At 70.8% G+C, this 54,573-nt stretch carries 58 protein-coding genes and 1 tRNA gene (2 of these 59 cut by a window edge); 24 read left to right on the top strand and 35 right to left on the bottom strand.

Annotated elements, in window-relative coordinates; genetic code table 11:
* Positions 1 to 334 carry the 3' portion of a 5-formyltetrahydrofolate cyclo-ligase gene (locus tag AB0N22_RS16625; RefSeq protein ID WP_364642687.1) on the top strand. Its footprint begins 227 nt before the window's first position, so 334 of the gene's 561 nt are visible here — the last part of the coding sequence; its start codon lies off the left edge, out of view; its stop codon occupies positions 332 to 334.
* 43 nt (positions 335 to 377) lie between these two features.
* On the opposite strand, the gene AB0N22_RS16620 is transcribed toward AB0N22_RS16625, so the two are convergent.
* Positions 378 to 956 carry a YceI family protein gene (locus AB0N22_RS16620; RefSeq protein ID WP_364642684.1) on the bottom strand — a complete coding sequence of 193 codons (579 nt, stop codon included), beginning with the start codon at positions 954 to 956 and terminating at the stop codon, positions 378 to 380.
* Between the two features lie 82 nt (positions 957 to 1,038).
* On the opposite strand from AB0N22_RS16620, the gene AB0N22_RS16615 reads away from it, so the two are divergent.
* Entirely contained in the window at positions 1,039 to 1,494 is a 456-nt protein-coding gene (locus AB0N22_RS16615; RefSeq protein ID WP_364642681.1) for a helix-turn-helix domain-containing protein, read from the top strand.
* A gap of 6 nt (positions 1,495 to 1,500) precedes the next feature.
* Here the strand turns inward: AB0N22_RS16615 and AB0N22_RS16610 are convergent, their stop codons facing one another.
* Together AB0N22_RS16610 and AB0N22_RS16605 are read right to left on the bottom strand one after the other, a co-directional pair.
* Positions 1,501 to 2,538 (bottom strand): hemolysin family protein, encoded by a 1,038-nt coding sequence (locus AB0N22_RS16610; protein WP_364642678.1) that lies wholly within the window; start codon positions 2,536 to 2,538, stop codon positions 1,501 to 1,503.
* Positions 2,535 to 3,899, bottom strand: coding sequence for a hemolysin family protein (locus tag AB0N22_RS16605; RefSeq protein WP_364642676.1), 1,365 nt, complete (start codon positions 3,897 to 3,899; stop codon positions 2,535 to 2,537). Before AB0N22_RS16605 ends, AB0N22_RS16610 begins: the two co-directional genes overlap by 4 nt.
* 100 nt (positions 3,900 to 3,999) lie before the next feature.
* On the opposite strand from AB0N22_RS16605, the gene AB0N22_RS16600 reads away from it, so the two are divergent.
* Genes AB0N22_RS16600 through mscL form a run of 3 tightly spaced genes read left to right on the top strand, consistent with a single transcriptional unit; the run spans position 4,000 to position 5,417 of the window.
* The gene (locus AB0N22_RS16600; RefSeq protein WP_364642673.1) at positions 4,000 to 4,311 is read left to right on the top strand and encodes an FmdB family zinc ribbon protein; all 312 of its coding nucleotides are present in this window, start codon (positions 4,000 to 4,002) and stop codon (positions 4,309 to 4,311) included.
* A gap of 59 nt (positions 4,312 to 4,370) precedes the next feature.
* Positions 4,371 to 4,964, top strand: coding sequence for an SAF domain-containing protein (locus AB0N22_RS16595; RefSeq protein ID WP_364642670.1), 594 nt, complete (start codon positions 4,371 to 4,373; stop codon positions 4,962 to 4,964).
* 60 nt (positions 4,965 to 5,024) lie between these two features.
* Entirely contained in the window at positions 5,025 to 5,417 is a 393-nt protein-coding gene (mscL, locus tag AB0N22_RS16590) for a large conductance mechanosensitive channel protein MscL (RefSeq protein WP_364642667.1), read from the top strand.
* Between the two features lie 8 nt (positions 5,418 to 5,425).
* On the opposite strand, the gene AB0N22_RS16585 is transcribed toward mscL, so the two are convergent.
* The 4 genes from AB0N22_RS16585 to AB0N22_RS16570 form a co-directional block, all read right to left on the bottom strand.
* Entirely contained in the window at positions 5,426 to 5,611 is a 186-nt protein-coding gene (locus AB0N22_RS16585) for a hypothetical protein (protein ID WP_364642664.1), read from the bottom strand.
* A complete protein-coding gene (locus tag AB0N22_RS16580) occupies positions 5,598 to 6,494 on the bottom strand; it encodes an NAD-dependent epimerase/dehydratase family protein (protein WP_364642661.1) in 897 nt (298 codons plus the stop codon). The genes AB0N22_RS16585 and AB0N22_RS16580 overlap by 14 nt, the downstream gene beginning before the upstream one ends.
* A 128-nt stretch (positions 6,495 to 6,622) precedes the next feature.
* Positions 6,623 to 7,405, bottom strand: coding sequence for an HAD-IIA family hydrolase (locus AB0N22_RS16575; RefSeq protein ID WP_364642659.1), 783 nt, complete (start codon positions 7,403 to 7,405; stop codon positions 6,623 to 6,625).
* 4 nt (positions 7,406 to 7,409) lie between these two features.
* Positions 7,410 to 8,348, bottom strand: a complete 939-nt coding sequence (locus tag AB0N22_RS16570; protein WP_364642656.1) for a PHB depolymerase family esterase — start codon at positions 8,346 to 8,348, stop codon at positions 7,410 to 7,412.
* A 94-nt stretch (positions 8,349 to 8,442) separates the two neighbouring features.
* On the opposite strand from AB0N22_RS16570, the gene AB0N22_RS16565 reads away from it, so the two are divergent.
* A tRNA-Arg gene (locus AB0N22_RS16565) sits at positions 8,443 to 8,516 on the top strand.
* A 16-nt stretch (positions 8,517 to 8,532) separates the two neighbouring features.
* Here AB0N22_RS16565 and AB0N22_RS16560 read toward each other — a convergent pair.
* Complete coding sequence (locus AB0N22_RS16560; protein ID WP_364642653.1) at positions 8,533 to 9,417, bottom strand: glycoside hydrolase family 16 protein; 885 nt, start codon at positions 9,415 to 9,417, stop codon at positions 8,533 to 8,535.
* Between the two features lie 86 nt (positions 9,418 to 9,503).
* Between AB0N22_RS16560 and AB0N22_RS16555 the strand changes: the two genes are divergently transcribed.
* Positions 9,504 to 10,205 carry an EthD domain-containing protein gene (locus AB0N22_RS16555; RefSeq protein ID WP_364642650.1) on the top strand — a complete coding sequence of 234 codons (702 nt, stop codon included), beginning with the start codon at positions 9,504 to 9,506 and terminating at the stop codon, positions 10,203 to 10,205.
* Between the two features lie 15 nt (positions 10,206 to 10,220).
* Here AB0N22_RS16555 and AB0N22_RS16550 read toward each other — a convergent pair whose 3' ends face one another.
* The gene (locus tag AB0N22_RS16550; protein ID WP_364642648.1) at positions 10,221 to 10,874 is read right to left on the bottom strand and encodes an NUDIX domain-containing protein; all 654 of its coding nucleotides are present in this window, start codon (positions 10,872 to 10,874) and stop codon (positions 10,221 to 10,223) included.
* A gap of 61 nt (positions 10,875 to 10,935) precedes the next feature.
* Entirely contained in the window at positions 10,936 to 11,943 is a 1,008-nt protein-coding gene (gene fgd, locus AB0N22_RS16545) for a glucose-6-phosphate dehydrogenase (coenzyme-F420) (RefSeq protein ID WP_364642645.1), read from the bottom strand.
* 105 nt (positions 11,944 to 12,048) lie between these two features.
* Here fgd and AB0N22_RS16540 point away from each other — a divergent pair, with 105 nt between their 5' ends.
* From AB0N22_RS16540 to cofC, 3 genes are read left to right on the top strand one after another with little or no spacing between them, the layout of a single operon-like run.
* Entirely contained in the window at positions 12,049 to 13,044 is a 996-nt protein-coding gene (locus tag AB0N22_RS16540) for a DNA topoisomerase IB (protein WP_364642642.1), read from the top strand.
* Positions 13,045 to 13,103: 59 nt separating this feature from the next.
* Positions 13,104 to 15,623 carry a bifunctional FO biosynthesis protein CofGH gene (locus tag AB0N22_RS16535; protein ID WP_364642639.1) on the top strand — a complete coding sequence of 840 codons (2,520 nt, stop codon included), beginning with the start codon at positions 13,104 to 13,106 and terminating at the stop codon, positions 15,621 to 15,623.
* Positions 15,620 to 16,273, top strand: a complete 654-nt coding sequence (cofC, locus tag AB0N22_RS16530) for a 2-phospho-L-lactate guanylyltransferase (RefSeq protein ID WP_364642636.1) — start codon at positions 15,620 to 15,622, stop codon at positions 16,271 to 16,273. The genes AB0N22_RS16535 and cofC overlap by 4 nt, the downstream gene beginning before the upstream one ends.
* Here cofC and cofE read toward each other — a convergent pair.
* The 3 genes from cofE to AB0N22_RS16515 are packed head-to-tail and all read right to left on the bottom strand — an operon-like array spanning position 16,263 to position 19,574.
* Positions 16,263 to 17,231 (bottom strand): coenzyme F420-0:L-glutamate ligase, encoded by a 969-nt coding sequence (cofE, locus tag AB0N22_RS16525; RefSeq protein ID WP_364642633.1) that lies wholly within the window; start codon positions 17,229 to 17,231, stop codon positions 16,263 to 16,265. The genes cofC and cofE overlap by 11 nt on opposite strands.
* 1 nt (position 17,232) lies before the next feature.
* Entirely contained in the window at positions 17,233 to 18,204 is a 972-nt protein-coding gene (gene cofD, locus AB0N22_RS16520; protein WP_364642630.1) for a 2-phospho-L-lactate transferase, read from the bottom strand.
* Between the two features lie 29 nt (positions 18,205 to 18,233).
* Positions 18,234 to 19,574, bottom strand: coding sequence for an NAD(P)/FAD-dependent oxidoreductase (locus AB0N22_RS16515; RefSeq protein WP_364642627.1), 1,341 nt, complete (start codon positions 19,572 to 19,574; stop codon positions 18,234 to 18,236).
* A gap of 95 nt (positions 19,575 to 19,669) precedes the next feature.
* Between AB0N22_RS16515 and AB0N22_RS16510 the strand changes: the two genes are divergently transcribed.
* Positions 19,670 to 20,542 (top strand): DUF1707 domain-containing protein, encoded by an 873-nt coding sequence (locus tag AB0N22_RS16510; RefSeq protein ID WP_364642624.1) that lies wholly within the window; start codon positions 19,670 to 19,672, stop codon positions 20,540 to 20,542.
* A 6-nt stretch (positions 20,543 to 20,548) separates the two neighbouring features.
* Here AB0N22_RS16510 and AB0N22_RS16505 read toward each other — a convergent pair whose 3' ends face one another.
* Positions 20,549 to 21,718 (bottom strand): S8 family serine peptidase, encoded by a 1,170-nt coding sequence (locus AB0N22_RS16505; protein ID WP_364642621.1) that lies wholly within the window; start codon positions 21,716 to 21,718, stop codon positions 20,549 to 20,551.
* A gap of 159 nt (positions 21,719 to 21,877) precedes the next feature.
* Between AB0N22_RS16505 and AB0N22_RS16500 the strand changes: the two genes are divergently transcribed.
* Positions 21,878 to 22,699, top strand: a complete 822-nt coding sequence (locus AB0N22_RS16500) for a DUF1707 domain-containing protein (RefSeq protein ID WP_364642618.1) — start codon at positions 21,878 to 21,880, stop codon at positions 22,697 to 22,699.
* Here AB0N22_RS16500 and AB0N22_RS16495 read toward each other — a convergent pair.
* A complete protein-coding gene (locus AB0N22_RS16495; RefSeq protein WP_364642615.1) occupies positions 22,684 to 23,169 on the bottom strand; it encodes a PGPGW domain-containing protein in 486 nt (161 codons plus the stop codon). The genes AB0N22_RS16500 and AB0N22_RS16495 overlap by 16 nt on opposite strands.
* Before the next feature lie 114 nt (positions 23,170 to 23,283).
* Complete coding sequence (locus AB0N22_RS16490) at positions 23,284 to 23,973, bottom strand: metal-dependent transcriptional regulator (RefSeq protein WP_364642612.1); 690 nt, start codon at positions 23,971 to 23,973, stop codon at positions 23,284 to 23,286.
* Between the two features lie 46 nt (positions 23,974 to 24,019).
* On the opposite strand from AB0N22_RS16490, the gene AB0N22_RS16485 reads away from it, so the two are divergent.
* From AB0N22_RS16485 to AB0N22_RS16475, 3 genes are read left to right on the top strand one after another with little or no spacing between them, the layout of a single operon-like run.
* On the top strand, positions 24,020 to 25,375 hold the full coding sequence (locus tag AB0N22_RS16485) for a deoxyribodipyrimidine photo-lyase (RefSeq protein ID WP_364642610.1): 1,356 nt from the start codon (positions 24,020 to 24,022) through the stop codon (positions 25,373 to 25,375).
* A 13-nt stretch (positions 25,376 to 25,388) separates the two neighbouring features.
* On the top strand, positions 25,389 to 26,105 hold the full coding sequence (locus AB0N22_RS16480; RefSeq protein WP_364642607.1) for a hypothetical protein: 717 nt from the start codon (positions 25,389 to 25,391) through the stop codon (positions 26,103 to 26,105).
* 17 nt (positions 26,106 to 26,122) lie between these two features.
* A complete protein-coding gene (locus AB0N22_RS16475; protein ID WP_364642604.1) occupies positions 26,123 to 27,427 on the top strand; it encodes an MFS transporter in 1,305 nt (434 codons plus the stop codon).
* Here AB0N22_RS16475 and AB0N22_RS16470 read toward each other — a convergent pair.
* Positions 27,408 to 28,073 carry a DedA family protein gene (locus tag AB0N22_RS16470; protein ID WP_364642601.1) on the bottom strand — a complete coding sequence of 222 codons (666 nt, stop codon included), beginning with the start codon at positions 28,071 to 28,073 and terminating at the stop codon, positions 27,408 to 27,410. The genes AB0N22_RS16475 and AB0N22_RS16470 overlap by 20 nt on opposite strands.
* A gap of 88 nt (positions 28,074 to 28,161) precedes the next feature.
* Between AB0N22_RS16470 and tagD the strand changes: the two genes are divergently transcribed.
* Complete coding sequence (gene tagD, locus AB0N22_RS16465) at positions 28,162 to 28,629, top strand: glycerol-3-phosphate cytidylyltransferase (RefSeq protein WP_364642598.1); 468 nt, start codon at positions 28,162 to 28,164, stop codon at positions 28,627 to 28,629.
* Between the two features lie 3 nt (positions 28,630 to 28,632).
* On the opposite strand, the gene pdxH is transcribed toward tagD, so the two are convergent.
* Positions 28,633 to 29,277, bottom strand: a complete 645-nt coding sequence (gene pdxH, locus AB0N22_RS16460; protein ID WP_364642596.1) for a pyridoxamine 5'-phosphate oxidase — start codon at positions 29,275 to 29,277, stop codon at positions 28,633 to 28,635.
* 36 nt (positions 29,278 to 29,313) lie between these two features.
* On the opposite strand from pdxH, the gene AB0N22_RS16455 reads away from it, so the two are divergent.
* Positions 29,314 to 30,423, top strand: coding sequence for a citrate synthase 2 (locus AB0N22_RS16455; protein ID WP_364642594.1), 1,110 nt, complete (start codon positions 29,314 to 29,316; stop codon positions 30,421 to 30,423).
* Positions 30,424 to 30,494: 71 nt separating this feature from the next.
* On the opposite strand, the gene AB0N22_RS16450 is transcribed toward AB0N22_RS16455, so the two are convergent.
* Positions 30,495 to 31,307: an ABC transporter permease gene (locus AB0N22_RS16450; RefSeq protein ID WP_364642591.1), complete on the bottom strand. Its 813-nt coding sequence runs from the start codon at positions 31,305 to 31,307 to the stop codon at positions 30,495 to 30,497.
* An 88-nt stretch (positions 31,308 to 31,395) separates the two neighbouring features.
* Positions 31,396 to 32,358, bottom strand: a complete 963-nt coding sequence (locus AB0N22_RS16445; protein WP_364642588.1) for an ATP-binding cassette domain-containing protein — start codon at positions 32,356 to 32,358, stop codon at positions 31,396 to 31,398.
* Between the two features lie 90 nt (positions 32,359 to 32,448).
* On the opposite strand from AB0N22_RS16445, the gene AB0N22_RS16440 reads away from it, so the two are divergent.
* From AB0N22_RS16440 to AB0N22_RS16430, 3 genes are all read left to right on the top strand, one after another.
* Positions 32,449 to 33,231 carry a TetR/AcrR family transcriptional regulator gene (locus AB0N22_RS16440; protein ID WP_364642585.1) on the top strand — a complete coding sequence of 261 codons (783 nt, stop codon included), beginning with the start codon at positions 32,449 to 32,451 and terminating at the stop codon, positions 33,229 to 33,231.
* Between the two features lie 183 nt (positions 33,232 to 33,414).
* Complete coding sequence (locus AB0N22_RS16435; RefSeq protein WP_364642582.1) at positions 33,415 to 33,705, top strand: DUF4287 domain-containing protein; 291 nt, start codon at positions 33,415 to 33,417, stop codon at positions 33,703 to 33,705.
* A 55-nt stretch (positions 33,706 to 33,760) separates the two neighbouring features.
* Complete coding sequence (locus AB0N22_RS16430) at positions 33,761 to 34,675, top strand: hypothetical protein (protein WP_364642580.1); 915 nt, start codon at positions 33,761 to 33,763, stop codon at positions 34,673 to 34,675.
* 229 nt (positions 34,676 to 34,904) lie between these two features.
* Here the strand turns inward: AB0N22_RS16430 and AB0N22_RS16425 are convergent, their stop codons facing one another.
* From AB0N22_RS16425 to AB0N22_RS16410, 4 genes are all read right to left on the bottom strand, one after another.
* The gene (locus AB0N22_RS16425) at positions 34,905 to 35,696 is read right to left on the bottom strand and encodes a transglutaminase-like domain-containing protein (RefSeq protein WP_364642577.1); all 792 of its coding nucleotides are present in this window, start codon (positions 35,694 to 35,696) and stop codon (positions 34,905 to 34,907) included.
* 80 nt (positions 35,697 to 35,776) lie between these two features.
* On the bottom strand, positions 35,777 to 36,748 hold the full coding sequence (gene meaB, locus AB0N22_RS16420) for a methylmalonyl Co-A mutase-associated GTPase MeaB (protein WP_364642574.1): 972 nt from the start codon (positions 36,746 to 36,748) through the stop codon (positions 35,777 to 35,779).
* Positions 36,748 to 38,931: a methylmalonyl-CoA mutase gene (scpA, locus tag AB0N22_RS16415; protein ID WP_364642571.1), complete on the bottom strand. Its 2,184-nt coding sequence runs from the start codon at positions 38,929 to 38,931 to the stop codon at positions 36,748 to 36,750. Before scpA ends, meaB begins: the two co-directional genes overlap by 1 nt.
* The gene (locus AB0N22_RS16410) at positions 38,928 to 40,733 is read right to left on the bottom strand and encodes a methylmalonyl-CoA mutase family protein (RefSeq protein ID WP_364642568.1); all 1,806 of its coding nucleotides are present in this window, start codon (positions 40,731 to 40,733) and stop codon (positions 38,928 to 38,930) included. Before AB0N22_RS16410 ends, scpA begins: the two co-directional genes overlap by 4 nt.
* A gap of 100 nt (positions 40,734 to 40,833) precedes the next feature.
* Between AB0N22_RS16410 and serC the strand changes: the two genes are divergently transcribed.
* Complete coding sequence (gene serC / locus AB0N22_RS16405) at positions 40,834 to 41,940, top strand: phosphoserine transaminase (RefSeq protein ID WP_364642565.1); 1,107 nt, start codon at positions 40,834 to 40,836, stop codon at positions 41,938 to 41,940.
* Between the two features lie 20 nt (positions 41,941 to 41,960).
* Here the strand turns inward: serC and AB0N22_RS16400 are convergent, their stop codons facing one another.
* The 3 genes from AB0N22_RS16400 to AB0N22_RS16390 form a co-directional block, all read right to left on the bottom strand.
* Positions 41,961 to 42,479 carry a gamma carbonic anhydrase family protein gene (locus AB0N22_RS16400; RefSeq protein WP_364642563.1) on the bottom strand — a complete coding sequence of 173 codons (519 nt, stop codon included), beginning with the start codon at positions 42,477 to 42,479 and terminating at the stop codon, positions 41,961 to 41,963.
* A 22-nt stretch (positions 42,480 to 42,501) separates the two neighbouring features.
* Positions 42,502 to 43,941: an NCS2 family permease gene (locus tag AB0N22_RS16395; RefSeq protein WP_364642560.1), complete on the bottom strand. Its 1,440-nt coding sequence runs from the start codon at positions 43,939 to 43,941 to the stop codon at positions 42,502 to 42,504.
* Positions 43,942 to 44,006: 65 nt separating this feature from the next.
* Positions 44,007 to 45,017, bottom strand: a complete 1,011-nt coding sequence (locus AB0N22_RS16390) for a hypothetical protein (RefSeq protein ID WP_364642558.1) — start codon at positions 45,015 to 45,017, stop codon at positions 44,007 to 44,009.
* Between the two features lie 138 nt (positions 45,018 to 45,155).
* On the opposite strand from AB0N22_RS16390, the gene AB0N22_RS16385 reads away from it, so the two are divergent.
* A complete protein-coding gene (locus AB0N22_RS16385) occupies positions 45,156 to 45,563 on the top strand; it encodes a DUF2530 domain-containing protein (RefSeq protein WP_364642555.1) in 408 nt (135 codons plus the stop codon).
* On the opposite strand, the gene AB0N22_RS16380 is transcribed toward AB0N22_RS16385, so the two are convergent.
* Positions 45,560 to 46,306: a DUF3027 domain-containing protein gene (locus AB0N22_RS16380; protein ID WP_364642552.1), complete on the bottom strand. Its 747-nt coding sequence runs from the start codon at positions 46,304 to 46,306 to the stop codon at positions 45,560 to 45,562. The genes AB0N22_RS16385 and AB0N22_RS16380 overlap by 4 nt on opposite strands.
* Positions 46,307 to 46,367: 61 nt before the next feature.
* Between AB0N22_RS16380 and AB0N22_RS16375 the strand changes: the two genes are divergently transcribed.
* Entirely contained in the window at positions 46,368 to 47,849 is a 1,482-nt protein-coding gene (locus AB0N22_RS16375; protein ID WP_364642549.1) for an MFS transporter, read from the top strand.
* Here the strand turns inward: AB0N22_RS16375 and AB0N22_RS16370 are convergent.
* From AB0N22_RS16370 to AB0N22_RS16350, 5 genes are read right to left on the bottom strand one after another with little or no spacing between them, the layout of a single operon-like run.
* The gene (locus AB0N22_RS16370) at positions 47,769 to 48,644 is read right to left on the bottom strand and encodes an AEC family transporter (RefSeq protein ID WP_364642792.1); all 876 of its coding nucleotides are present in this window, start codon (positions 48,642 to 48,644) and stop codon (positions 47,769 to 47,771) included. The two genes, AB0N22_RS16375 and AB0N22_RS16370, sit on opposite strands and share 81 nt — an antisense overlap.
* 38 nt (positions 48,645 to 48,682) lie before the next feature.
* A complete protein-coding gene (locus AB0N22_RS16365; protein ID WP_364642546.1) occupies positions 48,683 to 49,078 on the bottom strand; it encodes a cold-shock protein in 396 nt (131 codons plus the stop codon).
* Between the two features lie 42 nt (positions 49,079 to 49,120).
* A complete protein-coding gene (locus AB0N22_RS16360) occupies positions 49,121 to 50,155 on the bottom strand; it encodes a YihY/virulence factor BrkB family protein (RefSeq protein ID WP_364642543.1) in 1,035 nt (344 codons plus the stop codon).
* The gene (locus tag AB0N22_RS16355; RefSeq protein WP_364642540.1) at positions 50,152 to 50,529 is read right to left on the bottom strand and encodes a type II toxin-antitoxin system PemK/MazF family toxin; all 378 of its coding nucleotides are present in this window, start codon (positions 50,527 to 50,529) and stop codon (positions 50,152 to 50,154) included. Before AB0N22_RS16355 ends, AB0N22_RS16360 begins: the two co-directional genes overlap by 4 nt.
* Before the next feature lie 54 nt (positions 50,530 to 50,583).
* Positions 50,584 to 51,147, bottom strand: coding sequence for a sigma-70 family RNA polymerase sigma factor (locus AB0N22_RS16350; RefSeq protein WP_364642537.1), 564 nt, complete (start codon positions 51,145 to 51,147; stop codon positions 50,584 to 50,586).
* Between the two features lie 137 nt (positions 51,148 to 51,284).
* On the opposite strand from AB0N22_RS16350, the gene AB0N22_RS16345 reads away from it, so the two are divergent.
* A complete protein-coding gene (locus AB0N22_RS16345) occupies positions 51,285 to 52,148 on the top strand; it encodes a Wzz/FepE/Etk N-terminal domain-containing protein (protein WP_364642534.1) in 864 nt (287 codons plus the stop codon).
* Here AB0N22_RS16345 and AB0N22_RS16340 read toward each other — a convergent pair.
* Positions 52,145 to 53,746, bottom strand: a complete 1,602-nt coding sequence (locus AB0N22_RS16340; protein ID WP_364642531.1) for an AMP-binding protein — start codon at positions 53,744 to 53,746, stop codon at positions 52,145 to 52,147. The two genes, AB0N22_RS16345 and AB0N22_RS16340, sit on opposite strands and share 4 nt — an antisense overlap.
* A gap of 110 nt (positions 53,747 to 53,856) precedes the next feature.
* Positions 53,857 to 54,573 carry the 3' portion of an exopolysaccharide biosynthesis polyprenyl glycosylphosphotransferase gene (locus tag AB0N22_RS16335; protein ID WP_364642529.1) on the bottom strand. The gene runs 708 nt beyond the window's last position, so 717 of the gene's 1,425 nt are visible here — the last part of the coding sequence; the start codon falls outside the window, past its right edge; its stop codon occupies positions 53,857 to 53,859.

Below are 54,573 nucleotides of genomic sequence, written 5' to 3'. Positions count from 1 at the left end.
CCGGCCCGACCGCACGCTCGAGTGGGTGGCCTACGACCCCGCCGAACCGGTGGCCCCCACCGCCCTGGGCATTCCGGAGCCGGCCGGCCCGCCCTTGGGTCCCGACGCCCTCGATCGTTGCGACCTGCTCTTCGTGCCGGCGGTCGCCGTGGACCATGCCGGCCACCGCCTGGGACGCGGTGCCGGCTACTACGACCGTGCTCTGGCCGACGTACGTGGCCCGCTGTGCGCGGTGGTGTTCACCCACGAGCTGCTGCCCGAGGTACCGCACGAGCCGCACGACGTCCCGGTGCAGATGGTCATCACCCCCGACGGCCTGTTCCGCGTGCCCTGAGCGTGCCGCTCGGCAACGCTCAGGGCAGGCGCGGGAGCACCGGTCAGTCCTGGTCGGAGCCGTCGTCGCGAACGAGCTCGACCTCGATCTCGAGGCGGATCTCCTTGGACACCAGGAGGCCGCCGGCCTCGAGGGCCATGTTCCACGTGAGGCCCCAGTCCTCGCGGTTGATCGTGCCGGCGGCGCTGAAGACCGCGCGCTCGGCTCCCCACGGGTCCGTGGCGTGGCCGAGGTACTCGGCCGCAAGCGTCACCGGACGGGTCACGCCCTTGATGGTCAGGTCGCCGGTCATCCGTGCCTCTGTGCCGGTGGTGAAGACCCCGGTGGAGCGGAACGTCGCCTGCGGGTGACGTTCCGCGTCGAAGAAGTCCTCCGACCGCAGGTGCTCGTCGCGGGCAGGGTTGCCCGAGGCCACCGAGGCCATGTCGATGACGACGTTCACCTCGGACAGGTCGAGCGGCTCGCGGACCGTGACGGTCCCCTCGACGCCGGTGAAGCGCCCCCGGACCTTCGTGAGGCCGAAGTGCCGGCCCACGAAGCCGACCTCGGCGTGTCCCGGATCGATCGTCCAGGTCCCGGGAGCCGGCAGCTGGACCTGCTGGGTGTCGATGGCAGTGCTCATGGTTGTTCTCCTTCACTGTTTGTGTGCGTGTGCACACACTCTACATTTGCGTGCGCATGCACGCAAGTAGTAGATTGGTCACATGCCTGAGAGCCGTGATCCCGTCGCCGCGTGGCAAGCCGTCCTGCGGGCCCAGAACCGCGCCCTCCGTGCCATCGAGCAGGACCTGCACGACCAGGGCCTCATCCCGCTCTCCTGGTACGACGTCCTGCTGGAGCTCAACGCCGCTCCGGAACGTCAGCTGCGCATGCAGGACCTGGCCGCGCGCGTCGTGCTCTCACGGACCCGGGTGAGCCGCTTGGTGTCCGAGCTCGAGCGCGTCGGCTACATCGAGCGCGTCCCGGACCCCGACGACGGCCGGGCCACCCTCGCGCGGATCACCGTCGATGGCCGGGCTGCGCGACGCCAGGCTGCACCGGCCTACCTCGCCGGCATCGAGAAGCACTTCAGCCGGCACCTGACGAAGGCCCAGCAGGACGCCGTCGCCACGGGCCTGCAACGCGTCGTCGATGCCCACGAGGTGGACCCCCGCCGCTGAGGGGCGTCAGGCCCGTTCGGCGCTGCGGATCTCGCCGACCAGCTCCTCGAGCACGTCCTCGAGCATGATCACGCCGAGCACCGCACCGGACTCGTCGGCCACCCGCGCCATGTGGGAGCCGCGAGCCTGCATCGTGCGGAGCGCCTCGTAGAGCCCCGACCCGACGACGACCGTCGCGAGCGGCCTCAACCACTTGTCGGCGATCGTCTCGAGCCGGGACTCGTCGTCGGTCTCGAGGATGTCCTTGATGTGCAGGTAGCCGGCGATCTCGCCGTTCGCGTCGAGCACCGGGAACCGGGAGAAGCCGGTCTCGGCGCAGGCCCGCTCGACGTCGACCGGCGTCGCGTTGGGCGGGATCGTCACCAGCCCCACGCTCGGCAGCAGCACCTGGTCGACCGTGCCCTCGTGGAAGTCGAGGGCACCGGACACCAGGTCGTACTCGTCCTCGTCCAGCAGACCCTCCCGACGCGACTCCTCGACCAGCCCGGCGACCTCGTCGTGGGAGTACGTCGAGGCGACCTCGGCCCTCGGCTCGATGCCGAACAACCGGACGATCACGTTGGCCACCCCGTTGAGCAGGACGACGAACGGCTTGAGGACGAGGACCACGGCCAGCATGAAGGGCCCGAGGAACAGCGCGGCCCGGTCGGGACCGACCAGCGCGAGGTTCTTGGGCACCATCTCGCCGAGCACGACGTGCGCGAACACGACGATCGTCATGGCGATGACGAACGACAGGGGGTGGACGGCGCCGTGCGGCACGTGGAGCGCCTCGAAGAGCGGCTCGAAGAGGTGGGCGATCGCCGGCTCCCCCACGGCGCCCAGACCGAGCGAGCAGATCGTGATGCCGAGCTGCGCCGCGGCCATGACCTGCGTGATGTTCTCGATCGCCCGCATGGCCATCCGGGCCTGCCGCGAGCCGGCCTGGATGCGCGGCTCGAGCTGCGTGCGCCGAGCCGAGATCAAGGCGAACTCCGAGGCGACGAACAACGCGTTGAGCGCCAGGAGGACGACCGTGAGGCCGATGGCGTAGAAGCCGTTCATGCCGGCTCGCCCCCGAGCCCGTCGTCGTCGACGGTCAACGAGACCCGGTCGATGCGCCGGCCCTCCATGCGCTCGACCTGCAGGGTCACGACGAGCGGCTCGGGATCGTCCTCGTCGTCGTCCGGCGTGCGGTCGAGGTGCAGGGTCACCACGTCACCGCGCGTGGCGATGCGGCCGAGCTTCTCGTGGATCAGGCCGGCGATCGTCTCGTAGTCCTCGCCCTCCGGCAGGGCGACCCCGGTCTGCTCCTCGACCTCGTCGGGTCGCAGCAGGCCCGACAACGACCAGGTGCCGTCCCGGCGATGGCGGCTGCGGGAGGACAGGCGGTCGTGCTCGTCGGCGATGTCGCCCACGATCTCCTCGACGAGGTCCTCGAGCGTCACGACACCGTCGGTGCCGCCGTACTCGTCGACGACCACCGCCATCTGCATGCCCTGCTCGCGCAGCAGCGAGAGCAGCGGGTCGAGCTCGATGCTGTCGGGCACGGTGGTCGCCGGGTCGCTGATGTCCGAGATGCGTACGCTCCGCCGGCGATCGGGCTCGACACCGACCGCCCGCTTGATGTGCACGATGCCGATCACGTCGTCGGGGCTCTTGCCGATCACCGGGAAACGGGAGTGGCCGGTCTGGCGCGCGGCCTCGATGACGTCGAGCGCGGTGTCCCGTCCCTCGAGGAAGTGCACCCGCACCCGCGGCGTGCGGACGTCTGCCGCGGTGCGGTCGCCGAACGCGATGCTGCGCGCCACCAGGTCGGCGGTCTCGTCGTCGATCGCGCCCTGCTGGGCCGAGCGCAGCACGAGCGAGCGCAGCTCGACGGGTGAGCGCGCGGACCGCAGCTCCTCCTGCGGCTCGACGCCGAGCAGTCGCAGGATCGCGTTGGCGATCCCGTTGAGCGCCCGGATCGGCCACGCCATGGCCTTGGTGAACATGCGCTGCGGCCACTGGGTGAGAGCGGCGGTGCGCTGCGGCAGCGCGAGAGCGAAGTTCTTGGGCACGAGCTCGCCGACCAGCATCGTCACGACGGTGCTGAGCACGAGCGCGATGCCGTAGGCGACGCCCCTGAGGGCGCCGCCCTCGAGGCCTGCTGACTCGAGCGGGTCGTGCAACAGCTTGCCGATCGCGGGCTCCGCGAGGAAGCCAATCACGAGGTTGGTGATCGTGATGCCCAGCTGGGCCCCGCTGAGCTGGGTCGACAACGTGCGGAGGGCGACCAGGGTGCCCTGCGCGCCGGCGTCACCGGCCTCGGCGTCGCGCTCGATGGTGGCGCGGTCGACCGTGACGAACGAGAACTCGGCGGCGACGAAGACCCCGCAGGCGAGCATCAGGAGCAACGAGGTGGCCAGGAGCAGCCATTCGGTCATCGGTGGGCTCCGGAAGGACTGGTCCGACAAGGGAAGTGATCGGTCACGGTTCGGGAAACTGTACCCTTGGGGGGCACCATCGATCGAGCGGGAGCATGACGTGCCGAAGTACCAGTACCAGTGCAAGGACTGCGGAGAAGCGCTGGAAGTCCAGCAGAGCTTCACCGACGATGCCCTGACGGTCTGCCCCACGTGCGGCGGTGACCTGCGCAAGGTCTTCAACGCGGTCGGCGTCGTGTTCAAGGGCTCCGGCTTCTACCGCAACGACAGCCGGTCCAGCTCCTCGTCGAGCGACGCGGCCAAGCCCGCCGCCAAGGACAGCTCGAGCTCAACCTCCTCCAGCACGTCCGACTCGTCGTCGTCGACGAGCAGCACGCCGGCCAAGAAGTCCGGCAAGGAGTCCGCTGCCTGAGCCGTGCGGCCTGTGGACAGCGTCCGGCGCCTCGTGCCGGTTGTTCCTAGAGTCCGGGCATGGACCGGATCCATCGCTTTGTCTTCGAGCACCGACGGCTGCTCGCCGCCGTCCTGACCGGCCTCGCCGTGCTGACGGCGCTCTCCGCGCTGACCCGTGACGACCCCGGCGTCCCCGTGCTCGTCGCGCGGCACGACCTGCGCAGCGGGCACGTCCTGGCGGCGTCCGACCTGCGTACGGCGACGATGCCGCCGGGCTCGCGACCCTCGCACGCTCTCGACCGGGCCGCCGCGGTCGGGCGGCGCGTCGCGGGCCCGATGCGTGCCGGCGAGGCGATCACCGATCGGCGGGTCCTGCAGGACGGGGCCCTGTCGGGCTATGCCGCGGACGCGGTCCTCACCACGATCCGCGTGGATCGGGCGGACGGCCTGACGGGACTGCGCGTGGGTGATCGGGTCGACGTCGTCGCGGTCGACCCCGACGGGGAGAGCAGGGCCGAGGTCGTGGCCCGGTCCGTCGAGGTCGTGACCCTGCCGCCCGCTGCCGGCGACACCGAGGTCGTGGCGGTCGGCATCGTGACGACCGAGAAGACCGCCCTGGACCTCGCGACCGTCGCGCTCGAGGCGCGTTTCAGCGTCATTACGTCGTCCTAGAGGCCTCGGCGCGACGCTCGCTATGGTCGGGGGGTCCACACCCAACTCGTAGGGGGAAACATGATCAAGGGCTTCAAGGACTTCCTGCTTCGCGGCAACATCGTCGATCTCGCCGTCGCCGTCGTCATCGGCACGGCGTTCACGGCGTTGGTCGCCTCGTTCACCCAGTCGTTCATCGACCCGCTGCTCGGTCTGATCGGGGGCGGAGGCCCGGACGGCATGACCCTCGTGGTGGACAGCCAGAAGTTCACGTTCGGTGCCTTCATCACGGCGTGCGTCACGTTCGTGATCACCGCTGCCGTCGTCTACTTCGCCATCGTCCTGCCAATGAAGGCGCTCAACGAGCGCCTCGCCCGGGGCAAGGAGCCCGAGCCCGAGGGCGTGGCCGAGGACATCCAGCTCCTGCGCGAGATCAGGGACTCGTTGGCCCGCCAGCAGCGCCCGCCGGTCTAGCCTCCGGCTCAGCCGTGGTGGGGCGGGACGTCGCGCAGGTAGTCGTCGTCGCGGGACGAGCTCTCGCGCTCGCCCCACCCCTCAGGCGACTCGTCGGTCGTGGTGTCCGGGAGCAGGTCGCCGAGCAGCTCGGCGGCCCGCCGCCGGCGCTCGACCTCGTCGGCGGGCTTCCCGGGCTCGTCAGGCGAGCTCATCGAACCAGTCCGGGGTGAGCTTGGGGTGCTGGGGATGCCAGCCGGTGCGGTCGCTGAAGAGCTGCGAGCTGACGCGCTGCGACCGGGTGAGGATCTCGAGCTTCTCGCCGCCCAGCCGCAGGATCCAGCCCGGCAGGAAGTGACCACCCTTGCGGCCGGCCGCCATCGCGATCATGTCGACGTAGTCCCGGCGCTCCACCGGCTCGGCGCCGACGTTGTACACGCCGCCCGGCGCGGTCAGCGCGTGCACGACCGCGGACCCGACGTCGTCGGGGTGGATGACGTGCATCCACGAGTGCTCCGCGCCGAGGCCGATCGAGCGTCCGGCCGCGGCCCTCCGGAACAGCCAGGCGGTGTTGCGGTCGTTGCCCGTGATGAGGCCGAAGCGCAGGCTCACGGCGGTGCCGCCGGCGTCCTCGATCGCCTTGACGTTGTGCTCGGCGACGACGACCGGCTCGGTGGCGTGCGTGACGTCGATCGGGCTGTGCTCGTCGATCCACTCGTCGTCGTGGTCGGCGTACATGAAGCTCAGGCTCTGCTGCACGATCCGGCCCACACCGGCCCGCTGCGCGGCGTCGGTCACGACGCGCGAGCCGTGCTGGCGGATGCGGTCGATCGCCTTGAGCGATCCGGGGCGGAGCGCTGCCGTGCCGACCGGCACCTTGGTGGCGAGGTTCGCCACGGCGTCGCACCCGTGCATCCCGGCGGTCAGCGCATCGATGTCGAAGAGGTCCCCGCGGTGCGGGATCGCTCCCGTGGCGGCGACCTGCTCGGCACTCGCGGCGCTGCGGGCGAGGCCGACCACCTCGTGACCCGCGAGGTGCAGCGCGGCGATGGACGATCGGCCCATGACTCCGCTCGCACCCGTGAGGAAAACTTTCACGTTCTCTCCCTGGTGGAGGATCCCCCCGCACCGTCTGCCGGGGGAATCTCCGGTTCGAGCCGGTGGGCCGACCGGAGATTACGAAAGGATAACAATTCTTCCGGCGCTGGTGTTACCTCTGGGTAACTTCAAGGTTGCCGGACGAGCGGCACGATGTCGGCGATCGAGTCGAAGATCTCCGTCGGGCGGAACGGGAATCGCTCGATCTGGCCCGGCGCCGTCGACCCGGTGAGCACCAGGAACGTCCGCAGACCCGCTTCGAGGCCGGACAGCACGTCGGTGTCCATGCGGTCGCCGATCATGACGGTGGTCTCGGAGTGACCCTCGATCTGGTTGAGCGCGCTGCGCATCATGAGGGGGTTGGGCTTGCCGACGAAGTAGGGCTCGACGCCGGTGGCCTTGGTGATCAAGGCGGCGACCGATCCGGTGGCCGGCAACGAGCCGCCCGGCGACGGGCCGGTCGGGTCGGGGTTCGTGGCGATGAAGCGCGCGCCGTTCTCGATCAGCTGGATGGCCCGGGTGATGGCCTCGAAGGAGTAGGTCCGGGTCTCGCCCAGCACGACGTAGTCGGGCTCGCGGCTCGTCATGATGTAGCCGACGTTGTGCAGCGCCGTGGTCATGCCGGCCTCACCGATGACGTACGCGGTGCCCTCGGGTCGCTGCTCGCTGAGGAACTTGGCCGTGGCCAGGGCCGACGTCCAGATCGCCGACTCGGGCAGGTCGATGCCGGCGACACGGAGCCGCGCGCACAGGTCTCGGGGCGTGAAGATCGAGTTGTTGGTCAGGACCAGGAACTTGCGGCCGGTCTCGGTGAGTCGGGCGATGAAGTCGGCCGCCCCGGGGATGGCCTTCTCCTCGTGCACGAGAACGCCGTCCATGTCGGTCAGCCACGTCTCGATCGGCTTGGTCATGCTCCTATTGTCCACCAGCGGGACGCCGTTCGAAGAATCGCCAGATCAGGGTGCTGGCGTCGATCTCCTGCGTCATGACACCCGAGACCCGGCCGGACGGGACCGGCTTGCCGCCAGGCCAGCGGTGACCGCCGTTGTCGACGACGTAGACGTCGACGTCGGAGTCGGCGCGGCACTGCTTCCAGGTGAAGTGACGGACATGCCGCGAGACCGTCGTCGTCGCGCTCGCCGGCGGACAGCGGTCGTGCGCGGCCCAGGCCGCCATGACGTCGTTGACCGGCGGGAGCGGCCCGATCACGGTCCTTGACCCGACATAGGGCACGACCTTGTCGCGCAGGCCGTGGAAGTAGATGATCGAGGCCGGTGGCGACGAGCGGCAGGACTCGCTCCAGTAGGGGCCGGAGACCGCTCCGTACGCCGCGAACTTCGTCGTCCCGTCGCACGCGAGCGCGAGCGCCAGCACCGAGCCGTTGGAGAACCCGGCGGCGAAGAGTCGCGAGGAGTCGACGCACGCCTCGGACTCGAGCTCCTTGACGAGGTCGCGGACGAAGGCCAGGTCCGACGTCGGGTTGCTGATCGGCGTACGGAAGTCCCACTCCGCGACGCGTCCGCGCGCCAGGGGTGCGACCAGGATCGTGTCGTCCTGGTCCGCGAGCTCAGCCATGCTCGTCGTGTCGATGACGGCCTGCGGCGAGCCGCCCAGGCCGTGGAACAGCATCACGAGCGGTGTCTTCGTCGAGCCGTCGTAGCCTGGCGGCACATGGATCAGGTAGCGGCGTTGCTGGCCACCGGCCTCCATGGTCCGCTCGGTCGACCCGGTCGGCAGGGACCGGGCCGGCGCGCAGTCGTCACGGGGCTCCCGGATCGTCTCGGCCTTGCCGCAGGCGGTCGTTCCCGTCGCCAGGACCGCCGCGATCGCGGCGAGGACCAGCAACCGCCTCACTGACCCGAACCCGCGCAGCACAGGTGTCGGTGAGGGTGGCACATAGAGGCGATCGTAGGGGCTCCGACCAAGACTGGATAACCTGAGTCCGGACGCCCCCGTAGCTCAGTCGGATAGAGCGACCGCCTCCTAAGCGGTAGGCCACAGGTTCGATTCCTGTCGGGGGCACCCTCGGGGCCCGGTCTCACTTCCAGACGCGTACGCGGTCGACCTGCATCGTCGCCGGGAGCGGGGTCGCCGGGGTCGGCTCGTTGGCCGTCGTGGGCACGCCCAGCGACTGGGTGAGCGCGATGATGAAGGGCTGGTCGAACGGCGCCGGCTTGGTCAGGGGCGGTGCCGGGTTCCAGCTGTGCTGGAGGCACTTCTCGTCGTCGTACCAGATCGTCAGCTTCTTGGGCGTCCACTCGAGCAGGTAGGTGTGCCACCTCGACGGCTCGTCCACGAGGCAGTGGTTGTTGGTCATCGTGCGGTCCTCGGCGACCGGCACGTAGTGGATGTAGGGGATGAGTCGGTCGTCGTAGGCGGTGTAGTACTCGGCGATGTCGATCTCGCCCGCCATCGGCTTGCCGCCCCGCTTCGCGACGTCCTGCGGCCAGAGCCAGATCGCGCTGTGGATCCCGGCGACCGCGACGTCGGGCATCCTCGCCCGGATCTCGAACCGGCCGTACGTCTGGGAGAACCGCTCCCACGTGGTCACCATGCCGCCGGTGTACTGCGTCGTGAACGGCCCCGTGGGATCCTGGCAGACGAACGGAGCAGGCTCGTGCCGGACCGTGAGGCTCAGGACTCCCCCGCCGACCTTGACGTTGTCCGCGCCGCCGTAGCACTCGCGATTGTTGCGGAACCCGCTCGTGGCGGTGCTCTGGATGAGCCACTTGTCCGGGTCGAGGCGGTTGCCGCGGAAGTCGTCGACGAAGGTGCACGTCCAGCGCCCGCCGCCCGGCTTGTCGATCGCGTCGCCGCAGTCGGGCCCGCTGCGATCCTCGGGGCCGGAGTCGCTGCAGCCCGTGAGCAATGCGGACAGGGCGACCAGGGCGACCGCGAGCCGGACACCGGGGCGGGACCTCATGGCGCCCGAGACTACGACATCACCGCCCCGCGCACGCGACGCGGGCCTTAGCCTGTGGCCATCCGGCCGACAGAGAGGTGACACCCGTGGAGAAGGTCATGATCCTGGTGCGGGCCGACGGGCCCGACGACTCCTGGTGCGAGCGGGTGCGTGGCCCGGTCGCCGACGAGCTGCTCGGCCTCGGCCTGCATGGGCTGACCGTCAACGTCCGCGACAGCCCCGTGCGCGACTCGCTGATGACGTTGACGACCCTCTCGCCGCCCGTGGCCGCCGTCGTGAGCATCTGGGTCCAGCAGTCGTACGGCCCGCATGTCGCCGCGGCCCTCGACGTGCTGCGCCGTGGGGCCCCCGCGGTCTCCGCCTACCTCGTGACCGAGTCGGTCCCCCTGCCGCCTCCGAGTGCCCTCGGTGAGCGCTGCCCCGGGCTGGCGAACGTCGCGTTGCTGCGCCGGCCGTCCGGCCTGGACCACGCGACCTGGCTCCGGCGGTGGCAGGTCGACCACACGCCGGTGGCGATCGACACCCAGGGGACCTTCGGCTACACGCAGAACGTCGTGGTCCGCCCCCTCACCGAGGACGCTCCGGCAGTCGACGGCATCGTCGAGGAGCTGTTCCCGGACGCCGCGGTCACCGACCTGCACGCCTTCTTCGGTGCCACGGACGATGCCGACCTCGAGGACCGGATGACGCGGATGGTGGCCAGCACGTCGAGGTTCGGTGCGACCGAGAACATCGACACCGTGCCGACGAGTCGCTACGAGCTCAGGTCGCCGTTCGCGACGGGTTGAGCCGACCGGCTCAGGTCACCGAGCGAACGGACCCGACAGCACCGACCACTGCAGCAGCATGATCGTCTTGGCGTCGGCGATGTCGGTGCCGATCATCGACACCGCGGCGTCGACGTCCAGCTCGACGACCTCGATGTCCTCGCCCTCCGCCGCGATGCCGTGGCTCGTGCCCCGCAGCTCGTCCGCCCGGTAGGGAGCGGCGTAGAAGTGCAGCTTCTCGGTCACCGATCCGGGGCTCATGTAGACGTCGAAGACGTGCTCGACCTCGCCGACCTCGACACCGGTCTCCTCGACCGCCTCGCGGCGGATCGCCGACTCGGGATCGTCCTCGTCGAGCAGCCCGGCCGCGGTCTCCAGCAGCATCCCGTCAGGATGACCGTTGACGTATGCCGGGAGGCGGAACTGGCGGGTGAGCAGGACCGTGCGCCGGTCGGGGTCGTACAGCAGGATCGTCGCCCCGTTGCCGCGGTCGTACGTCTCCCGCCGCTCGGTGCGCCAGCTGCCGTCCGACGTGCGGATGTCGAACGTCGTGGCACGCAGGACGTACCAGTCGTTGGCCAGGAGGTCGACGCTCCTGACGACGACGTCCGGATTGCGGTCCAGGTCGAGCCCGGTCAGGTGCAGGCCGGTACGCCCGCGGCCGTCCGGCTCGTCGATGCCCTTGGTCATGGCGCCCGACCCTACGACATGCGGCTCGGGCCCCTGCCGGCCGTCCCGCTGCCGGAGGACCTCAGCCCAGCGCCCGCAGGCGGGGCTCGAGGTCCGTCGTGAAGAGCTCGAGGAACCGCCGCTGGTCGTGACCGGGCGCGTGCAGCACGAGGTGGTTGAGCCCTGCGTCGGTGTAGGGCTTGACCAGTGCCGCGACCTCGTCCGGATCCGAGCTGACGATCCACCGCTTGGCCACCTGCTCGATCGGCAGCGCGTCCGCCGCGGCCTCCATCGCCATCGGGTCGTCGATGCTGTGCTTCTGCTCGGCGGTCAGCGACAGAGGTGCCCAGAACCGGGTGTTCTCGAGCGCGACCTGCGGGTCCGGGTCGTACGAGACCTTGATCTCGATCATGCGGTCGATGTCGTCGGTCGACCGGCCTGCTTTCCCCGCTCCCTCGGCGAGGGCCGGCATGAGCTTGTCCTTGTAGAGCTCCATGCCCTTGCCGGACGTGCAGATCATGCCGTCGCCCTTGCGCCCGGCGTATCGCGCGACGACGGGTCCCCCGGCGGCCACGTAGACCGGGACGCCGTCGTCCGGCACGTCGTAGATCGACGCACCGGCCGCGCGGTAGTAGTCACCCTCGAAGTCGACCCGTTCACCGGTCCACAGCTGCCGCATCAGGTCGACCGCCTCGCGCAGCCGCGCGAAACGCTCCTTGAACTCCGGCCACTCGCCGACGAAGCCTGAGGCCGCCTCGTTGAGCGCCTCACCCGTCCCGACTCCGAGCAGGATGCGGCCGGGGTACAGGCAACCCATCGTCGCGAACGCCTGCGCGACGACCGCTGGGTTGTAGCGGAACGTCGGGGTCATGACCGACGTGCCCAGCCGGATCGACGACGTGCGCTCGCCGACTGCGGTCAGCCACGCCAGCGAGAAGGGAGCGTGGCCGCCATCGTGCCGCCAGGGCTGGAAGTGGTCGCTCACCACGGCGGTGTCCATGCCAGCGGCCTCGGCCAGGACCCCGAGCTCGACGAGCTCCCTGGGTGCGAACTGCTCGGCCGATGCCTTGTAACCGATCCTCAGCTGCACGCCGCTCTCCTCATGGTCGTCTCCGGTCGTTGAACCATGGCACGGCCGCCGCCCCGGGCGCTACGACATGCGCGCACCGTGGCGGTCACCTAGCGTGATCTCACCATGGTCCGTCTCCGCCGAACGTCGCCGAGCTCGCCGGGTTGGTCGCGGGTCCGGCACGGCCGCGGGTTCCGGTTCCTCGACGAGGACGGCAGGCCACTCGAGCCCGAGCAGGTGCTCCGGTGCAAGAAGCTCGTCATCCCGCCGGCGTGGAACGAGGTCTGGATCTGCTCGGCCGAGAACGGCCACCTGCAGGCGGTCGGCACCGACGCCGCCGGCCGGCGGCAGTACATCTACCACCCGGACTGGCGCGTGCGCCGCGACACCGAGAAGTTCGAGCGGATGGAGGGCTTCGCGGCGTCCCTGCTCAAGCACCGACTGGAGGCCCGTCGTCAGCTGTCCGGTGACGAGCTGACCCTCGAACGGGTCGCGGCGACCGCGTTCAGCCTGCTCGACCTCGGCATGTTCCGGGTCGGCTCGGAGCGGTACGTCGAGGAGAACGGCAGCTACGGACTGACGACGCTGGAGAAGCGGCACGTCCACGGCGCCGGTCGTGGCATGACGTTCTCCTACCCCGCCAAGTCCGGGCAGCTCGTCGAGGTCACGGTGCGCGACGAGCGCGTCCGCGCCGTGCTCGAGGTCCTGCGCAGACGGCGGGGCGGAGGCGACCGGCTGCTGGCCTACAAGGCGGGCCACCGGTGGCAGAACCTCGACGCCGACGACGTCAACGCGTACGTCAAGGAGATCGTCGGCGACGCCTACACGGCCAAGGACTTCCGCACGTGGCGTGGCACCTCGATCGCGGCGCTGGCGCTGGCCCGCAGCGACCGCAGCACGGCCGCGCGACGCAAGAAGTCGGTGGCCGCGGCCATGCGGGAGGTGTCGGAGCACCTCGGCAACACGCCCGCGATCGCCCGCACCTCGTACGTCGACCCGCGCATCATCGACCTGTTCGAGGACGGGATCACGGTTCGCCCCGACCACCGCCGGGTCGCTCCGGGCGCGCCGATGAGCCGCACCCTCGAACGGCAGGTGCTGCGCATCCTGCGACGGGCGTAAAAGCCCTGCGTCAGCGGGTCGGCGCCCCCGCACGTGGGGGTGGGGACCACAATTGCTGAATGACCGCACCGAACGACCGCGAGATCGCCCGGGCCGTCACGCGTGCCGTCGCGGGCAGGACGATCGACGCGACGGAGGCTGCGGGGCTGCTCAGCGCCCGCGGCACCGAGCTCCGCCGGCTCATGACGGCGGCGGCCCGGGTCCGCGACGCGGGCCTGGCGACGGTCGGCCGCCCGGGCGTCGTGACCTACAGCAAGAAGGTCTTCATCCCCCTGACGCGACTGTGCCGCGACCGGTGCCACTACTGCACGTTCGCGACGACCCCCGGCCGCCTGCCCGCACCGTTCCTCTCGCCCGACGAGGTGCTCGACATCGCCCGCAAGGGTGCCGCGATGGGCTGCAAGGAGGCGCTGTTCACCCTCGGTGACCGACCGGAGGACCGGTGGGACGACGCCAAGGAGTGGTTGGCCGCTGCCGGCTACGACAGCACGCTCGAGTACGTCCGCGCGATGGCGATCCGGGTGCTCGAGGAGACCGGGCTGCTCCCCCACCTCAACCCGGGCGTCATGAGCTGGAAGGAGATGTCGCGGCTCAAGCCCGTGGCCCCGTCGATGGGCATGATGCTCGAGACCACGAGCCGCGCCCTCTTCGAGGAGAAGGGCCAGGCGCACTACGCCAGCCCCGACAAGGATCCGGCCGTGCGCCTGAGGGTGCTCGAGGACGCGGGCCGGCTCAACATCCCCTTCACGACGGGACTGCTGATCGGCATCGGCGAGACGATCGAGGACCGCGTCGAGAGCATCTTCGAGCTGCGCCGGATCGCGCGCACCTACGGGTCGATCCAGGAAGTCATCATCCAGAACTTCGTGTCGAAGGACGACACCGCGATGCGGCTGACCCCCGACCTCGAGGTCGAGGAGTACCTCGCCGCGATCGCCACGACCCGCATCCTGCTGGGCCCGGCGATCCGCGTCCAGGCCCCGCCGAATCTCGTGGGGCTCGACGACTGCCGGGCGCTGCTGGACGCCGGGGTCGACGACTTCGGCGGCATCAGCCCCCTCACGCCGGACCACGTCAACCCCGAGCGCCCCTGGCCGCAGATCACGGCCCTGACCGAGCTGTGCGCCGAGCGCGGCTTCGGGCTGGTCGAGCGGCTCACGGCGCACCCGCCGTTCCTTGCCGAGCCGTGGCTCGACCCGCGCCTTCGGCCTCACGTGGCGGCGCTGGTCGCCGACGACGGTCTCGCGCGGGCCGACGCGATTCCGCAGGGCCTGCCGTGGCAGGAGCCCGACGGCGGGTTCGCCACGACGGGCTGGCTCTCGCGGGGGCGGACCGACCTGCACACCGAGATCGACACCGTGGGGCGCACCGAGGACCGCCGGAGCGACTTCGAGGACGTCTACGGTGACTGGTCCGTGCTGCGTGACGGGCAGCCGGGGCGCGACGCGGCGCCTCTCGGCCTGGGTGACGGCGGCTTCGCCGCGGCGTTGCGTGCTGCCGAGCGCAACCCGTCAGGGCTCTCCGACGCCGACGCGCTGACCCTCATGACGGCCGAGGGCGAGCACCTCGACGCCGTGGCGGCCCTGGCCGACGACCTCAGACGTCAAGCGGCCGGCGACGAGGTGACCTACGTCGTCAACCGCAACATCAACTTCACCAACGTCTGCTACACCGGGTGCCGGTTCTGCGCGTTCGCCCAGCGGCGCACGGATGCCGACGCCTACACGCTGTCGCTCGACGAGATCGGCGACCGGGCCGCCGAGGCGGTCGCGTTCGGGGCGACCGAGGTGTGCCTGCAGGGCGGCATCGATCCCGAGCTGCCGGGCACGGCCTACTTCGACATCGCCGCGGCCGTCAAGGCCCGCGAGCCCGGCCTGCACGTCCACGCGTTCAGCCCCATGGAGGTCATGAACGGGGTGACCCGCACGGGCCTGTCGGTGCGGGACTTCCTCGTGCGGGCCAAGGAGGCGGGGGTCGACTCCCTACCCGGCACGGCGGCCGAGATCCTCGACGACGACGTCCGGTGGGTCCTGACCAAGGGCAAGCTGCCGACGGCGGAGTGGCTCGACGTCATCCGCACGGCGCACGAGGTGGGCCTGCCCACGACCTCGACGATGATGTACGGCCACGTCGACCACCCGGGGCACTGGGTCGGGCACCTGCGCACCATCGCGAACCTGCAGCGCGAGACCGGCGGGTTCACCGAGTTCGTCCCGCTGCCGTTCGTGCACCAGTCGTCGCCGATCTACCTCGCCGGTGTGGCCCGGCCGGGGCCCTCGGTACGCGACAACCGTGCCGTGCACGCGCTCGCGCGGATCATGCTGCACGGCCTCGTCGACAACATCCAGTGCTCGTGGGTCAAGCTCGGCCCGGAGACCTGCACGCAGGTCCTGCGCGGTGGCGTCAACGACCTCGGTGGCACGCTGATGGAGGAGACCATCAGCCGCATGGCCGGCTCGACCAACGGCTCGCGCAAGTCGATCGACGAGCTCGAGGCCATGGCGGCTCTCGCGGGTCGCCCAGCCGTGCAGCGCACCACGACGTACGGGCGGCTGTCGCCGGTGAAGGCGGCCGGATGACGTCGCCGTTCACCGCCGTCGTGCCGATGAAGGCCTGGGACCGCGCCAAGTCGAGGCTGCACGTCGATCCGGCGACGCGGCACGCGCTCGCGGAGGCCTTCGCCCGTGACACCCTCGCCGGGGTGCTGGCGTGTCCCGCGGTCGGCGAGGTCGTCGTCGTCACCCAGGGCGACCTGGTCGTCGAGCACGCCCGGACGACCGGGGCGCACGTCGTGCAGGAGCCGGCCGGCCGGCCGCTCGACAGCCTCGGGCCGGCGATCCGGCAGGGCATCGCGTGGGCCGCCGACCATCGGCCGTACGCGCCGCTGGCGGTCGTGCCGTCCGACCTGCCGGCACTGACTGCGGTCGCCCTCGCCGACCTGCTGGCTGCCGCCGCCGTCCACCCGTTCGCCTTCGTCGCCGACGCCAACGGCGACGGCACCACGATCCTGACCAGCCGCCGACCGGGCCTGATGCAGGCCGGCTACGGTCCGGGGTCGGCCGCGCGGCACCGCGGCTACGGCGCGCACGAGCTGGCCGCCCCGCTCGCGCTGCGCCAGGACGTCGACGTGCTCGCCGACCTCGCCGCCGCCGAACGTCTCGGTCTCGGACCGCACACCAGGGCCACGTACGCGACGCTCGTCGGTGATGCCTCGATCGTCAGTCGCTGACGACCGCGATCACGACCTCGCGGCCCAGCGCCCGCGCGAGGATGCGGAGCCGCTCGGCGAGCGCGCCCGCCTCGACGTAGGCCTCGGGTGCTCCGTCGACGCTCAGCGCCCGGACCTCGAGCGAGCCGTCGACCGCCACGGTCACGTCGGCGAGCGAGAGATCCGCGCCGGCACGGGCCAGGGCGAGCAGGTCGTCGTCGTCATCGGCTGCCGGGAAGCCGCGCGGCAGGTCGCCACGGGCGGCGGCCGCCAGCACCGCGTCCCTGGCGCCGAGCCCGAACAGGTCCCCGTCCTCGTCGCGGACCAGCGCTGAGGCGCCCTCGCCGTCGGCCACGAGCCATGCGGGCGGCAGCCCGCGCACCACGACGACCGGGTGCCCGTCGAGCTTGCCGGCCACGAGGTCCGCGGTGCCGGCGATCTCGTCGGCGACGGCGGGCGAGGTGACGGCGAGGGTGTTGCCGTGGGCGTCCTGTGCGCCGGCGAACGACACGTAGGGCACGACGCCCGACACCCCGATCGCGATGTCGGTCTGCCCGATCCGCCACGCTCGTCCCGCGGTGTCGCTGACGACGACCCCCAGGCGTACGCCGGTGAGCTCCTCGAGCCGCGCGCGCAGCTCACGTGCGGCGCCATCGGGGTCGGCCGGCAACGGGATGACGGTCCCCGCCTCGACGTTGGAGGCGTCGATGCCGGCGGCCGCGAGCGTGAGGCCGGCGTGGGTCCGGACGATGCGGGTCTGGCCGCGGTGGGCGACGACCCGGTCGGTCTCGCCGTCGAGCAACGACTCGCGGTCGCCGGACGTGGCCAGTCCCGCGGCCTTGCTGACGACCTTGCTCGTCACGACGAGGACGTCGCCGTCGACGAGTGGTTCGTCTAGGTGGTCCGCGACGATCGACGCGAGGTCGTCGCCGGGCCGGATCTCGCCGATGCCTTCCACCGGCCAGGCGCGCAGCTCCACGTCAGCCCTGCGTCGCCAAGGCGTCAGCGAGGTCCAGCGCGTCCCGGGCGAGCTGAGCCGTGGTGCCGGGATCGGTCATGTAGAGCGGCACCGCGCGCGCCGTCACGCCCTCGATCGCGCCGAGCTGGTCCGCGTCCGCCGTGTCGACCAGCCAGCCGTCGAGCACGCCCCCGGCCGATCGGGCCCCGTGGTGACGGGCGACGCCGGCCGCGCTGATCTCGATGCCGAGACCGGTCAGCAGCTGATCGGCCATGCCCCTCACGGCGGCACCGCCGATGATCGGGGACACCCCGACCACGGGTGCGGCGGTCGTGCGTACGGCCTCGGCGACCTCGGGGACCGAGAGGATCGCACCCACCGAGACGATCGGGTTGGACGGGGGCAGGATGACCCGGTCGGCACCGAGGATCGCCTCGACGACACCCGGGCCGGCCGAAGCAGCGGTCGCCCCCCGGAACTCGACCTCGCGGACGGGCACCTTGGCGCCCAGCCGGATCCAGTACTCCTGGAAGTGGATGACGTCGCGACCGTCCGCGCCGTCGATGCCGATGTGCGTCTCGACCTCGTCCTCGGTCATCGGCAGCAGGCGTACGCCGGGCTTCCAGCGCTCGCAGAGCCGCTCGGTGACGGCGGCCAGCCCCACGCCCTCGTGCAGGAGCTGGGTCCGGATGAGGTGGGTCGCGAGGTCGCGGTCGCCGAGCCCGAACCAGGTGTTGGGCGCGCCGTAGGCGATCAGCTCCTCCTTGGCGTTCCACGTCTCGTCGGTGCGGCCCCACTTGCGCTCGAGGTCGATGCCCCCGCCGAGCGTGTACATCACGGTGTCCAGGTCCGGGCAGACACGAAGGCCGAACAGCCAGATGTCGTCGGCGGTGTTGCCGATCACCGTCACGTCGTCCTCGGGCCCGACGACGTCGAGCAGCCCCGCCAGGAAGGTGGCGCCACCGACGCCGCCAGACAGCACCGTGATCCGCATGCGCCCAGTCTGCCCGAGCCGTCCTCGGCTCAGAGCGCCGACTCGATCGCCCGCCAGAACGTGGGATAGGCGTAGACCGTGTTGCGCAGCGTCGCCAGCGGGACCTCGGCCCGGACGGCGACGGCCAGGGCCGACAGCGTCTCGCCACCGGTCGGGCCCGCGCTGGTCGCGCCGACGATGACGTCCCGGTCGGCATCGATGACGAGCTTGATCAACCCGTCGTTGCCGACCCCGTGGACGAAGCCACGGCTGCTTGCGGAGACGTCGGTGAGCCCGACGCGCACGTTGAGGCCCCGGTCGCGCGCCTGCTTCTCGGTGAGGCCCACGCCGCCCACCTCGGGATCCGTGAACGTCACCCGCGGGAAGCTGTCGTCGTACGCCTCCAGCGGCTCGCCGAGGATCGCCCTGGCAGCCCGCTCGGCGTGATACATCGAGAGGTGGGTGAAGGCGCCGCGGCCGACGATGTCACCGATAGCCCACAGCCCGTCCTTGACCTGCATGTCGTCGCCGACGTCGAGGAACCGTCCCGGCTCGACGCCGACGGTGTCGAGCCCGATGTCGTCGAGCCGCGAGCGGCGGCCGGCGGCCACGAGGAGCTCCTCGGCCTCGAACGTCGTGTCGCCGCAGGTGACGGTGAACCGTGAGCCGTCATGGTCGACCCGGTCGATCGTGATGCCGGCGTGGACGGCGATGCCCTCGGCCTCGAGCACCGAGGCCAGCAGCTCTGACGACTCCGGCTCCTCAGGGGCGAGGATGCGCGGCGCGACCTCGAGGACCGTCACCTCGGTGTCGAAGCGTGAGTAGGCCTGCGCCAGCTCGAGCCCGATCGCCCCGCCGCCGACGACGATCAACGAGGCCGGCGCCTGCTCGGCCTTGAGGGCCTCGCGGTTGGTCCAGAACGGGGTGTCGGCCAGGCCCTCGATCGGCGGGACCGCCGCCGTGGTCCCGGTGTTCAGCACGACGCCCTTCGAGGCGACGTAGGTCTCGCCCGCGACCTCGACGGTGCGGTCGCCGGCCAAGCGGCCGTGCCCGCGTACGAGCGTGGCGCCCGCCGCGGTGATGCGGTCGGCCGCGACCGTGTCGTCCCAGTTGTCGGTGGCCTCGTCGCGGATGCGCTTGGCGACGACGGAGAAGTCCGGGTCGACGGTGGCGCTGCCTGACAACGTGGCGACCCGGCGCGCCTCGGTGAGCAGGTTGGCGGCCCGGATGAACATCTTGGACGGGATGCAGCCCCAGTAGGGGCACTCCCCGCCGACCAGCTCGGCCTCGACCGCGACGACCGACAGCCCGGCCTTCGCGAGCCGGGCGACGAGCGCCTCCCCTCCGGGGCCGAGACCGACGACGACGACATCACACTCGTGAGCACTCATGTGCCCATCCTGTGGCATGGGGGCAACCAGCGACCAGAGGACCTGCCGGCCGGTTTCGCCTGCGCGAGGCGCGTGCCGTGGTTACGCTGCGCTGCATGGACGCCGTGCCCGCGACTGACGAGGATCGACGTGGAGCATTCGAAGAGCTCAAGGAGCTGCTCTCCAGCGGCCGGATCGACGCGGCGGAGTTCGCGACCCGGTCGTCGAAGATCTCGAACGCCGCCACGCTGACCGAGCTCGCCGCCCTGGTCACGGACCACGGCCGCGCGCCCGCCAGGTCACCTTCTGCGAAGCAGGGCCTCGGCTCGGTGGTCACCGACGCCATCGCGAGCCCGGCGTTCGGCCGGTCGCTCGGCCGGTTCGCCATGGTGTTCAGCATGCGGCGGGTCATCATCTGGGTCGTGGGGCTCGTGCTCGCAGGCGGGGCCGCGGTGGCGACCTCGTTCTTCGACGACGTCGGCACCGGCACGGGCCCCACGTCGCCGTCGATCACCGCGGGCCCGACGCAGGGCACGAGCGCCGCACCGAGCCGGCCCCGGCTGCTGACCAGCGCCGGCCTCGTCAAGCTCCGCAACGACCTGCGCGCGAAGACGGGAAGCACCCGTTATCTCAGCGCCGTGATCTATCCCGACTACGCGACGGTCGAGGTGCCGATCGCGGGCGACGCGTCACGCTCCCGGCGCTGGTACTACAACGGATCGTTCCCCTACAACCCGATCGACACCCCGCGTCGGCCCGGCGCCACGTCGTCGGACCTGCGGGACGTCCGCATCAGTGCGCTGGCCCGGGCGATCCGTCGCGCACCGGCGCAGCTCAACGTCCGGCGCGCCGACCGGAGGCACCTGATCTTTGACAGCCGCTCGGGCCGCAACGTGATGTCGGTGTACGTCACCGACCCCGCCAACCGCACGGGCTACTGGACCATGAAGCTCTCCGGCACCACGGTCGTCAAGTACCGGGCGCCCTGACGGTCGCTAGCGGGCGAGCATCCGCCGCGGGTTGATGACGCCGTGGCCGGACCTGGTGTCGTAGCCGGCCGAGCCGATGTCGTCCGCCGTCGACTGGATGAGCGAGCGGACCGACAGCTGCCTGGCCGACGAGCCGAGCGTGGAGATCTTGAGCGCGGCAGCTGCCGCTGCGTACGGCGCCGCCATCGAGGTGCCCGACAACGTGCAGTAGTTCGCCGTGCAGCCGAGTCCCGGGGCCGGGACCGCCGTCATGGTCGAGACGATGGCGCTGCCCGGAGCAGTGACGTCGACCCAGCTCCCGCAGTTGGAGAACGAGGCCACCGCACCGCTGGAGGTGATCGCGCCGACTCCGAGCACGCCGTCGTAGGCCGCCGGGTAGGTGGTCGGCGAGCCCAGCAGGCCGCATCCGTCGTTGCCCGCGGCCGCGACCACCACGACGTTCTTGGAGATCGCGTAGGCGACCGCGGCTCGGCCCGCAGCGTCGCTGCGCGTCGACGACAGCGAGAGGTTGATGACCTTGGCACCGTGGTCGACCGCCCACACGATCGCCTTGGCGACGTCCGCGGAGCTCCCGACACCGTTGCGGTCCAGGACGCGCAGCGGCATGACCCGGCTGCCCGGTGCGAGGCTGGCGACACCGAGGTTGTTGTTGACCACCGCCGTGATGATGCCCGCGACGTGGGTGCCGTGCCCGTTCTCGTCGGAGGGCAGGGTGCCGGGCGCCACGAAGTCCCGGCCCGCCACGACGTGCTTGCGCAGATCGCCGTGCAGCGCCCTGACACCGGTGTCGATGACCGCGACCACGACGCCCCGGCCCGTCGACGTCCGCCAAGCGGTCTCCGCGCCGAACCGCGTCAAGGCCCACTGCCGGGGGCGCAGCGGGTCGTTCGAGACGTCGATGCTCACCTCGTGGGCGACGTCGACGCCGATCGTGGACGGCTTCTTGAGGCCGGCGACGATCAGGTCCAACGCCCGCGAACGGGAGCTCGCGACCGTCGTCGTGATCGTCGGTGCACCGGAGGTCCGGGTCGTCGTCACGACCTCGAGCGGCTCGCCGGGGAGGGCCGTCGAGAGGATGCGCTTCGCCGTGTCGAGCAGCGAGGCGCCGACCGGTGGTTCGTCGGCAGCACCGGCGGTCGCCGGTGTCGCAGCGACCAGCGCCGCTCCCAGGGCCACTGACGCAAAAGTCCGTGCGGTCCGCATGCGCAACACAGGTCACCTCTCGTCTCACCTGAACAACGGTGGCGGGCGTCGTTCGGTTACGTGGATCGGCGGGCCGGTCCCGTCGGCCGATACCGCCGGTCAGGATCAGCGGTTCCCGATATCGTGCTCGTCATGGCGGAGACCCGAGCAAGTGACGCCGACCGCGACAGCTGCCTCGAGGACATCGAAGTCGCCTTCGCGGACGGCCGCATCAACGATGCCGAGCGCGAGGAGCGTACCCAGGCGGCGCTGCAGGCCACCACGCTCTCCGAGCTCGCCGCTCTCGTCGACGACCTGGGACCCGACACCAAGCTGCCGTCGAGGGTCGCGGCCGTGCGAACGCCCAAGAAGAAGCGTCCCGCCGACAGCGGCGGGCTCCCGCCGCGGGTCCTGCGCAGCGTGCTGGTCGGCGCGGTCGTCCTGGCGGTGATCACCGTGGCCGCCTGGATCTCCTCGGCCGGTGGGGACGACGGGGCCGGTCCCGGCGCCACGACAGGGCAGTCGGTGCCCAAGGATCGGCTCGAGCTGCACACCGCCGAGGGGTTCGAGCAGCTGGTCGAGCTGACCCGGAACAAGTTCGGCACGACGAGGATCGACTCCGCTGCGATCTATCCCGACTACGCCAGCATCACGATCGTCACGAAGGACGACCCTCGGCGCACGGAGAACTGGTACTTCGCCAAGGGATTCGGAGGTGAGCCGAGCAAGGGCAGCCGCACGGCCGACGCCCCGACGGTCGACCTCGCCAGCATCGACGCGACGGCGTACGCAAAAGCCATCAAGCGCTCACCGACCGTCTTGGGCGTCGAGGACGTCAACTCCACGTACGCCGTGGTCCGCGCCGAGAACGGCCAGCCGGCGTTCTCGGTCTACGTGCGCAACGAGTACAACGAGAACGGCTACTGGACCTTCTCCGCCGACGGCACCGAGATCGAGCGCTACGCGTTCGAGTGAGTCTCGCGCCGCGACTCAGGTCGTGGCTCGCGCCAACGGACGACGCTGTAGGCCAGCAGCGCCCACGCGGCGATCGCCGAGGCCCACAGGCCGAGCGCGGTGCCCCAGCCGTGGGCGGGCAGCTCGGGGCCGAAGCCGACGCTGAGGATCGAGAACTCGGGGATCTCGGGACTGACCCACCAGACCACACCCAGCGCGACGAGCCACACCCCGCCGAGGAAGCTGACGACGATCCGCGGCCAGGTGGCCACGCCGTACTTGGCGGCCTCGACGGCCCTGCGGCGCAGGGGGTCGAGCATGCGCTGGGCCCAGACATGGCGCCGTGACAACATCGCGACCCCCGCGACGACGATCAACATCCCCGGCCCGGGCAGCGGCATCAGGACGAGGCCCACCGGGATGAGGATCCAGCCGAGGATCTCGACGCCGAGGCGCTCGATCAAGCTCTTCAACGAGGTGATGGCGCCCATGGCGCAATTCTGCCATCCAGACCACGACACAATCGGCTGAATGCGGCCGCAACGCAGCAAACCAGGGTCATCCCTGACGAGGTCGCGGGACCGCCTGCGGGGCGACCCCGAGGATCAGAGCGACACGAAGACGTGGACGGCTGCCTCGGCGTCGATCTCGGCGGTCTCACCCTGCCGGGCGACCACGAGGCCGTCGTGACCCTGCGACACGAGGATGTCGTTGCCGGGCAGCGCGCCGACGCGCCGCAGCACCGACATGACCTCGGTGTCCTTCTGCAGCTCCTCGGCGATCCGGCGCACGACGAGCCGGATGGGCTCGACCGCACCACTGACCGCCTTGGTCATCGGCTGGACACCCTCGAGGAAGTCCGCGTCCAGGCCGAGCTCGCCCAGCTCGGCGAGGCCGGGGATGGGGTTGCCGTACGGCGACTCGGTCGGGTGCTCGAGCAGGTCCACGAGCCGGCGCTCGACCTGCTCGGACATCACGTGCTCCCAGCGACATGCCTCCTCGTGGACGTACTCGATCTCGAGGCCGATGATGTCGGTCAGGAGCCGCTCGGCGAGGCGGTGCTTGCGCATCACGCGGGTCGCGAGCTGCCGGCCCTTGGGCGACAGCTCGAGGTGGCGGTCGCCCTCGACCGTCAGGAGCCCGTCGCGCTCCATCCGGGCAACCGTCTGGCTGACCGTCGGCCCGCTCTGGTGGAGGCGTTCGGCGATGCGCGCGCGCAGCGGGACGATGCCCTCCTCTTCCAGCTCGTAGACCGTGCGGAGGTACATCTCGGTGGTGTCGATCAGCTCGCTCACGCTGTCATTGTTCCACGTCATGCAGCATCGCCGTGACCGTCGGACAATGGGACACGTGACGACGTCCGTGATGTGGTTCAGGCGCGACCTCCGACTGGGCGACAATCCGGCGGTCCTCGACGCCCAGGCAGCCGGCCCGGACGGCGTCGTGCCGCTGTTCGTGCTCGACGCGCGGCTGTGGACGCCGGCCGCCACGGCTCGCACGGCCTACCTCTCGCGCCTGCTGACCGACTTCTCCGACCGGGTCGGCGGGTTGCACGTCGGGCACGGCGATCCCGCCGTCGAGGTCCTCAACGTCGCCCGCAGCGTCGGCGCCGACACGGTGCACGTCGCCGCCGACCACGGGCCGTACGGCTCGCGCCGCGACCGCCGGGTCGAGGCGGCCCTGGCCGAGCACGACATCGCCCTGGTGCGCACCGGCTCGCCCCACGCGGTGGCGCCGGGACGCGTCACCAAGAGCGACGGCTCGGGCTACCGGGTCTTCACCCCGTTCTTCCGGGCCTGGCAGGAGCACGGCTGGCGCGGCCCGGCACCCGTGGCGACCGACGTGCCGTGGACCAGGCCTGACGGGCGTGCGCACGACATCCCCGACGCCGCCGTCCCGGACGGCCTCACGCTCCCACCTGTCGGCGAGGCGGCCGCGCTGGATCGTTGGCGGACGTTCCTCGACGAGGACGTCGCCGACTACGACGACATCCGCAACCTGCCCGGTGTGGACCGCACCTCTCGCATGTCCGTCCACCTGAAGTGGGGCACGATCCACCCCCGCACGATGCTGGCCGACCTCGCCCCGCTGCGCTCCGGCGGCGCCGCGGCGTACGCCCGGGAGCTCGGCTTCCGTGAGTTCTACGCCGACGTCCTGGCCCAGCGCCCGGACTCGGCGTTCGACTACTACAACCGGGCCTTCGCCCGGATGGAGTACGACGAGCCCGGTGAGGCCCTCGAGGCGTGGAAGGCCGGGCGCACGGGCTTCCCGATCGTCGACGCCGGCATGCGCCAGCTCCGGGGCGAGGGCTGGATGCACAACCGGGTCCGCATGATCGTCGCGAGCTTCCTGGTCAAGGACCTCCACATCGAGTGGCAGCACGGCGCTCGCCACTTCCTGAGCCTCCTCGTCGACGCCGACCTCGCGTCCAACCAGCACGGCTGGCAGTGGGTCGCCGGCTGCGGCACGGACGCCGCCCCGTACTTCCGCGTGTTCAACCCCGTCTCGCAGGGGCGGAAGTTCGACCCCGACGGCACCTACATCCGCCGATGGGTGCCCGAGCTGGCGGATGTCGAGGCGCCACACGTCCACGAGCCGTGGCAGCTCGACGAGCTGCCGGCCGGCTACGTCGCGCCGATCGTCGACCACGCGGAGGAGCGACGGGAGGCGCTGCGGAGGTACGAGGCGATCCGGTAGATAGGTTGGGTCCGTGGTCACGATTCCCGGACAGTTCAACGGTCCCCTGCACTCCGGCAACGGCGGCTACGTCGCAGGCCTGCTCGCGCAGGAGCTCGGCGGCGACGAGCCCGTCACCTCGACGCTGCGGATCCCGCCCCCGCTCGACGTGCCGCTGAGCTGGGAGCACGACGGCGACGAGGTGCGCCTCCTGACCGCCGGCGGAGCCGTCGTGGGCACCGCGACGCCGGGCGGCTTCGTGCGCGACGTGGCCCCGTGCCCGTCGCCCGAGGAGGCGGCGGCCGGCGCCGCGCACTTCCCCGGGTTCGCCCATCACCCGTTCGACCACTGCTTCACCTGCGGCACGGCACGCGACGAGGGCGACGGCCTGCGGCTGTTCGCCGGCCCGATCGATCCCGAGGTGGCCGGCCACACGGCGGCGCCCTGGACCCCGCACGACGCCTTTGCCGGGCCGGGCGGCTCCGTCGACCTGCCCGTGGCCTGGGCTGCCTTGGACTGTCCCGGCGGCTGGGCGGCCGACTTCACCCGCCACATGATGGTGCTCGGCCGCATGACGGCGCAGGTTCTCCGTCGACCGCGTGCCGGTGAGCCCTGCGTCGCCGTCGGCCGCCTGCACGCGCAGGACGGCCGCAAGTTCCTCGCCGAGACGGCGCTCTACGCCGAGGGCGGGGAGCTCCTCGGCCGCGGCGAGCAGACCTGGATCGAGGTCGATCCCGCGACGTTCTCCTGACGTCGTAGGTTCGTACCGTGACGACGCGACGCCTCCCCCGGCTGTTCGCGGACACCCGGCCCCTGCGCAGCCAGCACTTCAGGCGGCTGTGGGTCGCCAACATCATCACGGTGGTGGGCGCCCAGCTGACCGTCGTGGCAGTGCCCGCGCAGATCTATGCCGACACCAACTCGTCCGCCTACGTCGGCCTCGCCGGGGTCTTCGGCCTCGTCCCGCTCATCGTGTTCGGCCTGTACGGCGGCGCGCTCGCGGACGTCTTCGACCGGCGCACGCTGCTGATCATCACCACGGTCGGCCTGATCGCGACGAGCGGCCTGTTCTGGCTGCAGGCCGCGGCCGGCAGCACCAACGTCTGGCTCCTGCTGTCGCTGTTCTCGGTGCAGCAGGCCTTCTTCGCCGTGAACCAGCCGACGCGCAGCGCGGTGTTGCCCAAGATCGTCGAGCCGCACCTGCTCCCGGCGGCCAACTCGCTCAACTCGACGGTCATGATGGCCGGCGGCATCGCCGGACCCCTGCTCGCGGGCGTCCTGATCCCGGTGATCGGGTTCGAGTGGCTCTACCTGATCGACACGTTCACGTTGTTCGCGACGCTCGGCGCCGTGATCCGCCTGCCCCGTCTGCCGGTGCTCGAGGCGGCGGCCGGCGTGCCCGGGCTGAAGGCCGTCGTCGAGGGCTTCGCCTACCTGCGCACGCAGCCGGTGCTGCTGATGTCGTTCGTCGTCGACCTCATCGCGATGGTCTTCGGCATGCCACGCGCCTTGTTTCCCGAGATCGCGCACGTCGACTTCGGTGGTCCCGAGAACGGCGGCATCGTGTTCGCCCTGCTGTTCGCCGCGATCCCCGCCGGAGCCGTGATCGGCGGGGTCTTCAGCGGCTGGGTCTCGCACGTGGAGCGGCAGGGTCGCGCGGTCATCGTCTCGATCGTCGTGTGGGGTCTCGCCATGACGGTCTTCGGTCTCGCGGTCGCCCTCGCGGACCACTGGCGCACCCCGATGCTGGTCGTCGCGCTCGCGATGCTGGTCGTGGGCGGGGCTGCCGACATGGCGTCGGCCGCGTTCCGCACCAGCATGCTGCAGGCGGCGGCCGACGACGCCATGCGCGGCCGGCTGCAGGGCGTCTTCATCGTGGTCGTCGCAGGAGGCCCCCGCATCGCCGACACCCTGCACGGCGCCACCGCGGCCGCGACCGGGGCGGCCGCCGCCTCGGCCGGCGGCGGTGTGCTGGTCGTCGTGGGCGTCGTGCTCGTCTCGCTCCTGGTGCCCTCGTTCGTCCGCTACCGCATCAGCGTGCGGCCGCCGGGCTCTACGGCTGGAGGTCGCTGACCAGCGGCGAGAACCTCGACCGCCGGGCAGCGAGCTCGAGGGACGCGACGTCGGGTGCGGCAGACACCGGACGTACGCCCACGACGGTGCGAATGACCAGCACCGGGACCAGGGCCAGTGCGAGCAGCACCAGCAGCAACCACGAGGCTCGGCCGAACACGTCGGTCGTCATCGAGGCGAGCGCACCGAAGACGGAGCCTCCGCCGACGTACGCCGTGGCCCACGTGGCGGAGCCGGCGAGCGACGCCGTCGCGAACCGGCGGTACTCCAGGCCGGACGCGCCGGCGGCCGCCGGGGTGAGCGTGCGGACGACCGGCACGAGGCGGGTCGCGAACACCGCAGTCCCGCCGCGCCGGCGCAGCAGGTCGGTCGCGCGGTCGTAGTGCCGCACGCCCAGACGCCGGACCATCCTGGTCTCGCGGAGGGCGTCGCCGTAGCGGCGGCCGAGGACGTACCCGACGTGGTCACCCAGGGTCGCGCCGATCATGACGGCGACGCCCAGCAGGACCATGTCGGTCGGCGAGCCCATCGTCGCGGCCAGGACGACGATCGCAGTCTCGCCCGGGAGCACGATCCCCAGGCCGAGGCCCGACTCGGCGAACGCCAGGCCGAGGCCCAGCGCGAGTGTCAGCATGATTGCTGTCATGCCTCCACGGTGCCGGTGCCACGTGTCGCAATCCTGACCCCGCGTGGACCCGACGTGAACAGCAGGCGTCACTCGCTAGGCTGTCGACATGACGACGGTGCTGACCTATGGAACGTTCGATTTGTTCCACATCGGTCATCTCAACCTCATCAACCGGCTCCGCGATATGGGCGACCGGCTGATCATCGCCGTGTCGACCGACGAGTTCAACGCGGGCAAGGGCAAGACGTCAGTCGTCTCTTACGAGGACCGCGCCAGCATCATCAACAGCATCAAGGGCGTCGACCTGGTGATCCCCGAGACCTCGTGGGAGCAGAAGGCCACCGACATCAAGGAGCACGATGTCGATGTCTTCGCGATCGGCGAAGACTGGACCGGCAAGTTCGACGCCCTCAAGGAACTTTGCGAGGTCGTTTACCTCCCCCGCACCGACGGCATCTCCAGCACCGAGATCAAGCAGATGCTGCGCGTCCTCGACCCGCAGCACATCACCGAGATGCAAGACGCATTGGCGGTCATGAGCCGTCTGCTGGAGCACTACCGCGACCTGACCTAACGATCAGGGGGCCAGGCGGTCGCGACGCCAGCCGTCACGCGTCCTGGCGAACCGGAGCCGGTCGTGCAGGCGGCTCTGCCGGCCCTGCCAGAACTCGACCGACTCCAACGCGATCCGGTAGCCGCCCCAGACCGGTGGGCGCAGCACGTCGTGCCCGTCGAAGACCTGCGAGACCTCCGCGACCCGCTGCTCGAGCACCTCTCGACCAGCGATGACCTGCGACTGCGGCGAGGCCACGGCGCCGATCTGCGAACCCCGCGGCCGCGAGTCGAAGTAGGCGTCGGACTCCGCGTCGTCGATCCGGGTCACCCCGCCCTCGACACGCACCTGCCGCTGCAGCGGGTGCCACAGCATGACGGCAGCCGCCCGCGGGTTGGCCTCCAGCTCGGCGCCCTTGCGCGACTCGTAGCCCGTGAAGAACGTCAGTCCCCGCTCGTCGAGCCCCTTGAGCAGCACGATGCGCACGGAGGGCAGGCCGTCGGGTGTCGCCGTGGCGAGCGCCATCGCGTTCGGCTCGTGCAGTCCGGCGTCGACGGCCTCGTCGAGCCACCGGCCCAGCAGGGTCAAGGGCTCGTCGCCGGCGGCCGCCTCGTCGAGTCCTTCACGGGCGTACTCCTCCCGCATCCGTGCCAAATCAGGGGTCTCCATGCGTCAACCGTAGTCACGCAGGGCAGAATGCAACGTATGACTGAAGTGCACCATGGACTTGAAGGCGTCGTAGCGTTCGAGAGCGAGATCGCCGAACCCGACAAGGAAGGGTCCGCACTGCGCTATCGCGGTGTCGACATCGACGACCTGGTCGGCCGCGTGCCGTTCGAGAAGATCTGGGGCCTGCTGGTCGACGGCGCCTACGAACCGGGCCTGCCGCCGGCCGAGCCGTTCCCGATCCCCGTGCACTCCGGCGACATCCGCGCCGACGTGCAGAGCGCGATCGCGCTGACGGCTCCCGCCTGGGGCATGAAGCAGCTCTACGACATCGACGACGTCCAGGCGCGCGACGACCTCGCCCGCGCCGCCGTCATGGTGCTCTCGTACGTCGCCCAGGCCGCGCGCGGTGTCGGCCAGCCGATGGTGTCGCAGTCCGAGATCGACAAGTGCTCGACCATCACCGAGCGCTTCCTCACGCGGTGGCGCGGTGAGGTCAACCCCGACCACGCCAAGGCCATCGACGCCTACTGGGTCTCGGCCGCCGAGCACGGCATGAACGCCTCGACGTTCACCGCCCGCGTCATCGCCTCGACCGGCGCCGACGCCGCTGCCGCCCTCTCCGGTGCGGTCGGCGCGATGTCCGGCCCCCTGCACGGCGGCGCCCCGGCCCGCGTGCTGACGATGATCGAGGAGGTCGAGAAGTCCGGCGACGCCACGGCGTACGTCAAGGGGCTCCTCGACAGCGGCGAGCGGCTGATGGGCTTCGGTCACCGCGTCTACCGTGCGGAGGATCCGCGGGCGCGCACCCTGCGGCGTACGGCCAAGGAGCTCAACGCCCCCCGCGCGGAGGTCGCGATCGCGCTCGAGGAGGCCGCGCTCAAGGAGCTCCGCGAGCGCCGTCCCGACCGCGTGCTCGAGACCAACGTCGAGTTCTGGGCGGCCATCGTCCTGGATTACGCCCAAATTCCCCCGCACATGTTCACCGCGATGTTCACGTCGGCCCGCACGGCCGGCTGGAGCGCGCACATCCTGGAGCAGAAGCGCACGGGCCGCCTGATCCGCCCGTCCGCGATCTACACCGGTCCGGCCTCGCGCGGCGCCGACGAGGTCGAGGGCTGGGACAACGCCTGGGCGACCGTCGACTGACCCGCTGAGCGTGACGTTCGGGTCGGTGCCTCGCGGCGATTCCCGACCCGAACGTCACGCTCACGGTGCTGCTAGAGGACGGTCTTCGTGACGGTCCGGACCCCGACCCACAGGCCCACCGCGGCCGTGACGACCGCGGCGACGACCCCGTAGACCACGGCGCTGTCGTCGAACGTGCCGGCGAACAGCACGCGCTCCGCGTCGACGATGTACGTCAGCGGGTTGAACTTGGACAGCACCTGCATCCAGTCCGGTCCGGTCTCGAGCGGCAGCATCATGCCCGACAGGATCAGCAGCGGGAACAGCAGCGACTGCTGCACGGCCCAGAACGCCCACTCGTTCTTGCGGGTCGCGATCGCCAGCGCGTACGACAGGGCACCGACGCCGACGCCGAAGACGCCCAGGACCAGCAGCCCGACGACGACGTGGGCCGGGAACAGCTCGAAGCCGAACGGCACCGCGACCAGGGTGATGATCACGGCCTGGACGACCAGCGGCGTCAGCTCCTTGAGCCCGCGACCGATCATCAACGCCGGCCGGGACAAGGGCGTCGCGAGGATCCGCTCGAACGCCCCGGTCATGATCTCGAACTGCAGGTTGGCGCCGGTCATCGACGTGCCGAACATCGTGATCATCACGACCACGCCCGGCAGGAAGAACTGCAACGTCGAGCCGAAGCCGATCCCGTCGCCGGCCACACCGGCGAGCAGCGGCCCGAACAACCCGAGGAACACCAAGGGCTGGATCAGGGAGAACACCAACGAGAACGGGTCCCGCAGGATGGTCAGGGTCTCGCGCATCCACACCGACTTGATGTCGCCGAGTGTCGAGCGATGGGCGATGCGCGCCGAGGTGGCGGTGGAATCGAGGGTCGTGGTGCTCATGCGGGGTCCCCTGCTTTCTGTGAGTGGAGCGAACGGAACGCGACGTGACTCGCGACTGAGGTGCGGAACGAGGAGAAAGCTGGGGTGCTCATGCTTCTGCTCCTTCGCGCAGGCTGCGTCCGGTGAGGTTGAGGAAGACGTCGTCGAGGGTGGGCTGCTTGAGCGTCGCCGCCTTGACGGCCACGCCCTTGTCGCCGAGCGCCCGCAGGACTCCCGGCAGGGCGACCGGACCGGCGTCGACGCGGAACGAGATCGCCGTGCCGCCGTCGGCCGGCCGCTCCTGGACCTCGGTGCCGGCCTGCGCCACGACCTCGCGGGTCGTCGGCAGGTCCTCGGCGCCGACCGAGACGGTGATCCGGTCACCGGCCTGCTCCGCCTTGAGGGCGTCTGCGGTGTCGTCCGCGATGATCCTGCCGTGGTCGATCACGACGACCCGCTCGGCCATCGTGTCGGCCTCCTCGAGGTAGTGCGTCGTCAGCACGATCGTGGTGCCGAACTCCTCGCGCAGGCGCAGGATGTGGTCCCACAGGTTAGCCCGGTTCTGCGGGTCCATCCCCGTCGACGGCTCGTCGAGGAACAGCAGGGCCGGCTCGTGGATCAGGCCGAGCGCGATGTCGAGGCGACGCTTCTGGCCACCTGACAGCGTGCTGACCTTGCGCATCTTCATGCCCTCGAGGTCGAGGGTTCCGAGCAGCTCGTCGGCCCGCTCGGTCGCGCGCTTCTTGTCGAGCCCGTAGAAGCGGCCCTGCATGAGGAGCTCGTCCCACACGCGGTAGTTGTGACCGGCCCCGTCCTTCTGCCCGATGTAGCCGACGCGGCTGCGCACTCCGGCCGGATCCTCGGTGATGTCGGTGCCGGCGACCGTCGCGGTGCCGGAGGTCGGCGGCAGCAGGCTCGTGAGCATGCGCAGGGTCGTCGACTTGCCCGCGCCGTTGGGTCCGAGGAACGCGACGAGCTCGCCCTCGGCCACGTCCAGGTCGATCCCGCGCACCGCCTCGACCGTCTCCTTGCCGGACTCGAAGGTCCGGGTGAGCTGTTGGGTGTGAATCATGAGCCTCTTCTCTCCGTACGTCGTACTGAATAAGTCCATTACATCATACGGTGTACGGTGTGACAAGAACGTGACGAGGAAAGAGCATCGATGAACGACGAGCGACCAGAGATCCCGGACACCGATCCCTCCACGTGGGGGACGCCCGAGGGTCGCCACATGATCCGCCTGCTGTGGGACCCACCGGAGCCGGCCGGCCGTGGTCCGAAGCAGAAGCTGACCCTCGACCAGGTCATCGAGGCGGGCATGGCCGTGGCCGCCGCGGACGGCGTGGACAAGCTCTCGATGCGCAACGTCGCAGCCAAGCTCGGCGTCGGCGCCATGAGCCTCTACACCTACGTCCCCGGGCGGGACGAGCTCTTCGAGCTGATGATCGACCGGGCCTACGCCGTCCGCTCGATGCCGGACCGCATGCTGCCCTGGCGCGAGCAGGTCGAGATCCACGCCCGCGAGGCCTGGGACATGTACCAGACCCATCCTTGGCTGATCCGGTCCAACCTCTGGCGCATGCCGCTCGGACCCCACGTCATGGACGCCCAGGAGGATCTCTACCGAGCCGTCTCGCTGACCGGGCTTCCCCACCGCGAGGTCGCGCGCATCGCCGGGCTCGTCGAGTCCCACGTCTTCGGGGTCGCGCGGAGCGCGATCACCGACACGAGCGTCTCGTCCAACACCGGCGTCACCGCCGACGAGTACTGGGACTCGCGCAGCAGCTTCTGGGGCACCTACTACACGCCGGAACGCTTCCCCACGATGACCGCGATCTGGGAGTCGGGAGCCTTCGAGCAGGCGCTGGGCGACGAGATCGAGTTCGGCCTGGCCCGGCTGCTCGACGGTGTCGAGATCCTGATCGAGCGGCGCACGGACCGATGACCGCGTCGCCTCGTCCCTGAAGCAGAGCTCCTTCGACCGCACCGACGTACGCCCGGAGGGGCCGCTGACCGGCGTCGTGGCGCGCCCTCGGCCGCCGGACTGAGAGAAAATCCGTACCGGCATGTCGAAATGCGGCTGTCCCGGTCGACGTACGGGTGAGACCACCGACCAGAGGAGAGCATCATGTCGTTCCAGGCCTATCTCGACGCGATCGAGGACAAGACCGGGCTCACGCCCCGCGAGCTCGTCGCCCAGGCACACGACCGCGGCTTCGGCGACCCGGCCACCAAGGCGGGCGTCATCGTCGACTGGCTCAAGGCCGAGCACGACCTCGGCCGGGGCCACGCCATGGCACTCGTGCACGTGATCAGGAAGGGCCCGACGATCAGCAGCAAGCACGTGGGGTCCGCAGGAACGCACCGCGACGAGTCCGCCACCCTGTGGCTCGACGGCAGGGCGAGCAGGCCGAGCTGACCGGCCCCGCACGGCGTGGTCGGTCGGCGGTGCGAACTCGCCTATGCTGAGCGCCGTGCGATCAAAGTGGATCACGATGCTGGCGGGGGCCATCGCCGCTGTCGTGCTGGTCAGCGTCGCGATCGGACTGACGTCGCCCGACGGCAAGGTCGGGGACCAGGTCAAGGCGACTCCGTCGGCCACGACCGAGACCCCCGAGCCCACCGCGAAGCCCCCGACGACGCCGGCTCCGTCCCCGGACGCACGGCCCAGCGCGGCGCGCGCCCCCGCGACGGTCGCCGGGTCGTGGCCCGGCAGGCCGGCCGAGGTGACGGGCAGCGGGGCCGCGATCGACTGGTGCCCCGCCGTACGTACGACAGGGGCAGCCGAGGCCGTCGACGTCTTCGGCAAGCGCTCGGTCGACGCCGCCGCCTGTGCAGCCGTCGAGTTCGTCTTCGGCAAGCGCTACTCCCGACTGGCCATCCCCCGACGCTCGTACGCAGCACAGGACCTCGACTTCGTGCTCCCGGCGCTCGCGCCCTCCACCGTCGCCGCGTTCCGGCCGCGCATCAACGCCTTCGTGGCCTACCCCGACGACGTCGACGTGCGGGACGAGCTGGGCCTCGTCGTGCTCCGCGGCGAGGGCACGGCAGCTGGCGCCAAGCACACGTCGGCCGGCAACGGCCGGGTGTTCTACGGCAAGGCGTTCTCGACCGACGGCTATCGCGGCCGCGCGGCCTGGGTGAACCCGACGTGGTCCAAGGTCACCATCAGCGTCGACCGCTCCAAGGCCGAGCCCAGGATCGTGGCCACGCTCGACGCCTCGGCGGCGGTGCCGGTGTTCAACACCGCCAAGCGACGGGACGACATGCTGACGGTTCCCACCGATGCGACGTTGTTCCTGCGGCGTGACGACGGCAAGACCTGGAAGGTCGGTGGCTGGCGCATCACCGGTGGCCCCTACGACTACGGCCGGCTCAAGCTCAAGTGACGCGGCGAGGCCGGCCATCCCCCCGAGATGGCCGGCCCGTGTCGCCCCTGCGTCGGTCGTGCGAAGGCCCGAACATCCCCCCGAATCGTTCGGACCTGACAACCTGTGACATAGACGCTAGCCCACGACCACCGCGTTGTGCAGTCTTGACATTAGCGCAGAACCTAGTTAATTGGGGCTATCCCGGACTAGTCCTTCGGAGTGGCCCTGACCTCGGGCCTTCATGTCCTCAACGCAGCTCGGTCAGCTGCGCCAGGTCGTCCGTCGGCAGCTCGTCGACGACGGCCGTGACGTTGATCGACAGCAGGTCCACGCGGGCCCAGTGCTGCGACAGGAACGCCGTCTCCGAGGCGTCCTGACCGGTGGCGATGCGCAGGAGGCTGCTGCGGGGCGCCAGCGTCGTCGCGTCGACGACGTGCCACGCCCCCTCGACGTACGCCTCCGCGACGGCGTGGAAGTCCATCGGGGAGAGCCCGGGCGCGTAGACCGACACCAGCCGTGCCGGCACGTCCAGGCCGCGCAGGAGCGCGACGACGAGGTGGGCGTAGTCCCGGCACACGCCCTTGCGGGCCAGCATCGTCGCCACGGCGCCGTCGGTCGGTTGGCTCGCGCCCAGGACGTACGAGAGGTGCGCGCCGACCCAGGAGCTCACCGCGTCGAGCAGCTCCTTGCCCTCGAGGCCGGCGAACTCGGAGTTGGCGGTGGAGAACAACGTGTCGGACTCGCAGTAGCGGCTGGGCCGGCGGTACTCGATGAGGTCGAGCTCGTCGACAGCGGCCGGCTCGGCGCGGCCGACGACCTCCGCGGCGTAGTCGATCGTCATGCGCCCCGGCGGGCCCGTCAGCCGGTGCAGCCGGGTGCCGTGCCGGCCCACGATCTCGTGCGGCTCCAGCTCGACGTCGCCCGACCGGATCGTGAAGGTCTCGGTCAGGTCGTGGCCCTGGGCGACCGCGATCGAGAAGATCAGGTCGGCATCGTCGTGCAGATGGAGCTCGAGGTGTGCTGAGACGGAACGCTTCACCGCCCGATGGTGTCACGCCCCTCGCGTCATGAGAACGGTGGCCCAGGACCCTCATCTCTCATGACGCAGGGGCGCGGGGGCTAGGAGTCGTACGCCTCGAGGATGTGCTCGGCGGCGGTGGCGGCGGGCATCTCGCCGGACAGGACGGCCTCGCGGATCTCCTCACGCATCGCCGCCACCTGGGGGTCGGTGCGGAGCCGCTGGTCGAGCTCGTCGCGCACCAAGGCCCAGGTGAAGTCGAGCTGCTGTTGCGCGCGCTTCTCCCGCAGCCCCGTCCGCCCGAGGAACTCCCGGTGGCGGATGACCCGGCTCCACACCGTGTCGATGCCGCTGCCCTCGAGGGCGGAGCAGGTCAGGACCGGCGGGACCCATCCGGCTCCGCCGGCGTACACCATGCGCAGCGCCCCGGCGAGCTCCTTGGACGTGGCCTCGGCCTCCTGCACCCGCTCGCCGTCGGCCTTGTTGACCGCGACGACGTCGGAGATCTCCAAGATGCCCTTCTTGATGCCCTGCAGCTGGTCACCCGTGCGCGCGATCGTCAGGAAGAGGAACGTGTCGACCATCCCGGCGACCGTGATCTCGGACTGCCCCACGCCCACGGTCTCGATCAGCACGACGTCGAACCCGGCCGCCTCCAGCACCGTCATGGCCTGGCTCGTCGCGCGCGCGACACCGCCCAACGTGCCGGCGCTGGGCGACGGGCGGATGTAGGCGTCCGGGCTGACCGCGAGCCGCGACATGCGGGTCTTGTCGCCAAGGACGGAACCACCCGTACGGACGCTCGACGGGTCGACCGCCAGCACCCCGACGCGGTGACCCTCGTCGACCAGGTGCATGCCGAGCGCCTCGATGAACGTGGACTTGCCGACGCCGGGAACCCCGGAGATGCCGACCCGCACGGCGCCGCCGGCCTCGGGCGTCAGGAGCCCCAGCAGCTCACGGGCCTCGGCCCGGTGATCGGCGCGGCTCGACTCGATCAGCGTGATCGCTCGCGAGATCGCCGCGCGCTTGCCGACCCGGACGTCGTCGGCGAGGTCTGCGACGTCGACCATCAGGACGTCGAGGTCTGCTGCAGCTTGTCGAGCAGGTCGAGGGCCGAGTCGGCGATGACCGTGCCGGGCAGGAACACCGCGGCGGCACCCATCTCCTTGAGCGTCGGCACGTCGTCCGGCGGGATGACGCCGCCGATCACGATCATGATGTCCGGCCGGCCCATCTCGGCGAGTGCCTCCTTGAGCGCGGGCAGCAGGGTCAGGTGCCCGGCCGCCAGGCTCGAGACGCCCACGATGTGCACGTCGGCGTCCACGGCCTGCTGGGCGACCTCCTCGGGCGTCGAGAACAGCGGGCCGACGTCGACGTCGAACCCCATGTCGGCGAAGGCCGTCACGATGACCTTCTGGCCGCGGTCGTGCCCGTCCTGGCCCATCTTGGCGACGAGGATGCGCGGGCGGCGACCCTCGGCCTGCTCGAACGCGGCCGTCGCGTCGATGACCTTGTCGACGTTGCCGCCCTGGCCGGCTTCGGTGCGGTACACACCTGAGATCGTACGGATCACGGCTTGGTGGCGCCCGTAGACCTTCTCCAGCGCGTCGGAGATCTCCCCCACCGTGGCCTTGGCGCGGGCCGCGTCGACCGCGAGCGTCAGCAGGTTGTCGTCGAGCGAGCCGTCGCTGGCCGAGCCGCGCTCGGCACTGCGGGTCAGGGCCGCCAGCGCGGCGTCGACGTCGTCCTGGTTGCGCTCGGCGCGCAGCCGCTCGAGCTTGGCGATCTGCGAGGCGTACACCGCCTTGTTGTCGACCTTGAGCACCTCGAGCGGGTCCTCGTCGGCGAGCCGGTAGGTGTTCACGCCGATCACGGCCTGCTGGCCGGAGTCGATGCGGGCCTGCGTCCGGGCCGCGGCCTCCTCGATGCGCATCTTGGGGATGCCGGCCTCGATCGCCTTCGACATGCCGCCGGCCTTCTCGACCTCCTGGATGTGCGCCCAGGCGCGGTTGGCGAGATCGTGTGTCAGCCGCTCGACGTAGTAGGAGCCGCCCCACGGGTCGATGATGTCAGTCGTGCCCGACTCCTGCTGCAGCAGGAGCTGGGTGTTGCGGGCGATGCGGGCGCTGAAGTCGGTCGGCAGGGCGATCGCCTCGTCCAGCGCATTGGTGTGCAGCGACTGCGTGTGGCCCTGGGTCGCGGCCATCGCCTCGATGCACGTGCGCCCGACGTTGTTGAAGACGTCCTGCGCCGTCAGCGACCACCCCGACGTCTGGCTGTGCGTGCGCAGGCTGAGGCTCTTGGGGTTCTGGGGGTTGAACCCGGCCACGAGCTCGGCCCACAGCGCTCGAGCGGCCCGCAGCTTGGCGATCTCCATGTAGAAGTTCATCCCGATCGCCCAGAAGAAGCTCAGGCGCGGGGCGAACGCGTCGATGTCGAGGCCCACGTCGAGGCCGGCGCGGATGTACTCGACCCCGTCGGCCAGCGTGTAGGCCAGCTCGAGGTCGTTCGTCGCCCCGGCCTCCTGGATGTGGTAGCCCGAGATGGAGATCGAGTTGAAGCGCGGCATCTTCTGCGCGGTGTAGGCGAAGATGTCCGAGATGATCCGCATCGAGGGTGCCGGCGGATAGATGTAGGTGTTGCGGACCATGAACTCCTTGAGGATGTCGTTCTGGATGGTCCCGGAGAGCTTCTCGGGCGGCACGCCCTGCTCCTCGGCGGCGACGATGTAGAGCGCGAGCACCGGCAGCACGGCGCCGTTCATCGTCATCGACACGCTCATCTCGTCGAGCGGGATGCCCTCGAACAGCTTGCGGGTGTCGTAGATCGAGTCGATCGCCACGCCGGCCATGCCGACGTCGCCGACGACCCTGGGGTTGTCGGAGTCGTAGCCGCGGTGCGTGGCCAGGTCGAATGCGACCGAGAGCCCCTTCTGCCCCGCCGCGAGGTTGCGGCGGTAGAACGCGTTGGACTCCTCGGCGGTCGAGAAGCCGGCGTACTGGCGGATCGTCCAGGGCTGCGTCGTGTACATCGCCGGGTAGGGACCGCGGAGGTAGGGCGCGAGGCCCGGGTAGGTGTCGAGGGCGTCGAGCCCCTCGAGGTCGGCGGCGGTGTAGAGGCCCTCGACGTCGATGCCCTCGGGTGCCGGCCACGGCTCGGCGCCGTCGGTCGCCCGGGCGTACGCATCGGCGTCCGGCTCGTACGGCTGCTCGGGATCCAGCGGCAGCCCGGCGAAGCTCTTCGGGACGGTCATGCGCTCAACCTCTCTCGGGTCTCACGGAGGAAGGCGAGGGCGTCCAGCCCCGCCGCGGCGTTGACGTCGCCACCGATGTCGACCTTGCCGGCCACGACGACGTACGACGCCCCGGCCTCGCGGAGGGCGGTGACCAGCTCGGCACCCCAGGCCTCGTACGCCTTGTCGTTGCCGACCAGGCACACCGCGCCGGGCCGGCCCGCCTCGTCGTAGGCCTTCAGCACGTCGTCGACGCCCTCACTCGGCCCGGCGACGACGGTCTCGATCCCACCGGCGGCCAGCAGGTTGGCGGCGAACGTGGCTCGCGCCGTGTAGGCCGCGACGGTGCCCATCGACGCCAGGAAGACCGGGGTCGCGGCCGGGTCGGCCCGCAGCGCCTCGTACTCGCCGGCGTACCGGTGCACCTCGATCCGGTGACCGTACGGCCGACGCTCGGGCAGCTCCTCGCGGAGGTTGGGGAACTCCGAGACGCCGGTGATCGGCCGCTTGCGCTTGGCGATGTCGAGCGCGCGCGCCGACACCGTCGCGGCGATGCCCTCGCGCAGGAAGTCCAGCGCGGCGAGCAGGCCGCCGCGGTCCTCGATCTCGCCGAACAGCGCCCAGGCGGCGCGCGCGAGGTCGTCGGTGAGCTTCTCGACGGCGTGCGCACCACCCGCGGGGTCGACGACCGCGGCGACGTGGGCCTCGCTGATCAGCAGGCTCGAGGTGTTGCGGGCGATGCGACGGCTGAAGGCCTCCGGCAGGCCGAGGGGCTCGTCGAACGGCAGCACCGTCACGGATGCGGCACCACCGACACCGGCCGCGAAGGCCGCGACCGTCGTGCGCAGCATGTTCACGTACGGGTCGTACGTCGCCATCATCGGGCGCGAGGTCACGGCGTGCTGCAGCTGGCCCGCGTCCGCGGTCGTGACGCCGCTGAGCTCGGCGACCCGGTTCCACAGGCGGCGGGCGGCTCGGAGCTTGGCGATCGTCGGGAACTGCTCGTCGGTCGCGGCGAGGCGGAAGTCGATCAGCGCGGCGGCGTCGTCGACCGAGTGTCCCGCCTCGACGAGGGTCCGGAGATAGGTGACGCCGGCCGCGAGCGAGTAGGCGAGCTCCTGCACGTCCGACGCGCCGGCGTCGTGCACGGCCGTGGCGTCCACCGTCACCGCCCGCACGCCGTGCGGCTGCGCCAGATCGGCGGCCTCGGCCACGATCGCGAGGCCGGTGACGCCGTGGTCGCGGATCGTCGCCCCGAGCGGGTCGACGCCGAACGCCGTGCCGGCTGCCGGGGTGATCGCCTTGTCGGTGAGCACGGCGGCCAGGGCACGGGCCGCGTCGAGCGGCTCGGTCGGCGCATCGAGGACGACGGGCGCCAGGTCGAGGAAGACCGGCTCGAGGATCGTCGCCAGGGCATCGACGGGGATCGCTCCCCCGCCGACCGACAGCCAGAGCGAGTTCACGCCGTTCTCGAGGTCGGTCACGACGTCCTTGGCGGTGCGCTCGGCATCGGGGTCGGCGAACCAGGCGCGTACGTCCCAGCCGTCGAGCTCACGTGCTGCCGCGCTGCCACGGGTGAACGGCGCCTGACCGGGCAGACCACCGTCGGGCAAGTCGCTGCTGAGGGCGGGCGTGCCGAGAGGGCTGACGCTGATGCCGTCGAGCGTCGTCGTGGCCAGCGTGGACCAGACGCCGCTGTCGGGGGCGTCCTCGGTGAGCCTGCGCGCCTTGCGGAGCACCGCCGCCGTGGCCCGCTCCCACTCGTCCTGCGTGTGCTCGAGCCCCTTGGACAGGGGGACATCGACCGTTCCGTCAGAGGCCATAAGGGGCATCGTACGAACCCGCTGTGATGGCGGCCACCCAATGTGACGAATGTGACGAGGGTGTTACCGGGCGTGCGGGCGCAACTGGAAGACTGGGGGCGTGAAGATTCCTGCGGAGCTCCTGCCCGGCGACGGGCGATTCGGGTCCGGCCCGTCCAAGGTGCGGGTCGAGGCGCTCGACGCCCTGGCCGCGACAGGACGCTCGCTGATGGGCACCTCGCACCGGCAGGCACCCGTGCGTGACCTGGTGGGCAGCCTCCGCGAGGGCCTCGCCGAGCTGTTCTCGCTGCCCGACGGCCACGAGGTCGTGCTCGGCGTCGGCGGTTCGCACGCGTTCTTCGACGCCGCGATGTTCGGGCTGATCCGTGAGCGCAGCCAGCACCTCGTGCACGGCGAGTTCACCCGCAAGTTCGCCACGGCGGTGCAGCAGGCACCGTTCCTCGCCGACCCCCACGTCCTGGAGAGCGAGTTCTCGACCCGTCCGGCCCCGGTCGCGGAGCCGGGTGTCGACGCCTACGCCTGGGCGCACAACGAGACCTCGACGGGCGTCATGGTCCCGGTCGAGCGGGTGACCGGCGCTGACGATGGTGCGCTCGTGCTGGTCGACGCCACGTCCGGCGCCGGCGGCCTCCCGGTCGACGTGGCGCAGAGCGACGTCTACTACTTCGCCCCGCAGAAGACCTTCGCCTCCGACGGCGGTCTGTGGGTCGCACTGATGTCCCCCGCGGCGATCGAGCGGACCCGCGAGATCAAGGCCGGCGGCCGGCACATCCCGGGGTTCCTCGACCTGCCCGCCGCGATCGACAACTCCCGCAAGAACCAGACCTACAACACCCCGGCGCTGGCCACCTTGTTCCTGATCGACGACCAGGTGCGGTGGATGCTCGCGCAGGGCGGGCTCGACTGGGCGGTCGAGCGCACGACGGACTCCTCGTCGCGCCTCTACGCGTGGGCCGAGGCCTCGACGTACGCGACGCCGTTCGTGACCGATCCGGCCGACCGCTCGCTGGTCGTCGGCACGATCGACCTCGAGGGCGTGGACGCGGACGCGGTCACCGCTGCCTTGCGGGACAACGGCATCGTCGACGTCGCCGGCTACCGCGGGCTCGGCCGCAACCAGCTGCGCATCGCCATGTTCCCGGCGATCGACCCCGACGACGTCACCCGGCTCACGCAGTGCATCGACTGGGTGGTCGAGCGCCTCTGAGCCGGCTCGCCTCGTGAGGATCAGATGATCTCGGTGCCGACGCGGTGCAGCTCGCGGTGCTCCTCGTAGATCTCGGCGTTGTTGTGCAGCTTCGCGACCTCGTCGTCGGTCAGCTCGCGGCGCACCTTGCCGGGGACGCCGGCGACCAGGGACCGCGGCGGGATCTCGACGCCCTCGGAGATGAGCGCTCCGGCGGCGATCAGCGACTCGTCGCCGATGACGGCGCCGTTCATGATGATCGCGCCCATGCCGACCAGGACGTGGTCGCCGATCGTGGCGCCGTGGATCACGGCACCGTGGCCGACCGACACTCCTTCGCCGAGCAGCACCGGCAGGCCGCGGTCGACGTGGAACGCGCAGTTGTCCTGCACGTTGGACCGGGCGCCGATCGTGATCGGCTCGTTGTCGGCACGAAGCACCGCGCCGTACCAGATGCTGGCGCCGTCCTCGATCACGACGGATCCGGCGAGGGTCGCGTTGGGCGCGACCCATGCCGTGTCCGCCACCTGCGGGGCTTTGTCTCCCAGAGCGATGAGCATGACCCCACGCTACCGATCCGGGTCAGCTGACCCAGCGCGTGATCGGGTCGATCGCGAAGTAGATCACGAACAGCACGCCGATCAGCCACATCAACGGGTGGATCGCGGCGATCTTGCCCTTGACGAGCTTGATCACGACCCACGCGACGAATCCGGCGCCGATCCCGGCCGTGATCGAGTAGGTGAACGGCATCAGCACGATCGTCAGGAACGCCGGGATGGCGATCTCGGAGTCGTCCCAGGCGATGTCCTTCACCTGGCTCATCATGAGGAAGCCGACCAGCACGAGCGCCGGCACCGCAGCCTCGTTGGGGATGTGCTCGACGAGCGGCACCGCGAGGGTCGAGAGCAGGAACAGCACGCCGGTGACGACCGACGCCAGGCCCGTGCGGGCACCGTCGCCGACGCCCGAGGCCGACTCGATGTAGGACGTGTTGCTCGAGACGCCGGCCGCGCCGCCGGCTGCGGCGGCGATCGAGTCGACGACCAAGATCCGCTGCGCGCCGGCCGGAGCGCCGTCCTCGTCGTTGAGGTCCGCCTCGGCCCCGATCGCCGTCATGGTGCCCATCGTGTCGAAGAAGTCGGCGAGCAGGAGCGTGAAGACCAGCAGGGCCGCGGTCACGACACCCGCGCGCTCGAACCCGTCGAACAGGTTGAAGTCGCCGAGCAGCGAGAAGTCCGGCTTGGCGAAGACCTTCTCGGGCCAGTCCGGGACGTTGAGGTTCCACCCCTTCGAGGTCGGGTCGCCGCCGCTGCCAGGGACGTCCGCGATCGCCTGCACGATGCCCGCGATGATCGTCGTGGCGACGATGCCGATGAGGATCGCGCCCGGAACGCCGCGCGAGTAGAGCGCGATCATCAGCAGCAGGCCGATGACGAACACGAGCACGGGCCAGCCGGCGAGGCTGCCGCCGATGCCGAGCTGGACGGGCGGCGCCGCGATCCCGGTCGTCCGTACGAAGCCGGCGTCGACGAGGCCGATCAGCGTGATGAACAGGCCGATGCCCACGGCGATGGCGGTCTTGAGCTGGCGGGGCACGGCGTCGAACACGGCCTTGCGGAAGCCGGTCAGCACGAGCACCAGGATGATCAGGCCCTCGATCACGACCAGGCCCATCGCATCGGCCCACGTCATCTGCGACGCGACCGAGAACGCGACGAACGCGTTGAGACCCAGCCCCGTCGCCAGGGCGAGGGGGAAGTTCGCGACGACGCCCATGAGGATCGTCAGCACGCCGGCCACCAGGGCGGTGACCGCGGCGATCGTCGCGAAGCCGGCGCCGGCCTCGGTGCCGCCACCCAGGAAGTTGCCGTCGACGTCAGGGACGCTCGACAAGATGATCGGGTTCAGCACGATGATGTAGGCCATCGTCAGGAACGTCACGACGCCGCCTCGCACCTCCCGGCTGATCGAGGACCCGCGCTGGCTGATCTTGAAGTACTTCTCGAGCGTGGCGGTCATGGCACTCCTGGTCGAGACGGAACCGGACGCATGGAGCATGCCAGACCCGCGCGCGGGCCGGGAGATCAGGTGCGTCTGCTGGCTGCTGACGCGATGGCGGCCAGCATCGCCAGGACGCCCACGGCCCACAGCCAGGTGCTGCCGGCGAATCCGCTGTTGCCCGGCTCCGACGAGTCCGAGGTCGCGTCCTTGGCGGGGGTGTCGTCCGTGGGCTCTGGGAGCGGCGCGGGCTTGGTCGGGAACGTCAACGGGATCCGCAGCAACGCCGAGCCCGTCCCCTCGCTGCCGATCAGGAACGAGGTCTGGGACCGCTCGATCGCGATCGACTCTCCCTGGGGCTGCGGCGGCGTCTCCGCCGAGCGGATCTGCTGCCAGGTCCTGGCGTCGTAGAGGTGGACGTCGCTGTACGTCCGCAGCAGCGCGTAGCGCCCGTCCGACGACATCGCGCCGTCGGTCACCAGCGCCGGCATGTCGTCGCCCGTCGCCTCGGCCCGGTTGGGCCGGTCCGCCGAGAGCGTGCGCGGCAGCGCCAGCAGCTCCCCGGCGAAGAGCCCCTTGGTGACGACGCCCTTGGCGCCGGTCCGCGGGTTGATCAGGAGGGCCTCGACGTCAGTCGGTCCGGACGGGTACGTGAGGGGGTAGCGGGTCGGCGCCACCGAGTGGTCGCCGGGACCGGGTTCCGGCAGGGCGTACAGGGCGATGTCGGTGCGGCGCTCCTGGTTGTCGCCGGTGTCCGCGACCCACAGCTCGCCGTCGCCATCGATCGCGATCGCCTCGGTGTCGGCCGGCTCGCTGCCGGTCAAGGTCGTGGCGCCCACGACCGCCCCGGTCGAGATCTTGACGGCGAACACGATCGGCGCGCTGCCGGAGTCGTTGATCGTGTAGGCCAGGTCGTCGTGCTTGACGCTGATGGCCAGGCCGCTCGACTCGGTGATGCGCGCGTCGGTCATCCGGCTCACGACGTCCGGTCCCGCCTCGGCGCCGTCGGCGCGACGAGCCAGTGAGCTCACGAGCACGACGACCAGCAGGGCGAGGAGGAGGCCTGGGATGAGCAGGCGCCGATGGCGGGGATTCATTGCGGTTCAGCATGACAGCACGTGAAACTCCGGACATCCGCGGCGGTAGGGTGGCAGCGTGAGCGAGCGCCAGCGAGTGAGCCATCAGGACATCACGGCGCCATCTGCGTACCGTGCCTCTTCGACGCAGGTGGCAACGTGACGAGCGAGGACGAGTGGGTCATCAGGCAGGGCGACGGTCCTGAGACCATCGAGCGCAAGATGGGCCACCGCGAGATCGCCCGGCTCGAGCGCGCGGCCCGGCGTCACGAGTTCGGCCGCCCTGAGCTCACCGAGCTCGAGATCGGCAGCAAGACCCACCGGGTCGCCGAGGTCGAGCCGATGGACGTCGACGGGGTCCGCACCATGACGGTGGGGACGATCGTCTGGGGCGTCATCGCGGTCGCGCTGCTGCCGTTCCTCGGGACGCTCGACGAGAACGGCCGGACGTGGTGGCTGTGGACGGCTCTGGCTGGTTTCGGCCTGGGCCTGATCGGGATCGAGTACTGCCGCCGGCGTCGCAACGCGCTGCGCATGCAGCCGGGCCGGCGGCGCCGCCTCGACTAGAAGCTGTCGACCTCGTCGACACCGACGGTGTCGAACACCGGCGGGGGCAGCGCCTGGGCGCTGGCCGCGCGGCTCAGTCGGGCTCCCGAGTGGGCGCCGCAGCCGTGGTCGAACGAGACGACCTTGCCGTCGTCGTTGGCCATGCCATTCGCGCAGACACCGAAACGATCGGCGAGCGGACCGGCGAGGCTGATCATGAAGCCGCAGGTCAGGCACGAGCCGGACGCCTGTTGCGCCATGGCGGCATCGGGACCGTGCTCACCCTCTTGCCAACGGTCAGCGGCGAGCTCGCGGCCCTCGAGCGACAGGACCCACTCGCGGCCGAGGCCGACCTCGCGGGCGAAGAATCGGTCGGGGGTCTGCTCGTCGCCGTCTCCGGCCGACCACGACGGCACGAGCCGGATGTCGTCCTCGTCGGGCGGCAGCACGTCGCCCGGGCTGAGGTCGCCGGGGCGGATCCGCTCCCGGTAGGGCGTCCACGGCGGGGCGACGATCGCGTCGTCACCCGGCAGCAGGACGACGTCGTTGACCGTGATCTTGTCGCTGTCGGGCGCGCGCGAGACGCTGACGGACCAGTACCAGCCCTGGTAGCCGGGCTTGAGGCAGGCGAAGTGGTGCGAGACGAGTCGCTCGTCGTCCTCGACCGCGCGCACGTGATCGCCGACCGTCCCGGCGTCGGCGGCCTCGTCGACGGCCGCGCGGGCGACGTCGATCGCGGCGGCGAGCTGCTCATCGATGGGCATTCACCCATTGTCACCCATGTCCGGCCGGTCGGGGGTCGCGGGGTGAGGCAGGATAGACGGCGTGGACGGATACCCGGACGACGACGATCGCGAGCTCGATCCGGCGCGGCCGACGCCGCCCGAGCAGTCGCGCCTGGGCCGGTCCGCCCAGATCGCCGGCCGGATGTCGTCCAACACCGCGCGCTTCGTCGCCAAGGGCAGCACGACGGCCTTCACGGCGTCCCGCAGGTTCACCCACTCCGGCGGCGCCGGCGAGAGCGGCCTGTCCCGCCTGCTGGAGCTGCACGCCTTCAACACCGCCGGCGACGCGGCCTTCGCGATCTCCCTCGCCGGGACGCTGTTCTTCACGGTCCCCACGGGTGAGGCCACGGGTCAGGTCACGCTGTTCCTGGTCCTGACGATGCTGCCGTTCGCCGTCGTGGCACCGCTGATCGGCCCGTTCCTCGACCGCTTCCGCCGGGGTCGCCGATGGGCCATCGGGGCCACGCTCGCGATCCGCGCGTTCTGCTGCTGGGTGCTCGCCGGTGCGATCTCGTCCGACGATCCCCCGCCCTCGTTCTACTTCGCGGCGCTGGGGTGCCTCGTGGCCTCCAAGGCGTACGGCGTGACCCGCGCCTCGGCGGTCCCCCGGCTGCTGCCGAGCGAGTTCACCCTCGTCAAGGCCAACTCGCGCATCTCGCTCACCGGCACCGGGGCCGCGGCCATCTCGGCCCCCCTGGCGGTCGGTGCCGCGGCACTCGGCGCCGAGTGGGCGGTCCGCTACGCGGCCCTGCTGTTCGTCGTCGGCACGATCCTGGCGATCCTCCTGCCGGCACGCGTCGACTCGAGCGAGGGCGAGGAGCAGGTCGACCTGACCAAGATCGCGACCGGTACGGCCAAGAAGGGCATCAGCATCTCGCGGGACGTCGTCAACGGGCTGCGGAGCAACTCCGGCCTCCGGCTGCTGTCGGGCTTTCTCACGATCTTCATGGCCTTCACGCTGCGCGAGCCGCCGGCGTCGATGGGGTGGGACGGCAGCGCGACAATCCTGCTGGGCCTCGTGATCGGCGGCGCCGGGGCCGGCAACACCGTCGGCACGCTGATCGCCTCGGTGACCAAGTCCCGCCGGCCCGAGCGCGTCGTGATCGCGGTCTTCGTGCTCGACGTCGCGGTGGTCGTCACCGTGGCGGTGTTCTTCACGTGGTGGACCGCGGTGGTCCTCGGCCTGACGGTGGGGCTCTGCCAGTCCCTCGGCAAGCTGAGCCTCGACGCGCTGATCCAGCGCGACGTCGCCGAGCGCGTGCGCACCAGCATGTTCGCCCGCTCGGAGACGCTGCTGCAGCTGTCGTGGGTCATCGGCGGCCTGATCGGCATCGGGCTGTTCACGGTCGACGCGACGCCGCGCATCGGCCTCCTCGTGACGGCCGTCATCCTGGTCGCGTGGCTGGCGTTCGTGCTCAGTCGCGCCAACGGCAAGCGGTCATCAAGCGAGAACGGCCGCCAGTCCGACGAGCACGGGGATCGACAGCAGCGTGGTGACCGCGACACTGTCGCGGGCCAGTAGCTCCGAGCGCTGGAACCGCGACGCGTAGACGAACACGTTCTGCGCCGTCGGCAGCGCGGCCATGACCGTCAGCCCGAACACCTGGTCCGACTCCAGCCCGAACGCGAACCGCGCCAGGACGTACGCCGCGGCCGGCATCCACACGAGCTTGAGCAGGGCGATCGCGGTGATCTCCCAGCGGTCGGCCGAGCCGATCGCCCCACCGAACCGCAACGAGACCCCGTACGCCAGCAGGGCGCCCGGCACGGCCATCCCGCCCAGCAGCGCGACGGGCTCGGCCGCGATCTCGGGCAGGGTCACGCCGGCGACCGAGATCAGGACGCCGCAGACGGCGGCGACCGACACGGGGTTGCGCAGCCCCGCGAGCGCGAGGGCAGTCGGCGTCGGGCGCCGCCCCGTGGCGTCGAGGTCGAGAGCGGACAGCGCCAGTGGGGCGTAGACGATGAGCTGCAGCACCATGACCGGCACGGCGTAGGCGGCGTCGCCCAGGACGTACACCGCGATGGGCAGGCCCAGGTAGCCGGCGTTGGAGTACGACCCCGACAGCGCGCCGACGACGATGTGCGACAGCGACCGGCCCCGCCGCCGAGCCAGCGGGACGTAGACCACCAGCACGGCCAGCACGCTGAGGCCGGCGATCGCGAAGCCGACTCCCAGCACGTCCGAGACGTCGGTGCGCGACAGCACGTCGACCAGCAGTGCCGGCGTCGCCACGAAGTAGACGAGGCGGGACAGGATCCGTTGGGAGTCCTGGCCGAGCACACCGGCGTGGGCCAGGCCGAGCCCGAGGGCGATCAGGATCCCGATGACCCCGAAGCCCTGGAGGACGCCGGTCAGAGCTCGAGCTCGGTCGCGACCGCGCGGAGCACCTGCGCGGCCGACTTGCCCTTCTTGCCGTCGGGGTGACGGCCGTGCCGGTAGCCCTCACCGATCGTGTCGAGCAACCGGATGAGGTCCTCGACGATGACCGCCATGGTCTCGGGGTCCTTGCGGCGCGCGTGCGACTGGGCCCGGGACACCGAGGTCACCGGTTCGAGCAGCCGCACCTGGAGGGCCTGGTCGCCGCGGCTGCCCTGGACGATGCCGAACTCGACGCGCGCGCCGGCCTTGAGAGTCGTGACGCCGTCCGGGAGCGCGTCGGAGCGCACGTGGACGTCCGGTCCGTCCTCCTGGGTCAGGAAGCCGAATCCCTTGTCCGCGTCGTACCACTTCACTTTGCCCGTGGGCATGGCGCTGTCCTCTGGTCGTCGATGCTGGTTGCTGCGTCCAGACTAGTCGGACGGCTTGTCCTGCGACGGCGGCGGTGGCTCCGGCGTGCGGTCCTCGAACGTGACGACGACCGACTGGAAGCCCTTGTGACGCTGGGACTTGGCGTAGGCGGCGTACGCCTTCTGGTCGGCCTTGGTCAGGATCACGTTGTCGGTGAACGGGGTCAGCAGGGCGCGGGGGTAGAGGTGCCGCCGCAGGACGACGTTCACCTCCAGGCCCAGCACGACCATGATCGAGGCGATGAAGATGAACGCGATGAGGCCGAGGACCAGGGCGAACGTGCCGTTCATCTCGCTGCTGTTGGCCCTGCCGATGACCTCGCGGACGTACGTGTTGCCGATCCACTGCAGGGCCTGCCAGAGCACCGCCGTCACGATCGCGCCCGGCAGCACCGAGCGCCAGCCGGCCCGGCCGTGGCTGATGAGCCGAAAGACGCTGACGAAGATCATCACGGTCAGCACGAAGCCCACCAGCCGGATGACCCACCGCAGGGTCGTCTCGAGGTCGGCGCCCAGGGCGTCGGGGTTGGCCAGCACCGACGTGGCAATCGCCAGCGCGAGGATGCCGGCGCCGCTGATCGCGAGGAACAGGATGCTGCGAAGGCGCAGGATGATGGGGTTGGCGCGACTGTTGCGCGGCACCGACCAGGCGATGTTCGCGGCGTTCTGGACCGCCTGACCGAGGCCCATGGCGCCGTACAGCGCGACGATCGAGCCGATCACGATCGCGGTCGTGCTGCCGCTCAGACCGTCCGGCTGACCCAGCTGGGTGCCGATGATCGGGAACTGGCTGAGCGCCGAGTCCAGCAGCCGGTCGCGCAGGTCCCGGTTGTCCTGCAGGACGAAGCCGAGGATCGACGAGCCCAGGAGGAGGAGAGGGAAGATCGCGATGAACGCGTAGTAGCTGATGATCGCCGCGAGATAGGGGCCCTGGTCGTCGAAGTACTTGTAGACCACGGCGATCGGGAAGCTGACGACCGGGTGCTGGCGCTGGTAGGCGTCGACCGGACCGATCGGGCGGGGCGGGCTGCTGCTCATGACAGGTACGGCTCCAGCGCCGCGGCGACCGCACGGAAGCGTGGCTCGTCGAGGACCGCACCCTCGCGGCGTACGTCGGCGGGGTCGACCGTCAGGAGGCGGTCGAGCCGCACCTCGCTCGGCCGTCCGGCCGGGTCCCACGGGCCGGTGCCGAGGTCGAACCAGAACCTGCCGTCGGCCGCCTCCTGGGCCAGGTCGCGGTCGTGGTCCTTGGAGGTCATCGGGAGCGCGACGAGGCGCTCGCCCTCCCGTGCCACGATCAGGACGGGCCGGTCCTTGCCCTGGGTCGGGTCGTCCTCGTAGGGCACCCACGTCCACACGACCTCGCCCGGGTCCGGACGGCCGTCCGGGTGCGGGTCGTACGCGATGTCCACGCGGCCAGCCTGCCACAGCGGCGAACGGACGACGCGCTGATCGGGGCGAGGACGTCAGACGGCGGCGTCCAGGTGGTCGGTGCGGCCCTCGTAGGCGCGACGCAGACCGGCGCGGGCCCGCCGTCCGAGCGCCGACACCGCATTGGCCGACATGCCGAGCTCGTCGGCGAGGTCACGCGGCCGCAGGCCCTCCACCTCCAGCTGCCAGAGCACGCGCTGCCAACGAAGCGGGAGCAGCCGGAACGCCTCCGCGACGTGGTCCTCGTCGGTGCCGCCGGCGGTGTCCACCGACGGCCGGCGCCAGGTCTCGACGTCGTCGACGAGCACCAGGCGTCGATCGCGACCCGCCCGCCGCGCCGCCTCGTGGCGCATCGCCGTGAGCAGGTAGGCGCGGATCGAGGTCGTGGGTCCCCGACCTCTGACGAGCTGGTGGAACGTGCCGGCGAACGCCTCGGCCACCAGGTCGTCGACCTCGGAGGCACGCACGAACCGCCGGGCGGCGGCGCGCACCAGCGGCAGGTGCCGCTCGAACAGCACGGCGTACGCCTGCAGGTGGCCACGTCTGGTGAGGAGCACCAGCTCGGCGTCGGTCAGCGTCGTCGATCGGTCGTCGTCCATGATGCTCCGTCCTGGGTGGGTTCATCCAGTTATCGCCGAGAGGGCGACTTTCCTCCAGAGCCCCGGCACGCACCTGTGGACAACGGCAGCGCGTCCCCGACCGGTCCGCCGCACAATCGGATCCGGAGGTGGTCCCGATGCGCGCATCCACGCCGCTCACCCTGAGCGAGCTCGGCCGGGCCGTGGCCCGCGGCTGGCGGCTCCTCGCCGTGATCGCCGTGGCCGGAGTCGCTGCGGGCGTCGCGCTCCACGTCGCGCTGCCGCAGACCTACTCGGCGACCGCGTCGGTCCGCGTGCAGCCCACCGGGGTCGACCCGCTGGCTCCGTCCGTCCCGCAGTCCGTCGACACCACCACCGAGGCGACGATCGCCGCCTCGCGCCGCATCGCCGGGTCGCGCTCCGTCGAGGTCACGGCCGACGGTGAGTCATCGGTCCTGCTGATCACCCACACCGCAGAATCGCCCAGCTCGGCGGCGAGAGGAGCCAACGCCGTGGCCGAGGCCTACCTCGCCGACCGGTCGAGGCGGGCGGCGAAGAACGTGGCCCGGCTGCGGTCCACGCTGACCCAGCAGGTCAGGGCGCTGCCGGACACGACCTCCGCGGCACACGCCCAGGTCGTGGCGGACCTGGCCAGGGCTCGCCGACTGCAGGTCGACGGCGGAGCCGTGATCGACGCCGCCCGTGCGCCGGACCGTGCCGACCGGCCCACGCTTCCGCTGTCAGCCGCCGCCGGCGGCCTGCTGGGGCTGCTTGCCGCCGTGCCCGTCGCCGCGCTGGGTGCGCGTCCCGGCAGGATGGCCGGCGTCGTGGTGCTCGACGTCGAGCCGTCAGCCTCGACCCAGCTGCGGCGCGGTGCCGTGGCTCTCGCCGACCACGTGCTCGTGGTCCGCGAGTCCGACGCCGACATCGGGATCGCCGAGCAGTGGTGCCGTCACCTCGAGTCCGTGGGCATCCCGGCCGACGTCATCCGGGCCGGGACGCACGAGGGCCCCGAGTGCTAGTCCTCCGGGAAGTCCGGGAGCTCGCGCTTCATGACCTTGCCGGTCGGGTTCCGCGGCAGCTCGTCGAGGAACATCGTCCGGCGCGGCACCGCGAAGCGTGCGACGTGATCCCTCGCGTACGCGACGAGATCCTGCTCGCTCAACGACGCACCGTCCTTGACCACGACGTATGCCGCGAGGGCCTGGCCGAACTTCTCGTCGTCGACGCCGGTCACGACGACGTCGGTGATGTCGGGGTGCCCGATCAGCGCGTCCTCGAGCTCGCGCGGGAAGACGTTCTCGCCGCCGGAGATGATCATGTCGTCGTCGCGGCCCGAGACGAACAGCCGGCCGTTCTCGTCGAAGTACCCGAGGTCGCCGGTGTTCATGAGCCCGTCGGCGAACGACTTGGTGTTGCCGTCGGTGTAGCCGCCGAACGGCATGTCGTTGCCGACGTGGATGACACCGGTCTCGCCCTGGGGCACCTCCTTGCCGTCGGCGTCGAGGATCTTGACGAACGTGCGGAACGGCGGCTTGCCGGCCGTGCCGGGGGCCTCGCGGAGGTCGCGGGGACTGGCGACCGTCACCCAGCCCGTCTCGGTGGCGCCGTAGAAGTTGTAGACCGAGTCGGTGAACAGGTCCATGAAGCGGGTGGCCAGGTCTCCCGCGAGGGCGGAGCCACTGCTCGCCGTGACCTCGAGCGACGAGACGTCGGACTTCTCGATCATCACCGGGTCGGCGTCGACGAGCCGCTGCATCATGACCGGCACGACGACGAGGACCTTGGCACGGTGCTCGTCGATGTCACGGAGCACCTGCTCGGCGGAGAAGCGCCGCCGCAGGACGTACGTGGGGGCGGTCGAGAGGCCGAAGCCGAAGTTGATGAGTCCCCACGAGTGGAACAGCGGTGCGGCGAGCACGACCGTGGAGTTGCCGCGGTAGGGAATCGCGCCGAAGAACGCGATGAGCGGCTTCAGGTCGGCGGGCTCCTCGCGCTTCGCGCCCTTGGGCAGCCCGGTCGTCCCGGAGGTGAAGATGATGATCTGGCCGTGCCGGTCGGGCTTGGCGTGCGCCTTGGTCGGCTGTCCCGCCAGCAGCCCGCCGACCGTCGGGTAGTCCGAGGCCTCCGGGTCGTCCGCCCAGCAGACGATGATGGTGTCGTCGTCGACGTCGGCGCCGACCTCGAGGAACTCCTCGTCGAGGATCACCAGCTTGGCCCCCTCGCGCTTCGACAGCTCACCGAGCTGGGAGCGGCTCGCCATGGTGTTCAGCAGCAGCACCCGACCGCCGGCCTGCATGACGGCGATGAGGGCGATCACCATGTAGCGGTGGTTGCGTGACAGCACCGCGACGGAGTCGCCGGGCTCGACGCCGCGATCCTTGAGGGCCTGGGTGAACTGGTTGATCTGCTCGGCCAGCTCGGTCCAGGTCAGCTGCCCGGCATCGTCGATGATGGCCAGCTGGTTGGGAAACCGCTTGGCCGCGGCGTTGACCCCGGACGGCAGCCCCGGCCCCCACTTGGCGAGCTGCAGCCCGGCGCCGATGAGACGGTGGGGCAGGACGGGCTTCAACATCCCGATCCGCCGGAAGACCTTCAGCGTGTAGCCCAGCTCCGTCATGCTTCTCCCTGGTCGCGTGTCCCACGACGCTAGCGCGCGCGGGGTGAACCACGAAAGCGTAACAACGAGTTACACCTTTGAGCAGGGCCTGTGACCGATCAGACGAGGGATCAGTGGGCGCCGTCGCGGGCCAGGACGGCGCGGAACGTCCGGGCGATGATCGCGATGTCGAGCCGGAGGTTCCAGTTGTTGACGTACTGCAGGTCCATGCGGATCGACTCCTCCCAGGACAGCGCGGACCGGCCGCTGACCTGCCACAGGCCGGTCATGCCGGGCTTGACGTGCAGACGACGCCAGACCCACTCGCTGTAGAGCGAGGTCTCCGATGGGAGGGCCGGCCGCGGCCCGACGAGGGACATGTCGCCCTTGACGACGTTGATGAGCTGGGGGAGCTCGTCGAGCGACGTCTTGCGGAGGAATCGGCCGAAGCGGGTGATGCGCGGGTCGTGGCGCAGCTTGAACAGCGGACCGGCGCCCTCGTTGCGGTCCCGCAGGGCATCGAGCCGGGTCTCGGCATCGACGACCATGGTGCGGAACTTGTAGATCACGAACGGCTCACCGTCGCGGCCCGTGCGCACCTGCCGGAAGATCGCCGGGCCGCGGGAGCCGAACCGGACGCCGCCGGCGAGCACGAGCAGGAGCGGTGACAGGACGACCAGCGCGAACGCGGCTGTCACGCGGTCGAGAATCGACTTCGCGAGGAGTGACATGAGGTGGTCGTTGGGCGCTCGGAGGGACAGCGCGATCTGGTCGCCGACGCGCCGCGGCCGGAGGTACTCGACATGGTCGTTCATGTCGGCGACCACGAGGCACTCGACCTCCGCGCG

Source organism: Aeromicrobium sp. NPDC092404 (genome assembly GCF_040684095.1).
In the GTDB taxonomy this organism is placed as follows: domain Bacteria; phylum Actinomycetota; class Actinomycetes; order Propionibacteriales; family Nocardioidaceae; genus Aeromicrobium.
Note: the sequence above shows the minus strand (reverse complement) of the source record. Positions and strands in the feature narration are given on the sequence as shown.

Excerpts from the sequence above, each read along its gene's own strand:
- AB0N22_RS16610 (WP_364642678.1), bottom strand. The coding sequence starts at position 2,538 with ATGAACGGCTTCTACGCCATCGGCCTCACGGTCGTCCTCCTGGCGCTC.
- cofD (WP_364642630.1), bottom strand. The coding sequence starts at position 18,204 with ATGCGGATCACGGTGCTGTCTGGCGGCGTCGGTGGCGCCACCTTCCTG.
- AB0N22_RS16440 (WP_364642585.1), top strand. The coding sequence starts at position 32,449 with ATGAACGACGAGCGACCAGAGATCCCGGACACCGATCCCTCCACGTGG.
- AB0N22_RS16515 (WP_364642627.1), bottom strand. The coding sequence starts at position 19,574 with ATGAGTGCTCACGAGTGTGATGTCGTCGTCGTCGGTCTCGGCCCCGGA.
- AB0N22_RS16410 (WP_364642568.1), bottom strand. The coding sequence starts at position 40,733 with ATGGCCTCTGACGGAACGGTCGATGTCCCCCTGTCCAAGGGGCTCGAG.
- AB0N22_RS16595 (WP_364642670.1), top strand. The coding sequence starts at position 4,371 with ATGGACCGGATCCATCGCTTTGTCTTCGAGCACCGACGGCTGCTCGCC.
- AB0N22_RS16450 (WP_364642591.1), bottom strand. The coding sequence starts at position 31,307 with ATGAGCACCACGACCCTCGATTCCACCGCCACCTCGGCGCGCATCGCC.
- AB0N22_RS16445 (WP_364642588.1), bottom strand. The coding sequence starts at position 32,358 with ATGATTCACACCCAACAGCTCACCCGGACCTTCGAGTCCGGCAAGGAG.
- AB0N22_RS16510 (WP_364642624.1), top strand. The coding sequence starts at position 19,670 with ATGGACGCCGTGCCCGCGACTGACGAGGATCGACGTGGAGCATTCGAA.
- AB0N22_RS16470 (WP_364642601.1), bottom strand. The coding sequence starts at position 28,073 with ATGACAGCAATCATGCTGACACTCGCGCTGGGCCTCGGCCTGGCGTTC.
- AB0N22_RS16540 (WP_364642642.1), top strand. The coding sequence starts at position 12,049 with ATGGTCCGTCTCCGCCGAACGTCGCCGAGCTCGCCGGGTTGGTCGCGG.
- AB0N22_RS16500 (WP_364642618.1), top strand. The coding sequence starts at position 21,878 with ATGGCGGAGACCCGAGCAAGTGACGCCGACCGCGACAGCTGCCTCGAG.
- AB0N22_RS16605 (WP_364642676.1), bottom strand. The coding sequence starts at position 3,899 with ATGACCGAATGGCTGCTCCTGGCCACCTCGTTGCTCCTGATGCTCGCC.
- AB0N22_RS16340 (WP_364642531.1), bottom strand. The coding sequence starts at position 53,746 with ATGACGGAGCTGGGCTACACGCTGAAGGTCTTCCGGCGGATCGGGATG.
- AB0N22_RS16485 (WP_364642610.1), top strand. The coding sequence starts at position 24,020 with ATGGGACACGTGACGACGTCCGTGATGTGGTTCAGGCGCGACCTCCGA.
- tagD (WP_364642598.1), top strand. The coding sequence starts at position 28,162 with ATGACGACGGTGCTGACCTATGGAACGTTCGATTTGTTCCACATCGGT.
- pdxH (WP_364642596.1), bottom strand. The coding sequence starts at position 29,277 with ATGGAGACCCCTGATTTGGCACGGATGCGGGAGGAGTACGCCCGTGAA.
- AB0N22_RS16495 (WP_364642615.1), bottom strand. The coding sequence starts at position 23,169 with ATGGGCGCCATCACCTCGTTGAAGAGCTTGATCGAGCGCCTCGGCGTC.
- meaB (WP_364642574.1), bottom strand. The coding sequence starts at position 36,748 with ATGGTCGACGTCGCAGACCTCGCCGACGACGTCCGGGTCGGCAAGCGC.
- cofC (WP_364642636.1), top strand. The coding sequence starts at position 15,620 with ATGACGTCGCCGTTCACCGCCGTCGTGCCGATGAAGGCCTGGGACCGC.
- AB0N22_RS16455 (WP_364642594.1), top strand. The coding sequence starts at position 29,314 with ATGACTGAAGTGCACCATGGACTTGAAGGCGTCGTAGCGTTCGAGAGC.
- AB0N22_RS16395 (WP_364642560.1), bottom strand. The coding sequence starts at position 43,941 with ATGACCGCCACGCTCGAGAAGTACTTCAAGATCAGCCAGCGCGGGTCC.
- AB0N22_RS16345 (WP_364642534.1), top strand. The coding sequence starts at position 51,285 with ATGCGCGCATCCACGCCGCTCACCCTGAGCGAGCTCGGCCGGGCCGTG.
- AB0N22_RS16535 (WP_364642639.1), top strand. The coding sequence starts at position 13,104 with ATGACCGCACCGAACGACCGCGAGATCGCCCGGGCCGTCACGCGTGCC.
- AB0N22_RS16390 (WP_364642558.1), bottom strand. The coding sequence starts at position 45,017 with ATGAATCCCCGCCATCGGCGCCTGCTCATCCCAGGCCTCCTCCTCGCC.
- AB0N22_RS16615 (WP_364642681.1), top strand. The coding sequence starts at position 1,039 with ATGCCTGAGAGCCGTGATCCCGTCGCCGCGTGGCAAGCCGTCCTGCGG.
- AB0N22_RS16620 (WP_364642684.1), bottom strand. The coding sequence starts at position 956 with ATGAGCACTGCCATCGACACCCAGCAGGTCCAGCTGCCGGCTCCCGGG.
- AB0N22_RS16360 (WP_364642543.1), bottom strand. The coding sequence starts at position 50,155 with ATGAGCAGCAGCCCGCCCCGCCCGATCGGTCCGGTCGACGCCTACCAG.
- AB0N22_RS16575 (WP_364642659.1), bottom strand. The coding sequence starts at position 7,405 with ATGACCAAGCCGATCGAGACGTGGCTGACCGACATGGACGGCGTTCTC.
- AB0N22_RS16380 (WP_364642552.1), bottom strand. The coding sequence starts at position 46,306 with ATGCCCATCGATGAGCAGCTCGCCGCCGCGATCGACGTCGCCCGCGCG.
- AB0N22_RS16550 (WP_364642648.1), bottom strand. The coding sequence starts at position 10,874 with ATGACCAAGGGCATCGACGAGCCGGACGGCCGCGGGCGTACCGGCCTG.
- AB0N22_RS16400 (WP_364642563.1), bottom strand. The coding sequence starts at position 42,479 with ATGCTCATCGCTCTGGGAGACAAAGCCCCGCAGGTGGCGGACACGGCA.
- mscL (WP_364642667.1), top strand. The coding sequence starts at position 5,025 with ATGATCAAGGGCTTCAAGGACTTCCTGCTTCGCGGCAACATCGTCGAT.
- AB0N22_RS16585 (WP_364642664.1), bottom strand. The coding sequence starts at position 5,611 with ATGAGCTCGCCTGACGAGCCCGGGAAGCCCGCCGACGAGGTCGAGCGC.
- AB0N22_RS16560 (WP_364642653.1), bottom strand. The coding sequence starts at position 9,417 with ATGAGGTCCCGCCCCGGTGTCCGGCTCGCGGTCGCCCTGGTCGCCCTG.
- AB0N22_RS16365 (WP_364642546.1), bottom strand. The coding sequence starts at position 49,078 with ATGCCCACGGGCAAAGTGAAGTGGTACGACGCGGACAAGGGATTCGGC.
- scpA (WP_364642571.1), bottom strand. The coding sequence starts at position 38,931 with ATGACCGTCCCGAAGAGCTTCGCCGGGCTGCCGCTGGATCCCGAGCAG.
- AB0N22_RS16350 (WP_364642537.1), bottom strand. The coding sequence starts at position 51,147 with ATGGACGACGACCGATCGACGACGCTGACCGACGCCGAGCTGGTGCTC.
- AB0N22_RS16435 (WP_364642582.1), top strand. The coding sequence starts at position 33,415 with ATGTCGTTCCAGGCCTATCTCGACGCGATCGAGGACAAGACCGGGCTC.